The sequence below is a fragment of the Streptomyces sp. NPDC054849 genome (assembly GCF_053610945.1).
This window is the reverse complement of record NZ_JBSGZI010000047.1, coordinates 1-53,496: the sequence shown is the minus strand read 5'-3', so window position 1 is coordinate 53,496 and position 53,496 is coordinate 1. Positions and strand designations below refer to the sequence as shown.

Annotated in this window: 46 protein-coding genes and 2 pseudogenes; 24 read left to right on the top strand and 24 right to left on the bottom strand. The window is 70.9% G+C overall.

Annotation, left to right across the window (positions count from 1 at the left end):
• Positions 1 to 56: 56 nt before the first annotated feature.
• Positions 57 to 920, bottom strand: a complete 864-nt coding sequence (locus ACWGIF_RS21190) for an ATP-grasp domain-containing protein (RefSeq protein ID WP_453499542.1) — start codon at positions 918 to 920, stop codon at positions 57 to 59.
• 351 nt (positions 921 to 1,271) lie between these two features.
• Between ACWGIF_RS21190 and ACWGIF_RS21185 the strand changes: the two genes are divergently transcribed.
• Positions 1,272 to 2,231: an endonuclease/exonuclease/phosphatase family protein gene (locus ACWGIF_RS21185; RefSeq protein ID WP_453499540.1), complete on the top strand. Its 960-nt coding sequence runs from the start codon at positions 1,272 to 1,274 to the stop codon at positions 2,229 to 2,231.
• Here the strand turns inward: ACWGIF_RS21185 and ACWGIF_RS21180 are convergent.
• The 4 genes from ACWGIF_RS21180 to ACWGIF_RS21165 form a co-directional block, all read right to left on the bottom strand.
• Positions 2,226 to 3,200: an NAD(P)-dependent alcohol dehydrogenase gene (locus tag ACWGIF_RS21180; RefSeq protein ID WP_453499538.1), complete on the bottom strand. Its 975-nt coding sequence runs from the start codon at positions 3,198 to 3,200 to the stop codon at positions 2,226 to 2,228. The genes ACWGIF_RS21185 and ACWGIF_RS21180 overlap by 6 nt on opposite strands.
• Positions 3,197 to 3,436, bottom strand: coding sequence for a helix-turn-helix transcriptional regulator (locus ACWGIF_RS21175; protein ID WP_435813552.1), 240 nt, complete (start codon positions 3,434 to 3,436; stop codon positions 3,197 to 3,199). The genes ACWGIF_RS21180 and ACWGIF_RS21175 overlap by 4 nt, the downstream gene beginning before the upstream one ends.
• Positions 3,430 to 3,858, bottom strand: a complete 429-nt coding sequence (locus ACWGIF_RS21170; protein ID WP_453499535.1) for a hypothetical protein — start codon at positions 3,856 to 3,858, stop codon at positions 3,430 to 3,432. Before ACWGIF_RS21170 ends, ACWGIF_RS21175 begins: the two co-directional genes overlap by 7 nt.
• Positions 3,859 to 3,981: 123 nt before the next feature.
• Positions 3,982 to 4,728, bottom strand: coding sequence for an SOS response-associated peptidase (locus ACWGIF_RS21165; protein WP_453499533.1), 747 nt, complete (start codon positions 4,726 to 4,728; stop codon positions 3,982 to 3,984).
• Positions 4,729 to 4,895: 167 nt separating this feature from the next.
• Between ACWGIF_RS21165 and ACWGIF_RS21160 the strand changes: the two genes are divergently transcribed.
• A complete protein-coding gene (locus ACWGIF_RS21160; protein ID WP_453499531.1) occupies positions 4,896 to 6,026 on the top strand; it encodes a PP2C family protein-serine/threonine phosphatase in 1,131 nt (376 codons plus the stop codon).
• A 205-nt stretch (positions 6,027 to 6,231) separates the two neighbouring features.
• Here the strand turns inward: ACWGIF_RS21160 and ACWGIF_RS21155 are convergent, their stop codons facing one another.
• Positions 6,232 to 8,712, bottom strand: coding sequence for a SpoIIE family protein phosphatase (locus tag ACWGIF_RS21155; protein WP_453499529.1), 2,481 nt, complete (start codon positions 8,710 to 8,712; stop codon positions 6,232 to 6,234).
• Between the two features lie 360 nt (positions 8,713 to 9,072).
• Complete coding sequence (locus ACWGIF_RS21150; RefSeq protein ID WP_453499527.1) at positions 9,073 to 9,399, bottom strand: GYD domain-containing protein; 327 nt, start codon at positions 9,397 to 9,399, stop codon at positions 9,073 to 9,075.
• 220 nt (positions 9,400 to 9,619) lie between these two features.
• On the opposite strand from ACWGIF_RS21150, the gene ACWGIF_RS21145 reads away from it, so the two are divergent.
• The 4 genes from ACWGIF_RS21145 to ACWGIF_RS21130 all read left to right on the top strand — a co-directional run bounded on the left by ACWGIF_RS21145 (position 9,620) and on the right by ACWGIF_RS21130 (position 12,314).
• The gene (locus ACWGIF_RS21145) at positions 9,620 to 10,030 is read left to right on the top strand and encodes a DUF6153 family protein (RefSeq protein WP_453499525.1); all 411 of its coding nucleotides are present in this window, start codon (positions 9,620 to 9,622) and stop codon (positions 10,028 to 10,030) included.
• A gap of 120 nt (positions 10,031 to 10,150) precedes the next feature.
• On the top strand, positions 10,151 to 10,774 hold the full coding sequence (locus ACWGIF_RS21140) for a DUF305 domain-containing protein (protein WP_453499523.1): 624 nt from the start codon (positions 10,151 to 10,153) through the stop codon (positions 10,772 to 10,774).
• Positions 10,775 to 10,938: 164 nt separating this feature from the next.
• Positions 10,939 to 11,451, top strand: coding sequence for a DUF4396 domain-containing protein (locus ACWGIF_RS21135; protein ID WP_453499521.1), 513 nt, complete (start codon positions 10,939 to 10,941; stop codon positions 11,449 to 11,451).
• 194 nt (positions 11,452 to 11,645) lie between these two features.
• Entirely contained in the window at positions 11,646 to 12,314 is a 669-nt protein-coding gene (locus ACWGIF_RS21130) for a methyltransferase domain-containing protein (protein WP_453499519.1), read from the top strand.
• A 2-nt stretch (positions 12,315 to 12,316) separates the two neighbouring features.
• Here the strand turns inward: ACWGIF_RS21130 and ACWGIF_RS21125 are convergent, their stop codons facing one another.
• The 3 genes from ACWGIF_RS21125 to ACWGIF_RS21115 all read right to left on the bottom strand — a co-directional run bounded on the left by ACWGIF_RS21125 (position 12,317) and on the right by ACWGIF_RS21115 (position 15,240).
• Entirely contained in the window at positions 12,317 to 12,799 is a 483-nt protein-coding gene (locus ACWGIF_RS21125; RefSeq protein ID WP_453499517.1) for a hypothetical protein, read from the bottom strand.
• The gene (locus tag ACWGIF_RS21120) at positions 12,796 to 14,661 is read right to left on the bottom strand and encodes a glycoside hydrolase family 15 protein (RefSeq protein WP_453499515.1); all 1,866 of its coding nucleotides are present in this window, start codon (positions 14,659 to 14,661) and stop codon (positions 12,796 to 12,798) included. The genes ACWGIF_RS21125 and ACWGIF_RS21120 overlap by 4 nt, the downstream gene beginning before the upstream one ends.
• Positions 14,662 to 14,802: 141 nt before the next feature.
• Positions 14,803 to 15,240 (bottom strand): hypothetical protein, encoded by a 438-nt coding sequence (locus ACWGIF_RS21115; protein ID WP_453499513.1) that lies wholly within the window; start codon positions 15,238 to 15,240, stop codon positions 14,803 to 14,805.
• A 62-nt stretch (positions 15,241 to 15,302) separates the two neighbouring features.
• On the opposite strand from ACWGIF_RS21115, the gene ACWGIF_RS21110 reads away from it, so the two are divergent.
• Positions 15,303 to 16,001: a helix-turn-helix transcriptional regulator gene (locus ACWGIF_RS21110; RefSeq protein WP_453499511.1), complete on the top strand. Its 699-nt coding sequence runs from the start codon at positions 15,303 to 15,305 to the stop codon at positions 15,999 to 16,001.
• A 108-nt stretch (positions 16,002 to 16,109) separates the two neighbouring features.
• Here ACWGIF_RS21110 and ACWGIF_RS21105 read toward each other — a convergent pair whose 3' ends face one another.
• From ACWGIF_RS21105 to ACWGIF_RS21095, 3 genes are all read right to left on the bottom strand, one after another.
• Entirely contained in the window at positions 16,110 to 18,239 is a 2,130-nt protein-coding gene (locus ACWGIF_RS21105; RefSeq protein WP_453499509.1) for a SpoIIE family protein phosphatase, read from the bottom strand.
• A gap of 1,055 nt (positions 18,240 to 19,294) precedes the next feature.
• Positions 19,295 to 19,723, bottom strand: a complete 429-nt coding sequence (locus tag ACWGIF_RS21100; protein ID WP_453499508.1) for a transglycosylase family protein — start codon at positions 19,721 to 19,723, stop codon at positions 19,295 to 19,297.
• A 719-nt stretch (positions 19,724 to 20,442) separates the two neighbouring features.
• On the bottom strand, positions 20,443 to 20,817 hold the full coding sequence (locus ACWGIF_RS21095) for a hypothetical protein (protein WP_453499506.1): 375 nt from the start codon (positions 20,815 to 20,817) through the stop codon (positions 20,443 to 20,445).
• 323 nt (positions 20,818 to 21,140) lie between these two features.
• On the opposite strand from ACWGIF_RS21095, the gene ACWGIF_RS21090 reads away from it, so the two are divergent.
• Complete coding sequence (locus ACWGIF_RS21090) at positions 21,141 to 21,626, top strand: cation:proton antiporter regulatory subunit (protein ID WP_453499504.1); 486 nt, start codon at positions 21,141 to 21,143, stop codon at positions 21,624 to 21,626.
• A gap of 4 nt (positions 21,627 to 21,630) precedes the next feature.
• Positions 21,631 to 22,890 carry a cation:proton antiporter gene (locus ACWGIF_RS21085; protein WP_453499502.1) on the top strand — a complete coding sequence of 420 codons (1,260 nt, stop codon included), beginning with the start codon at positions 21,631 to 21,633 and terminating at the stop codon, positions 22,888 to 22,890.
• 248 nt (positions 22,891 to 23,138) lie between these two features.
• Here ACWGIF_RS21085 and ACWGIF_RS21080 read toward each other — a convergent pair whose 3' ends face one another.
• From ACWGIF_RS21080 to ACWGIF_RS21070, 3 genes are all read right to left on the bottom strand, one after another.
• Positions 23,139 to 24,314 carry a cation:proton antiporter gene (locus ACWGIF_RS21080; RefSeq protein WP_453499500.1) on the bottom strand — a complete coding sequence of 392 codons (1,176 nt, stop codon included), beginning with the start codon at positions 24,312 to 24,314 and terminating at the stop codon, positions 23,139 to 23,141.
• 5 nt (positions 24,315 to 24,319) lie between these two features.
• Positions 24,320 to 24,799 carry a cation:proton antiporter regulatory subunit gene (locus ACWGIF_RS21075; RefSeq protein ID WP_453499498.1) on the bottom strand — a complete coding sequence of 160 codons (480 nt, stop codon included), beginning with the start codon at positions 24,797 to 24,799 and terminating at the stop codon, positions 24,320 to 24,322.
• 71 nt (positions 24,800 to 24,870) lie between these two features.
• The gene (locus ACWGIF_RS21070) at positions 24,871 to 25,278 is read right to left on the bottom strand and encodes a MerR family transcriptional regulator (RefSeq protein ID WP_453499496.1); all 408 of its coding nucleotides are present in this window, start codon (positions 25,276 to 25,278) and stop codon (positions 24,871 to 24,873) included.
• 268 nt (positions 25,279 to 25,546) lie between these two features.
• On the opposite strand from ACWGIF_RS21070, the gene ACWGIF_RS21065 reads away from it, so the two are divergent.
• Positions 25,547 to 27,052 carry a SulP family inorganic anion transporter gene (locus tag ACWGIF_RS21065; RefSeq protein WP_453499494.1) on the top strand — a complete coding sequence of 502 codons (1,506 nt, stop codon included), beginning with the start codon at positions 25,547 to 25,549 and terminating at the stop codon, positions 27,050 to 27,052.
• Positions 27,053 to 27,172: 120 nt separating this feature from the next.
• On the opposite strand, the gene ACWGIF_RS21060 is transcribed toward ACWGIF_RS21065, so the two are convergent.
• The gene (locus tag ACWGIF_RS21060) at positions 27,173 to 27,796 is read right to left on the bottom strand and encodes a TetR family transcriptional regulator (protein ID WP_453499492.1); all 624 of its coding nucleotides are present in this window, start codon (positions 27,794 to 27,796) and stop codon (positions 27,173 to 27,175) included.
• Between the two features lie 102 nt (positions 27,797 to 27,898).
• Between ACWGIF_RS21060 and ACWGIF_RS21055 the strand changes: the two genes are divergently transcribed.
• The 3 genes and pseudogenes from ACWGIF_RS21055 to ACWGIF_RS21045 all read left to right on the top strand — a co-directional run bounded on the left by ACWGIF_RS21055 (position 27,899) and on the right by ACWGIF_RS21045 (position 29,629).
• Positions 27,899 to 28,084, top strand: coding sequence for a hypothetical protein (locus ACWGIF_RS21055; protein ID WP_453499490.1), 186 nt, complete (start codon positions 27,899 to 27,901; stop codon positions 28,082 to 28,084).
• Positions 28,084 to 28,383 carry a DUF4190 domain-containing protein gene (locus ACWGIF_RS21050; protein WP_453499488.1) on the top strand — a complete coding sequence of 100 codons (300 nt, stop codon included), beginning with the start codon at positions 28,084 to 28,086 and terminating at the stop codon, positions 28,381 to 28,383. Before ACWGIF_RS21055 ends, ACWGIF_RS21050 begins: the two co-directional genes overlap by 1 nt.
• Positions 28,384 to 28,687: 304 nt before the next feature.
• Positions 28,688 to 29,629, top strand: a pseudogene (locus tag ACWGIF_RS21045) (BCCT family transporter).
• 269 nt (positions 29,630 to 29,898) lie between these two features.
• Here ACWGIF_RS21045 and ppk2 read toward each other — a convergent pair.
• Positions 29,899 to 30,930 carry a polyphosphate kinase 2 gene (gene ppk2 / locus ACWGIF_RS21040; RefSeq protein ID WP_453499486.1) on the bottom strand — a complete coding sequence of 344 codons (1,032 nt, stop codon included), beginning with the start codon at positions 30,928 to 30,930 and terminating at the stop codon, positions 29,899 to 29,901.
• A 400-nt stretch (positions 30,931 to 31,330) separates the two neighbouring features.
• Here ppk2 and ACWGIF_RS21035 point away from each other — a divergent pair, with 400 nt between their 5' ends.
• From ACWGIF_RS21035 to ACWGIF_RS21000, 8 genes are all read left to right on the top strand, one after another.
• A complete protein-coding gene (locus tag ACWGIF_RS21035) occupies positions 31,331 to 32,101 on the top strand; it encodes a sigma-70 family RNA polymerase sigma factor (protein WP_453499484.1) in 771 nt (256 codons plus the stop codon).
• Positions 32,102 to 32,175: 74 nt separating this feature from the next.
• Positions 32,176 to 32,895, top strand: a complete 720-nt coding sequence (locus tag ACWGIF_RS21030; RefSeq protein ID WP_453499482.1) for a hypothetical protein — start codon at positions 32,176 to 32,178, stop codon at positions 32,893 to 32,895.
• Positions 32,892 to 33,452, top strand: coding sequence for a hypothetical protein (locus ACWGIF_RS21025; RefSeq protein ID WP_453499480.1), 561 nt, complete (start codon positions 32,892 to 32,894; stop codon positions 33,450 to 33,452). Before ACWGIF_RS21030 ends, ACWGIF_RS21025 begins: the two co-directional genes overlap by 4 nt.
• Complete coding sequence (locus tag ACWGIF_RS21020) at positions 33,452 to 35,083, top strand: hypothetical protein (protein ID WP_453499478.1); 1,632 nt, start codon at positions 33,452 to 33,454, stop codon at positions 35,081 to 35,083. The genes ACWGIF_RS21025 and ACWGIF_RS21020 overlap by 1 nt, the downstream gene beginning before the upstream one ends.
• A gap of 121 nt (positions 35,084 to 35,204) precedes the next feature.
• Positions 35,205 to 37,280, top strand: a complete 2,076-nt coding sequence (locus ACWGIF_RS21015) for a dynamin family protein (RefSeq protein WP_453499476.1) — start codon at positions 35,205 to 35,207, stop codon at positions 37,278 to 37,280.
• Between the two features lie 133 nt (positions 37,281 to 37,413).
• Positions 37,414 to 39,108 (top strand): dynamin family protein, encoded by a 1,695-nt coding sequence (locus tag ACWGIF_RS21010; RefSeq protein ID WP_453499474.1) that lies wholly within the window; start codon positions 37,414 to 37,416, stop codon positions 39,106 to 39,108.
• Positions 39,105 to 40,367, top strand: a complete 1,263-nt coding sequence (locus ACWGIF_RS21005) for a hypothetical protein (RefSeq protein WP_453499471.1) — start codon at positions 39,105 to 39,107, stop codon at positions 40,365 to 40,367. Before ACWGIF_RS21010 ends, ACWGIF_RS21005 begins: the two co-directional genes overlap by 4 nt.
• A complete protein-coding gene (locus ACWGIF_RS21000; protein WP_453499469.1) occupies positions 40,364 to 43,927 on the top strand; it encodes an ATP-binding protein in 3,564 nt (1,187 codons plus the stop codon). Before ACWGIF_RS21005 ends, ACWGIF_RS21000 begins: the two co-directional genes overlap by 4 nt.
• A gap of 621 nt (positions 43,928 to 44,548) precedes the next feature.
• On the opposite strand, the gene ACWGIF_RS20995 is transcribed toward ACWGIF_RS21000, so the two are convergent.
• A complete protein-coding gene (locus tag ACWGIF_RS20995) occupies positions 44,549 to 45,058 on the bottom strand; it encodes a hypothetical protein (protein ID WP_453499467.1) in 510 nt (169 codons plus the stop codon).
• Positions 45,059 to 45,158: 100 nt separating this feature from the next.
• Positions 45,159 to 46,532: a tetratricopeptide repeat protein gene (locus tag ACWGIF_RS20990; RefSeq protein WP_453499465.1), complete on the bottom strand. Its 1,374-nt coding sequence runs from the start codon at positions 46,530 to 46,532 to the stop codon at positions 45,159 to 45,161.
• 1,062 nt (positions 46,533 to 47,594) lie between these two features.
• Between ACWGIF_RS20990 and ACWGIF_RS20985 the strand changes: the two genes are divergently transcribed.
• Entirely contained in the window at positions 47,595 to 48,209 is a 615-nt protein-coding gene (locus tag ACWGIF_RS20985) for a hypothetical protein (RefSeq protein WP_453499463.1), read from the top strand.
• 275 nt (positions 48,210 to 48,484) lie between these two features.
• Positions 48,485 to 48,940, top strand: coding sequence for a hypothetical protein (locus ACWGIF_RS20980; RefSeq protein ID WP_453499461.1), 456 nt, complete (start codon positions 48,485 to 48,487; stop codon positions 48,938 to 48,940).
• Positions 48,941 to 48,956: 16 nt separating this feature from the next.
• Here the strand turns inward: ACWGIF_RS20980 and ACWGIF_RS20975 are convergent.
• The 3 genes and pseudogenes from ACWGIF_RS20975 to ACWGIF_RS20965 all read right to left on the bottom strand — a co-directional run bounded on the left by ACWGIF_RS20975 (position 48,957) and on the right by ACWGIF_RS20965 (position 51,329).
• Positions 48,957 to 49,788: pseudogene (locus ACWGIF_RS20975) on the bottom strand (IS5 family transposase).
• A gap of 57 nt (positions 49,789 to 49,845) precedes the next feature.
• The gene (locus ACWGIF_RS20970) at positions 49,846 to 50,385 is read right to left on the bottom strand and encodes a GNAT family N-acetyltransferase (protein WP_453499459.1); all 540 of its coding nucleotides are present in this window, start codon (positions 50,383 to 50,385) and stop codon (positions 49,846 to 49,848) included.
• Positions 50,386 to 50,630: 245 nt separating this feature from the next.
• Complete coding sequence (locus ACWGIF_RS20965) at positions 50,631 to 51,329, bottom strand: hypothetical protein (RefSeq protein WP_453499457.1); 699 nt, start codon at positions 51,327 to 51,329, stop codon at positions 50,631 to 50,633.
• Positions 51,330 to 52,051: 722 nt separating this feature from the next.
• Here ACWGIF_RS20965 and ACWGIF_RS20960 point away from each other — a divergent pair.
• Positions 52,052 to 52,504: an ATP-binding protein gene (locus ACWGIF_RS20960; protein ID WP_453499455.1), complete on the top strand. Its 453-nt coding sequence runs from the start codon at positions 52,052 to 52,054 to the stop codon at positions 52,502 to 52,504.
• 221 nt (positions 52,505 to 52,725) lie between these two features.
• On the opposite strand, the gene ACWGIF_RS20955 is transcribed toward ACWGIF_RS20960, so the two are convergent.
• Positions 52,726 to 52,980, bottom strand: coding sequence for a hypothetical protein (locus ACWGIF_RS20955; RefSeq protein ID WP_453499454.1), 255 nt, complete (start codon positions 52,978 to 52,980; stop codon positions 52,726 to 52,728).
• Positions 52,981 to 53,496 lie beyond the last annotated feature (516 nt).

The following is a 53,496-nucleotide window of genomic DNA, read 5'->3' as shown; positions in this document are numbered from 1 at the left end:
GGGCCCGCCGGCGCGGGGCGCGCCGCCGGCCCGCTGGGGGCGGGCGGGGCCGGGAGTTACGCCGTGGCGTCCCGGCCCGCGGCCGCAACGGCCTCGACGAAACGCTCCAGCCCCCGCGGGTTGATCCGCAGGAACAGGTTCGGCTCGATGAGTTCCAGCTCCATGACCACCGGTTCCCTGGCCCCGTTCAGTGCCAGGTCCACGCGGGCGAACAGCAGGTCTCCCGGGGACGCGGCCGCGTCCAGCGCCGCCAGCGCCGTACCGAGCTCCGCCTCGGAGGGCTCGTAGGGGGCGGCCCCCGGGTGCGCGATCCTGAAGTTGTCGATCAGCCCCGCCTCGGTCAGCAGGGGTTCCTTGCGGATCGCGTGGCTGAAGGTGCCGACGAAGAACACCAGGGCGCGTTCCCCCTCTTCCACGAGGGGCAGGTACGGCTGGACCATCACCGTGCGGCCCTGGTCCAGCAGCATCCGGGCATGGCGCAAGGCGTCCGCCCGCCGGCCGGGCTCGTAGCGTGCGGTGTCACGGGCGCCCGAGGAGACCGCGGGCTTGACCACCACGCCGTGCACCGCGTCGAAGTCGTCTTCGTCGCAGCGTCCGCCCGGTTCGACGAAACGCGTCGGCACGACGGGGACTCCGCGTTCGGCGAGCTCCAGCAGATAGCGCTTGTCGCTGTTCCAGCGCACGAGCGGGGCCGGGTTCCACAACCGGGTGACCCGGGCCGTCGCGTCGGCCCATGCCAGGAACTCGTCCAGGCGTCCGGCGTAGTCCCAGGTCGACCGGATGACGGCCAGATCGAACCCCTCCCATACGTGCGGGCCCGCATCCCAGGCCACCGGGTCCGCGGACAGGCCTGCCTCGCGCAGTGCCCCGACGATCAGCGGGAGATCCGCGTCCTCGTCGGCACCGGTGTCGCTCGTCACGACCGCGATCCTTGCAGCACCCATCCGAGTCTCCCGTCGTCACGCCTCGGGGACCGCCCCGCGCGGCCGGACCCCCGGCGCACTCTTCCACACCACCTGCGCGGCGGCCGGCGTCGTCGGCCCGCGCGCGTGGCCTGCGGTGACGGGCCTCCGAGGGCAGGGGGGCGGGAACCCGAGCGCCGGATCCTGCGTCGTACCGGGCAGCGTCGTGCTCATGACTGCGGGACGAAGAACGGGAAACGGAAAACGGGTCCGAGGCGGATGGGCAGGGCATTGGCGGAGCGGGCGAACAGCGGCGGGCGTCGCGCCGTCCGGTGGCATCGGGTCAGGGACGCGCGGGACGCCGGGAGCATGGGGGGCGCCGGGGGCGTGGGGGGCCGGTCGCGCTGGGCACGTGGGCGGGTTCCCGCGTCGGTCGCCGTACTGACGGCCGGCCTGCTGGCGTTCCACTCCGCCGTACCCAATACCGTGGGCCGCCTCGGCAGTTTGCTCGAGGCGTTCCTGCCCTGGCTCGGCCTGGCGATTCCGGTCCTGCTCGTCTGGGCACTCGTGCGCCGCTCGGCCACCGCGCTGGTGGCCCTGCTGCTGCCCGCAGCCGCGTGGGCGCACCTGTTCGGCGGGCTCCTCCTCCCCGCGGACCGCGGCGCACACGACATCACGGCGCTCCAGCACAACGTCAGTGACGAGAACCCCGATCCCGCGGGCACCGCGGACGCCCTGATCGAGTCCGCGCCGGATCTCATCGCCCTGGAGGAGCTGACGCCCGCCGTACTCCCGGCTTACCGGGCGGCGCTGGCAGCGGACTACCCCCATCACGCGGTCGAGGGCACCGTCGGACTCTGGTCGAAGTACCCCCTGACGGATGTCCGGCATCTGGACCTCAAACCGGCGGGGATCGGGGAGGGCTGGAGCCGTGGTCTGCGGACCGGCGTGCACACGCCACGGGGCGAGATCGCCGTGTACGTCGCCCACCTGCCCTCGGTCCGCGTCCGGTCGAGCGGCTTCGGATCGGGCCTGCGCGACGAGAGCGCGCGGCTGCTGGGCGCGGCCATCGCCGCGGAGAAGCTGGACCGGGTGGTCCTGCTGGGCGATCTCAACAGCACGGTGGACGACCGGGGGCTCGCCCCGGTCACCTCGCAGCTGCAGGCGCCCCGGCGGGGGCTCGCCTTCAGCTGGCCGGCGGCCGTTCCGGTCTCCCGGATCGACCAGATCCTGACCCGCTCGGCCACGGTCGGCGAGGTCTGGACCCTGCCGGCCACCGGCAGCGATCACCTGCCGATCGCCGCCCGCATCACGCTCGGGCCGTCATAGCCGGATCACGATCTTTCCTCGCACGTGACCCTCTCTCAGGTAGCGGATGGCATCGGGTACCTCGGCCAGCGGGTAGGTCCGGTCGACGACCGGGGTCACCGAGCCGGCCTCGATGAGTTCCGTGAGGACCTGGAGGTCGCTGTGGTGGTGCTCCATGGCGGCGACTGCACGAAGGCGGTGGCCTACGAAGGGCGACATCAGGAGGACGCCCAGCTGCCGCTCGTTGCCGCCGATCCACCGGCCGCCGCCTTCTCCGCCGACGATGACGAGGGTTCCGCGCGGGGTCAGGGCGCGGCGGAGCCTTGAGACGGGGCGGTTGCCCGCGATGTCGAGGATGAGGTCGTAGCGGCGGCTGCCGTCGGTGGGATCCGTCTGCGCGTAGTCGAGGACCTCGTCGGCGCCGATGGAGCGGACCAGGTCCGCCTTGGCGCCGCTGCAGACCCCGGTGACGTGGGCCCCGAAGGCCTTGGCCAGCTGCACGGCGAAGGTGCCCACGCCTCCGGACGCGCCGAGGACGAGGACGCGCTGCCCGCTCTCGACCCGTCCGCTGTCGCGCAGGGCCGTGAGTGCGGTGCACGCGGAGACGGGCACGGCGGCGGCCTCTGCGAAGTCGAGGTTGTGCGGCTTCGGTGCGAGCACGTCCTCCTTGGCGCACGCGTACTCGGCGAACGACCCGACGCAGCTGCCGTACACCTCGTCGCCCGGCTGGAAGCGGGTGACCTCCGGGCCGACGGCCTCCACCCGCCCCGAGACGTCCATGCCCGGCACGCGCGTCTTGGGTGCCCGCAGGCCGAATCCCATGGCGCGCAGTGCGTACGGCATGCCCGCCATCAGGTGCCAGACACCCTGGTCGATGCCGGCCGCGTGGACCCGTATGAGCACCTCGCCGCGGCCCGGCACCGGCCGGTCCGTGTCCTCGAGTCGCAGGACCGCGGGTGGTCCGTAGGTGTCCTGGACGATGGCCTTCATGCGTCGTCTCCCTCTGCCTCGGTCACGGAGTACTGGAACACTGCGTCGAGCGGTACCGCGAACACACGGGCGATCTGGAACGCCTTCTCCAGGGAGGGCGAATAGCGCCCCTGTTCGATGGCGATGACGGTCTGACGGGTCACACCGATGCGGCGGGCGAGTTCGGCCTGCGTCATCTCGCCGTTGGCGAAGCGCAGGGCCCGGATCGAGTTGGTGACCCGGGTGGGCCTCACCACGGCTGGAAGCCCAGCCGGTAGGCGACGATCTTGGCCGTGGACCCGAGCAGTGCGGACAGGACGAACGCCAGGTAGATCGCGTTGGCGATCCAGAACTGGTCCGCCTCGGCCATCGCCAGGACGAGTCCGGCCACACCGCCGATCACGACGAACGACTGTCCGGTGTACTCGCCGAAGTGGTGGATCTCGCGGTCGCGCTGGTCCTTGGTCTTCTCCTCCTCGGGCGAGAGGAGGGCCACGGTGATGTGGAGCGCGATCGAGGCGACGATCGCCGCGCCGACCGTCCACAGCAGCGCGGACACGTACGGCTCCTGGGCGAGCGGCCCGTCACCGGACCGCCCGAGTACCACGGCCAGGTACGCCGCGTAGGACGCGACCGTGACCACGATCATGATCCACGCGCGTTTCTCCTCGACTGCCACTACCACTCCCCATGTAAAGAAAACCCGACACCTGGAGTGTCAAGCAAGCAGAACACGGTGTCAAGCTTTCTTTACCTGCCCTCCCACGCGGACGTCGGCGGCGGTGCGAGGGGCCAGGGCGCGTCAGCGACCCTGCGGGGCGGGGACCTCGTCGAGGAGTTCGGGCCCGTTGTTGCGCACGTTGTTGACCGCGGTCGACACCGCCCGGACGTCCAGTCGGCCGCCCGCGGGAGCGGCGAGCAGGGCGCGCAGCTCGTGCGGGTCCTGGTGGGCGGGGTCGAGCCAGGCCTCGTAGTCGGCCGGGGCCAGGGCGAGCGGCATGCGGGGGTGGACTCGGCCGGCCGCGTCGGTGGCCTCGGTGGTGAGGATGGTGCAGGTCGCCCACCACGCCGCCGGATCGTCGTCGTCGGCGACGCCGGGGTCGCGCCAGAACTCGTACAGCCCGGCCATCGCCATCACCTCACCGTCCTCGGGGCGAATGAAGTAGGGCTGCTTGTAGGCCTTCGTGGTGCCGGAGGCGGGCACGGCCTCCCACTCGTAGAACCCGTCCGCCGGGAGCAGGCACCGGCGCTTGGCGAAGGCCCGCCGGTAGGCAGGCTTCTCGTGCACCGTCTCCACCCGCGCATTGATCATCTTCGCGCCGCCGGAAGGGCTCTTCGACCATGACGGCACCAGCCCCCAGCGGAGGGGACGCAGTCGCCGCTCCAGCACTCCGCTCTCCCGGTCGGCGCGCTCCAGCACCGCCCACACCGCATCGGTGGGGGCCACGTTCCAGCTCGGCTCCAGTCCGTACCCGGGATCCGGGGGCGTGGCCTGGAAGAGACCGGAGAGGTCATCGGGACTGCGGGTGGAGGCGTAACGGCCGCACATGCCGTCCACCCTGCCACCTGAGCGCGCTTTCCGGAGTCTGCGCCGCGAAAATGCCGGCTGCGGGGCCCGCGGCCTCGATCGAGCGGCCGGCTCATCTGAGGCGCCAGCGGCTCATCACCGAACGTGAGTGGCACATTCCGACGCAGCCCGGGTTCTTTTGCCCCGATATGATGCCTTCTGTGATCAGGCCAAGACGGTCGGGGCGTCGTCGCCCTCTCTATGGACGCCGGTGGGATGCAGCTCTGCTGTCGCCGGTGGTCGTCACCGTCGTCATCACCGCGCTGGCTGTCTCCACACCGAGGGAGTTCGCCTTCAGCCGCCTCCTGCCTGCCGCACCCGCCCTCGCTGCCGCGATGTGGCCCGTCCTCGCCACGGTCGTGCTGGGAACGTTCTGCCTGCTGGTCATGATCGGCCTGAGCTTCGCCTACACCGACCTGGGGACGCCCTACACGGCGGCTGCGATCATCGCGGTCACCTTGGCGGCCGCCTACGCGAGCCACGTCCGACTTCAACGCGAGCAGACGCTCCTACACGTCCGGCTCGTCGCCGACGCAGCCCAGAAGGTACTGCTGCGCCCGCTGCCGCGCCGCATGCAGAACGTCGAGATCGAGTCGCTGTATGTGGCGGCCCAGGAGCAGGCCCGGATCGGCGGAGACTTCTACGAGGCGATCGACACGCCGTTCGGGGTCCGGCTGCTCATCGGCGACGTGCGCGGCAAGGGTCTGTCCGCGGTAGGGGCGGCTTCAGCGGTGATCAACAGCTTCAGGGAGGCCGTGTACGACGAACCTGACCTGAGGGGCGTCGTCCATCGTCTGGAGGCCAGCATCTCCCGCCACAGCGCCGCGTTCCCCGCTCTGGACCTGCCGGAGCGCTTTGCGACGGCCCTGATCGCCGAGGTCCCGCATGGCGGAGGCCGCGTCAGCATTCTCAACTGCGGGCACCCCCCGCCGCTGCTCGTGCGCCGCGGCGAGATCCGTGTGGTGGAACCCACCGCCCCCTCTCCACCCCTCAACCTCGCATCGCTCATCGGTGAGCACTACTGCGTCGACACCCTCATCTTCGCTCCGGGCGACCAGCTGCTGCTGTACACGGACGGTGCGTCGGAGACCAGGGACCGCGACGGAGCGTTCTTCCCGCTGCCGGAGTGGATGCGTGAGCAGAGCCCGATGCCGCCCCGCGAACTGCTCGACGGGCTTCATCAGGCCCTGCTCCACTACAGCCATGGAAGGCTCGACGACGACATCGCCGTCCTCGCCGTGCGGTGCGCGAGCTCCCGGCCACAGGCGCAGCCCGCGTAGGCAGCGGTGAGCAGGGGGAACTCTCAGCCGAACGCTTGGCCATCGACCAGCGCGTTGCGGATGAACAGCTCGCGCGAGACCTCGCCCTTCACCCGGCACCGATGCGGCGAGGACCACAGCCGCTGCGAGTCGCCCCATCCCCCACGGCAGAATCAACGGCCATGGCGTGTTCGACTCCATCCACGGCCCCCGCACCACCCTCGCGTCACCCGTCGAGCGCAAGGACCGCCGTAGCCACGGAGTGCCCCTCCGCCACCGTGCCCAGGGGGAACTCCGTCCAGACGGTCTTGCCTTCCCGGGTGTAGCGGGTGCCCCAGCGTTCGGTGAGCTGGGCCACCAGGAAGAGACCGCGCCCACCCTCATCGGTGGTGCGCGCCCGCCGCAGGTGAGGAGCGGTACTGCTGCTGTCGGAGACCTCGCAGATCAGGCTGCGGTCACGGATGAGCCGCAGGGTCACCGGCGTGCCCCCGCCGTACCGGTAGGCGTTGGTGACGAGTTCGCTGACGACCAGTTCGGCGCTGAAAGCCATCTCTTCCAGGCCCCACCTGGTGAGTGTGGCCTCCGTCAGGGCCCGTGCCTGGGCGGCGGCGGTCGGCTCCGCGGGCAGTTCCCAGGCAGCCACCTGCTCCTGCGCCAACACACGGGTGCGGGCGAGGAGCAGTGCGACGTCATCCCGCGGGTGCTCCGGCAGCAGGGAGTCCTGCACCGCCGTGCAGATCTCCTCCAGCGAGCGGCTGGGCCGGGACAGCGTTTCTCGCAGCCGTGCAAGTCCTTCGTCGAGGTCGCGGCCACGGGCCACGACCAGGCCGTCCGTGTACAGCGCCAGCAGGCTTCCTTCGGCGAGTTCCAGTTCGGCGGACTCGAACGGGAGTCCGCCCAGGCCCAGCGGCGGACCCTCGGGAAGGTCGGGCAGGCTCACCGTGCCGTCGCAGGACACCACGGCGGGGGGCAGGTGGCCCGCTCGGGCCAGGGTGCAGCGCCGGGAAATGGGATCGTAGACCGCGTAGAGACACGTCGCGCCGACGATCTGCCGGCCCTGCGAGCGTCCGTCCACAGGCTCCTGTTCGTCTGCCAGGCGGTTGACCAGGTCATCCAGGTGGGAGAGGACCTCGTCCGGAGCGTAGTCGAGGCTGGCAAGGGTGTGCACGGCTGTCCGCAGGCGGCCCATGGTGGCCGCAGCGTGCAGACCGTGGCCGACGACATCGCCGACGACGAGGGCGACGCGGGCCCCGGAGAGGGGGATGACGTCGAACCAGTCGCCGCCGACTCCGGTGGCGGGATCGGCCGGCCGATAGCGGTGCGCGACTTCGACCGCACTGTGTTCGGGCAACTCCCGCGGCAGCAGGCTGCGCTGCAAGGTCAGAGCAGCCTGATGCTGCTGGGTGTAGCGGCGGGCGTTGTCGATGCACAGGGCGGCGCGCGCGGCGAATTCCTCCGCGAGCGTGACGTCGTCCTCCTCGAACGGTTCGGGCCGCTTGGCCCGCCAGAGGCTGAGCAGGCCGAGGAGCAGACCGCGGGCGGTCAGCGGTACGACGATCAGTGAGTGTGCGCCCAGGCCGAAGGCGCGCCGTGTGCGCTCCGGATCCTGGAAGTACCAGCCGGGACTGCTCTGGAGCACTGGTTCGAGGATGGGCTGCTGTTCGGCGAGGCATCTGGCCTGCGGGGTACGAGGGTCGAAGTGGAAGACCTCGCCGGCGGAGTACATCACCTCCAGTGCCTCCTCCACGACGGAGTGGACGGCCATCCTGCGGACCAGCCCGCTCCCCTCCTCGGCGGTCTCCTCCCCGCGGGCCACCGGTTCCAGCAGATCCACCGAGACGGCGTCGGCGAGCTCGGGAACGGCGACGTCGGCCAGCTCCGCCGTGGTCTGGCCGAGGTCCAGTGTCGTCCCGATGCGGGTGCTCGCCCGGTTCAGCAGGGCAAGCCGCCGCCGGGCCCGGTAGCGGTCGGTGACGTCCTCCACCAGCTGGGTGACTCCGAGGACCCCGCCGGAGGGGTCCTCCATCCGAAACGCGGACACCGACACCACCCGCTCGTGGCCGGGGTCACTTCGCAGGCGGCAGGGCTGCTCGGTGAAGATCAGGGGGGCGCCCGTCTCCAGCACCCGTCGCAGCCGGGTTTCGGTGGTCTCCACGTCCGGACCGATGAGGAAGTCGCCGATGCGCAAGCCCCGGATCTCCCCTGCGGGGAGTTGCGTGAACCGGGCCAGCGCCCGGTTGATCCGCAGGATGCTCAGATCGGGGGCGTGGACGGACAGACCGATCGGGGAGCGCCGGAACAGACCGTCCAGGACCGACCGATCCGTCTCCCACTGGAGCACCTCCTCCGCCGGGGCGACGACGAGGAACCACTCACGTGCCGAGTCTGCCCGGACGACGGCGCGGGCGCGGAAGCCCAGCTCCACCCGTCGCCCGCTGCGGTGCAGGACGGGCAGGACACCGGACCAGCCCCGGTCTCGCTCGCACGCGGCCACTGCGAGCGAAGCCGTCTCACGGTCGCGGGCATCGAAGAGGAATTCGACCGCCATTCGGCCCAGCACCTCTTGGGGCGGGTAGCCGAGGTGCTCCTGTGCGCGCTCGCTCCAGCCGACGACCCGGCCGCGCTGGTCCAGTACCGCCGAAGCCGAATTGCGCAGCGCGTATGGGTCCTCGGGCCCCTCGCCCAGGCCCGGCGCTGGTGCGTCCATCGCTACCGCCCTTCGACCTGCCGAACGGAACGCTCAGGGGTATTCCCGCAGCAACCACCCGGGTGATCGGAGACCCGAGGATTGCGCGGTCGGCTTAGGTTCAGTATCGCTGCGCCGCCGCACGTCGGCAGAGGGTCGTCCACTGCGTGGACCCCGATGGAGGAGACGCCGCGCCTACTCTGCCGAGCTGGGCGAGACCCGCCCCCGGGCCCGGCAAGCCGGGGGGCGCGCGCCGGCGGGCTGCCGCGTAACGGTGCGGGTGTCGATGCGGACCACGTGGGACAGGTGGTCTCGAAGCACCACACCCTGGCGAACCCCTCATCTCGTCAGCGGAGACCGGAGAACGCACGGCCTGGACCGCTACGCGCCCGGCGCCCGGTACTGGATTCCTTCGGCTTTGCGCAGGGCCTCCATGGTTTCATCGACTGTCAGCAGAACTGTCGTCTCGAACGAGCTGAGCGCGCCGCCTCCACTGATCGCCAGCGCAACCGCGGCCATGGAAACGTCGTCGGGGGCCTCCCACAGGTTGTAGCCGTCGTGCGTGCCGAAGGCGTACCAGAAGCCGTGGAGCTTCCCGCCGACGGACTCGATGTACGCCTGAGCGGCCTTGGCGCGGTCCTCGGGGTGGACGATGAGCCTCGCCCACGTGTCCGGTGTGTAGCTGAACCTCGATAGGTAGAGCGGCATCATGGCTCCCTTTCGTTCCAGCAAGGGATGCCCGGCGGGGCGCGAGACGCACGGGAAGCGGCCCGGATATCCCCCGAACGGCTGGGGCCGGAGACGAAGACCGGCGCGGGCACGGGCACGGGCGCGGGCACGGCCACGGCCACGGCCACGGCCGACGTCATGTCACACGGTCGGACGGGCCGGGAAGCGGCCTCGCCGGACCGGATCGTACGATGACCGCATGACCAGCACGATGCAGCCGTCGAGCCGTCGCCCCGCCGGGCGCGGCTTCGCGCTGCTGGCGCTGACGGTGCTGGCCGGTGTGCTGGCGATGCACGGCCTCGGGCCGGGACCGGCTCCCGCGAAGGCGTCGGTGGTCGCCGTTGGTCATGGCATGGCGATGGTCCATGCAGCGCCTGCCCAGCAGGTGGTGGGCCCTTGCTCGCACACCGACGGCGGAATGGGCCATGCGGACCACGCGGATGCCACGTGCGCGGCGGCCGGTGTCGGCGCCGCGTACGCACCTCCCGTCCTGACCGCGGCCCTCGACAACGGGACCGCGCCCGTGGCGCTGCCCGGCAGTGCGGCTGGGGCCCCTGAGAGCGGCCGGGCGCCGCCCGACCTCGCTCAGCTCCAACTCCTGCGGATATAGGACCACCCGCACGGCACGTCCCTGCCGGCTTGGCCGGCGAGGGATGCCGCGCTCCGGCATGTCCTCATTCCCGTATCGGCGCCCGCCCGCTCGGGCGGCGCCTCAAGGAGTCGCACCACCATGAACAAGAACCTCATCCGCCGGACCGCTCTCGTCTTCGCTGCGGGCGCCGCCTCGCTCGCGCTCGCCGCGTGCGGGTCGAGCGACGACACCTCCGCAGGGCACGGCGGCCACAACGCGCCGGCCTCGGTCTCCCCGTCCGCTCCGGCCGGCCAGGGGCAGCACAACACCGCCGACGTCGCGTTCGCCAAGGGGATGATCCCCCACCACCGCCAGGCCGTGGAGATGGCCGGCCTCGCGCCCACCAGGGCCGAGTCCCCCGAGGTCAAGCAGCTCGCCGACGAGATCAAGAAGGCCCAGGACCCGGAGATCAAGACCCTTTCGGGCTGGCTGACCTCCTGGAGTGAGCAGGTTCCCACCGAGGGCGCCACGGACCACTCCGCGCACGGCATGGCCGGGATGATGACGGCCGAGGAGATGGACAAGCTGAAGAACTCCTCGGGCAAGGCGTTCGACACCGCCTTCATGGAGATGATGATCAAGCACCATGAGGGCGCCGTGTCGATGGCCAAGACGGAGAAGGCCGAAGGCTCTTTCCCTGACGCCAAGGCCATGGCGGACGCGATCATCACCTCGCAGACCGCCGAGATCACCAGGATGAACGGCCTGCTCGGCAGGAGCTGACCCTCCGCGATGCAGGGGTGTGCCGACCGTGCGGCCGGCACACCCCTGGCACCCATACACCTCGTGCCGGGCTCAGCACCCTCGCGGAATACCCCCAGGGGGTATATCGTTGTGGTGTGAGTCCGCGGGAGCGGGCACACTGGACGGGATTGGGGATGACGGTCATGGACCACACCGCGCACCACACCAGCACCGCTCACGACCACCAGGCGCACGCAGGTCACGCCGGGCACCCGACGGGCGGGGTGACCTGGGGGGCCGCCGCGAAGGCGACGCTGCACTGCCTGACCGGATGTGCGATCGGCGAGATCCTCGGCATGGTCATCGGCACCGCCCTGCTGTGGGGCAACGTCCAGACGATGATTCTGGCGATCACCCTGGCGTTCGTCTTCGGTTACTCCTTCACGCTGTTCGCGGTCCGCAGGGCCGGCCTGGACTGGAAGAACGCGATCAAGGTCGCGCTGGCCGCCGACACCGTCTCGATCGCGGTGATGGAGCTCGTCGACAACGGCATCATCGCCCTCACGCCCGGCGCGATGGACGCCCACCTGTCGGACGCGCTGTTCTGGACGGCACTGCTGGGCGGCTTCGCCGTGGCCTTCGTGGTCACGACGCCGGTCAACAAGTGGATGATCGGCCGCGGCAAGGGCCACGCCGTCGTCCACGCCTACCACTGACCACAGCCCTGGCGTACGAACGCGCCCGGCCCCTACCTTTCACGGTGCGGGCCGGGCGCTCGGTGCCGTCGTGTCGTCGAGTCCGGCGCCACGGCCGGGACGCGCGGGGAACAGAGAGCGGCCGACGGTCGTGATCAACTCAGCGTATTTCCCGTAACGCGACTACGGCCGTCGCGCATTCCTATCATTGGCTGATGCGCGCCCACCCTGTTGAACGCCCAGCCGATCTCGACGTGGTCCGGGAGTCCTATGACCGCGTGGCCGACAACTACGCCCACATGGTGGTGACGACGGGCATCGGCGACATCCGTGGCCATCCATGGCTCAAGGCATCGATCGACGCCTTCGCCGCCACCGTGAGCGAACTTGGGCCCGTCCTCGACGTCGGCTGCGGACCCGGAACGGTGACCGCGTACCTTGCCGAACGCGGACTCGACGTATCCGGGGTCGATCTCTCTCCTCGCATGATCGAGAACGCGCGCCGTCTTCATCCGCAATGCCGCTTCAGCGTCGCCTCCGCCACCGACCTCGACCTCGGTGAAGCGTCCCTCGGCGGCGTCCTCGGGTGGTGGTCGCTGTTCAACCTCCCCCGGGACGTCCTTCCTCAGGTCCTCGCCCTGTTCGCGCACGCCCTGAAGCCGGGCGGACACTTCATCACCGCCACACACGTCGGCGAAGAAGACGCGGTGCGCACCGAGGCCTACGGGGGCGTACCCGTGCGGTGGACGACACACCAATGGCAGCCGGAACAACTCATGGCCCTGATTGAGCAGTCCGGACTTCACCCGGTCGCCGAACTTCGCCTCCCTGCGGATGAGCAAAGCGGTCCGGGCGTGGTCGTCATGGCCAAGAAGCCCGGCTGACGTCAGGCTCCGAGCGTGGTGAAGCCTCCGACGATGGCGCCGTAGCCGATGTGGGCGAGGACGGTGACCACGGGTGTGCTCGGGCCGTAGTTGAGCATCAGGAAGCCGGGCGGTTCCAGAAGGGCCACCTCGGGGGCGCTGGTGAGCGGGCTGCCCATCCGGGGGTGGACCAGCGGCAGGAGAACTCCGACCAGTGCGGTGCCGGCGAACAGGCCGTGCGGGAGGCCGAAGAGGGCGCCCAGCCACCAGCCGGCCATGCCGATCGCGAGGAAGACGGCGTAGTACATGAACCCGAAGATCTCGCCGTTGAGGAAGTGCATCAGATAGCCGACGGCCTTGGCGCGCGTGCGGTTGACCGTCACCGCCGTTCCGAGCAGGAAGGGCAGGTCCATGCGTGTCAGGCGCATCTCGCCGGCGGCGCGCAATGCGGTGGTCAGCACCAGTGTGCCGACGAACGCCCCGGCGGCCGTTCCCCAGGCGCTCACCCGCCGGCCTCCTCGCAGGCCTCCTCGCCGGTGGCGTTTCCGGCGGCGTTGATGGCGCAGGCGGCGCTGATGAGCGCCAGGTGGCTCAGCCCCTGGGGCAGGTTTCCCAGGAAGTCACCGGTGGCCGGGTCGATCTCCTCGCTGTAGAGGCCGACGTCGTTGGCCAGACCGACCAGCTCGTCCATCAATGCGGTGGCCGGGGCGACCTGTCCGGTGCGAGCGAGGGATTCGGCCAGCCAGAAGGAGCAGGCGAGGAAAGCTCCCTCGGGTCCGCTCAGGCCGTCTTCGCCCGAGTACCGGTCGACGAACGGCCCGTGCCGCAGTTCCCGCTCCACGGCCTTGAGCGTCGCGCGCATTCGCTGACCGTCTTCTTCGTAGCCGTAGAGGTGACCGAGGAGGACGGCGGCGTCCAGGTCCTCGCCGTCGGCCGCGCGTACGTAGCAGTTGCGGCTCGGCGATACACAGCGGGTGGTGATGAACGTGTCGATGTCCGCGCGAGCTGACTGCCAGCGGGCCAGGTGACGGTCCGGAATCAAGCGGCGCTCGGCGAGACGGGCCGCGCGGTCGAGCGCCACCCAGCACATCATCTTCGACTGGGTGAACTGGCGGGGCGCGCTGCGTACCTCCCAGATACCCGAGTCGGGATCCCGCCACGTGGCGCAGACCAGGTCGGCGACCTCCGCCAGGCGCCGGGCGACGTCCGCGTCCAGCCGGCCGGCGGCCTGTGCGTACAGCCAGGCGGTCTGCATCAGCTCGCCGTACGTGTCGAGCTGTATCTGACGGGCGGCCGCGTTGCCGATGCGGACCGGCGACGAGCCGCGGTAGCCGTCCCACGGGAGGAGCTCCTCCGAGGTGTGCGCGCCACCGTCCAGCCGGTACAGCACCTGGAGGCGGGGGTGGGTGAGCTGGGAGGCGTGCATCAGCCACCAGAAGTAGGCACGTGCTTCCGCAGGGCAGCCGAGCTGGAGAAAGGCGGCCAGGGTGAAGGCGGAGTCGCGGACCCACGAGAAGCGGTAGTCCCAGTTGCGCTCGCCGCCGATGTGTTCCGGCAGCGAGGCCGTCACCGCGGCCGCGACCGCCCCCGAGGGGGCGAAGACCAGCAGTTTCAAGGTCAGCAGGCTGCGCATCACCGCCTGGTGCCATCTGCCGGTACAGGTCCGCTCGCCCGCCCAGCGGCGCCAGGCCGCGCACGTACGCTCCAGGCGTACGTCGCATTCGGCGCGGCTCGGCAAAACCAGCGGCTCCTGATGAGCGAACGGCATGGCGATCAGGGCACGCCCGCCCGGCGCCGTGAGGAAGCTGCCGCTGATCACCCCCTCTTCGCACCGGGGTTCGCCGGCCTCCCAGGCGCACAGGGCGAGCGCGTCGCTGCCGGCTGTCGCCACCGGGACTCCCCCGCGGCGGCCGAGCCGCGTGGTGTGGGCGCCGTAGCCGAAGCGGGGCTGCACCGTCCACCGCATGGGAACGGCTCCCGATACGCCGTCGACGCGCCGTTGCAGCTCGCGCATCGGAGCGAGCGCGACCTCGTCGTTCAGGGTCAGCGCGTCCGTGACCCGCGCGGTCCCCTGCGGGGTGACGAACGTGGTCTCCAGCACGTTCGTGCCGGGCAGATAGCGGCGTTCACTGCGGTAGGCCCCCGCCGGCTCCAGGAGGAACCGGCCGCCGCGGTCGGCGTCGAGCACGGCGCCGAACACGGCGGGCGAGTCCAGATCCGGCAGTCCGAGCCAGTCCAGCGACCCGTCGCGGCCGATCAGTGCCGCGGTCCGGCCGTCGCCGATCACCGCGTAGTCGCGCAGCGGTACGTAGCCACCGCCGCGCGGGACCACCGGGCGATGACGGTCGGCGCTGGGAGCAGATCCCACGGCTTCACCATCTCATCGGGCCTGCTCCGTCGCTCTCTCACCCGGTTGGCCGGGTCGCGAGGCGATCCGAGGAGGCATGGCAGGGGCGGGCGGTCCCGTCAGGGGCCACCCGCCGGAGGATTCACCGCGCTCCGCGCCTGTTCACCGCTGGCGCTCGGCGTGCTGACACTGCGCGAGCCGGGCAAGCGCGACGGCGCCGAGGAGCAGCCCGAAGTCGCGCAGGGCGACGTCGTAGTAGCCGGGGATGGTCAGCAGGTTGACGATGATGCCGGCCAGCCAGCCGGCCACCAGCCAGCCCCCGAAACGGGGAGCCAGCGCCACGGCGAGGCCGGCGAGGATCTCGATCACGCCCACCGCGTACATGGCCGCCTGGGCGCTGCCGGGAACGATGTCGTCGATCCACGGCGCGAGGTAGGCGGGCCAGTCCACGAGCAGGTTGGCGAACTTGTCCAGCCCGAACAGGATCGGCGCCACCGTGAAGCCGGTACGCAGGATCACGAACGCCTGGTAGCCGGGGTCGGTGAGCAGCCGCCGCCGCGGGGCGGCGGAGGTGGTGGTGCTTGTGGTTGCGGAGGACATGACCCCCTCCTTCTATCGACAAGGTTCATTAGCAATAGAAGCGCCGATGCGGTCTATAGTCAATGGCCGTGGGTTTTACACTGGTGTCCGTGGACACCCCGAGGGAAGTACGCGACTCAGACGTCTCCGCCATCGCCGCCCTGGACGAGCCGACCCGCCGGAGGCTGTACGACCACGTGGTGCGCCAGCCGGGCCCCGTCAGCCGCGACGAGGCGGCCACCGCCCTCGGGCTGGCCCGGAAGACCGCCGCGTTCCACCTGGACCGGCTCGCCGACGAATCACTCCTCGACGTCGTCTACGAGCGGCGCAGCGGACGCTCCGGACCAGGCGCGGGAAGACCGGCAAAGCTCTACCGCCGCTCGGGGAAACAGGTCGCCGTCAGCCTGCCGGACCGCCGCTATGAGCTGGCCGGACGGCTGCTCGCCCAGGCCGTGGAGGAATCCGACGCGACCGGCGAGGCGGTACGGGAGGTGCTGCACCGCAAGGCAGAGGAACTGGGAACGCAACTGGGCGAGCAGAGCACGACGGACGTCTTCGATCTGCTGGAGCGCTACGGCTTCGAGCCACGCCAGGAGGACGACGCCGTCGTTCTGGCCAACTGCCCCTTCCATGCGCTGGCCCGGGAGCACACCCGCACGGTGTGCGGCATGAACCTCCACCTGCTGCGCGGCGTCCTCAGCGGCCTGCCAGGGGCGGGACTCGAGGCATGCCTGGCACCCCGCCCCGGGCAGTGCTGCGTCCGACTGCAGCCGGCCTCCTGATCACGGCGGAACCCACCCGCGCCGCGGACCGCCCGGCGGCGGGAACGGCGCAGGCCGTCGGCTGTGGCGCATGCGCATGCCTGACCGGCGCACAAGGCGCCTGGTACCTCAGAGAGGCAGGGCGGTGCGCAGCAGGAGCAGGGCGACGTCATCGGTGTAGAGCGCGGTGGGGCGCGCGTGGCGCAGGAGGGTGTCGATGAGGCGTTCGAGGCTTTGCCCGCTGTGTTCGGCCAGGCGGTGGGCGAGGTCGTGCATGGTCCGTTCGGGGTCGCTGCCCGGGGTTTCGACCAGGCCGTCGGTGTAGAGGGCGAGCGTCGTCCCCGGGCGCAGGGGCAGCACGGTGGGCGGGTAGGCGGCGCCGGTGTCGATGCCGAGCATGGGGCCGGGGTCGAGATCCACGACGCCGGGCGGCAGGGCGGAGTGGTGCAGGAGCGGAGGGGGGTGGCCCGCGCTCGCCAGAGCCACCTCGTGGCGGGCCAGATCGATGTGGGCGTACAGGCAGGTGACGAGGAGGTCGCCCTCCAGGTCGGCCAGGACGCGGTTGGTTCGGGCGAGGACCTGGTCGGGTGGGGCGCCCGCGAGGGCGTGGATGGCGGTACGGACCTGGCCCATGAGGGCGGCCGCCGCCACGTTGTGCCCTTGGACATCGCCGATGACGGCCGCGGCGGTGGTGGCGTCGATGCGGATGACGTCGTAGAAGTCGCCGCCTACGTCCATGCCATGGCCTGCGGGCAGATACCGGCCGGCGGTCTCCAGGCCCGGCAGTACGGGCAGACTGCGCGGCAGGAGGGCACGCTGAAGGCCTCGGGCGAGGTCTCGCGTGGTGTCGTAGAGACGGGCGCGGTCCAAGGCCTGGGCGATCAGGCCGGCCAGGGAGGTCAGGACGGCGCGTTCGTCGGCGCTGAAGTCGCGTGGCTGGTCGTAGGAGAGGATGCAGCACCCCACCGGGCGGCCGGAGATGACCAACGGCAGGAAGGCCCAAGCGCGTTTGCCACTGATCTGCGGAGCGCGCGGATAGCGGCGGGCCATCTCGTCGGGGCTGGCGAAGAAGGACGGGACGCCGGTCGTGAGGACCTGCCCGGCGGGGGTCAGGTCGGTGTCCAGGGGCAGGCCGTCGAGGCGGTCGACGGTCTCCCGGTCGTAACCGTGGTACCCGGTGATCTTCAGGCGGCCTGCGTCGGCGGCGGACAGGACCAGGCCGTCGGCGCCGAAGGCGGGCAGGATCTGGTCGGCTACGAGCTCGACGACGTCCCGCACGGCGATGGTCTCGGTCAGCGCGGCCGCCAGGTGAACCAGCTGGTACAACCGCCCGGCCTGCGCGGTTCTCGAGGATGCGGCGCCGGTGGACTGCGGCGTCCAGGCGGCCGGGAGGGGCCGCCCGTCCTTGTCCGCCGGGGCGCGGGTGATGCGGACGCTGATACCGCTGGCGTCCGGGTACAGCTGGAAGCGCAGCGGCGTGTCCGGGGGGCGGACGGCGGTGAAGGCGACCGGGTCACGGCTGATGACGGCGGCGCGGTAATGGTCCTCTACGGCCGTGCGGTCCAGCCAGGGCAGGGACTGCCAGGGCCGGGTCCCCAGCAGCCGGCCGGCCTCGAGACCGAGCAGCGATGCCGCCGCGGTGCTCAGGAAGGTGATTCTGCCTTCCAGGTCAAGGGCGAGGGCCCCTTCGGGCAGCCGCTCGAGGTAGTCGCCGGCGGCCTGCACGTGCGCACCGTACGGGCGGACGGCTTCGCCGGCCGGGATGAGGCGGGGCTGATCGGGGAGGTCGGGCAGAGCGTCGGCCTCGTCCAGGACGCCCGCGATGCGCCGGGCCGCGGCGCTGATGTGGCTCCGTTCGCGACGGGTGGCGTCGGCGGGGTGGCTGGCGGGCCAGAGGAGCAGGAGGGCGCCCCAGCACCGCCCGCTGCCGGGCAGGGGGGCTGCGGCGAGCGCGAACCGGTAGGGCAGGCTCGCTGCGGCGCGCGGATAGGCACGGGCGAGGTCATCCTGGGATCCCACCCACACGAGACGGTCCTGACGGACCGCGTCGCCGACGGGGGCGGGCGCGCTCAGGGGCACCCTCCGCCAGGGCCACACCACTTCGACCGGCACTCCGGACAGCAGCACGAGCCGCAGCACCTGTGCGACCTCGTCCAGCAGGTAGATGCCGCCTGCGGAGGCCCCGGTGCGGCGCACTGTATCGGACAGCGCCTCGTCCAGCGGTTCGGTGTCATCGGGGCTCTCACTGTGGCGGGGCACGGCACCTCTCCCTCCGACCGGACACGCAGTCACGCTCGGCCATCCGGGGATGGCCTTCAGCCAAGGGCACTCGGCCGGTCAGCTGACTGTGCCCACGGGAATCGGCTCATGACGCCCGTGCGCAGCGGGCTGCCTCAGAGGATCGCCGATCCGGTCCTCCGAAGAGTCCCTCACCTCCTCCCAGCCTGCCCTACGACGGCCGGGTCATCGGTACCTCTGCCCACCACACGAGGGTGTGCCGGAATCGCCGGCTGCCGCGCCGTCGTGGAGCACGGCTTCACCGCCCTGAGGGGCCGGCAGACCCTGCACGGCGCCTCTGCCTGGCGGTTTCCTTGGTGTACACCTGACCGGGAGCCCCGGACGAAAACACGACCGGGGGTGCTTCCGCTGTGCCGGAGGAAGGAGCCGGCGCCGGCGCACAGGCCTCACGGCCGTGTATTCCTCCACCGCGGCGCCGTTGCCCGCCTCGGCCTCCGGCGGCCACCCGTTCGGAGGCGCCGTGGGTGACCGCCTGCTGGAGTACGCGCCTGCCTGCCGGTCCGGGACGGATGTCAGTCGCCGCCTCCGCCTCCGCCTCCGCAGCCTCCACCGCCGCCGCAGGACGAGCCGCCGCCACTGCAGCCGCCCCCGCCGCCGCCCCACGAGCCCCTGCGGCCTCGCTTGCGCGACGACCCACGGCTTCCCCCCGTCGCCGCCACGATCAGCACGATGAAAATGAACCCCAGAATCACCAGGAACTCCATGTCCCCTACCCCCGTTTCCCGTCCCGTTCGGTCCGTGTCAGGGGATTCCCCCGCCCGGTCGCCGAACCAACCCCATTTGAGGGACTCCAGAGCTTCGGGCGCCGCGCGTCCGCCGAAGGCCTGGCTTTTGAGTTCGGCGGACGAGGCGTGCGGTTGGGGGCGGTGACCACGCCCCCAACGACCAAGGGTGGGGGCCGGGGAGGGGGGATGGACGCGGCCGGGCCGGTAACTACTGCCGACCGTCGGCGCAGCCGGCCGGGATTTCCTCTCCAGGGCGGCGGACTGCCGCCCTGGAGAGGTGGTGTTCGCCCTTCAGCGTCGGCGTGCGCAGGTCCAGGCCCCCATGCCCTGAATCTTGGCGAGCCTCCTCGCCGTCGCGATCTGCTCCGCCTTCGTGGCGAGGTCGGCGCGTCGTGCGTACCGTCGGCCTCCTGCCGCGTTCCAGCTCGACTGGGTGAACTGCAATCCGCCGTAATGGCCGTTGCCGGTGTTCGCCCGCCAGTTCCCGCCGGATTCACACCGGGCGATGGCGCCCCAGTCGGGGTTCGGTTTGGAGTGGACCGCAGCGGCGTGGGCCCCGGAGACATCCAGTAGGGCCACGGTCAACAAGACTGCGGACGCCAGCAGTTGGCTGGCCCTGGTCCGGCTTCGCCGGTTCGTGCGGTGGTGCGACACCAGTGCTCCTTCGCTGTGGGGTCGGGCCTGCCACGAAGAGCGGGCGGGCCCTCGTACGACCGTCATCGGGCCGTGGCCACAGCACAGCACGGACCGACGTCCATCCAGCGGCACTTGCCATCGGCGAAGGGAAGACGCCACCCGAACGGACGCTCCACGACCCCCCTGGAGCCGTCATCACGTGGAACCGCCCCTGCCCCGAACGTGACGGAGGGCGACTCCTGCCGAGGGCGCCCCGGAGGGGCCCTACCCTCGCGCAACAGAGGACGGGAACGTCGGTCGGTCCCCCATTTCCGCTGATCAGATGGGGTAGGGACCCCACACTTCCAGCCAACGACTGATACCCCATACGGATCCTTGGCCGGCCATACCAGCCTGATCACGGCTCGCCCCTGACGCTGCCTCTGATGCGGGAAGCGCGTAGCACGGCATCGGTGGGCCCCGCCACGGGCGTTAACAGAGAGTAAAGACTGCCGGTCTCCGGCAATGCGCTGTCGGGTGCGCACCCGTCAGGATCGGGGCACCGGGGCCCCACCACGCAGGCACCGACCCGCGGAAACGCGGGAGCGCATGCGGGCAGCACGTACCCCCGCCCCAACGTTCGTCCGCACCCAAGGAGATGATGAAAGATGCGCGCCGTCACAATGCGTCCGGAGATCCGGATGTTCTCCGCGCCAGTGCTGCGCCCGTACTGATGGGCGTTGATGGGCACTTGCGCAGCGTTCGTATGCAGCGCAAGCCGGAACTCCCGCCAACGGGGCTCATCCTGCGGGCAGTCGGGGCGATCAGGGACCCGTGGAGTTGGAGAGGTTCAGGCGGCGGTAGGCGGCGCGGGCGCCGGCGATGCGGGCGACGGCGGTTCCGGTGCTCGCCGCGGCCAGCAGGCACCCGAGGCGGCCCAGGTCGTAGCCGGCGGACCAGGTCAGTTCACCCATGGGTGGTGTGGCGAAGCCGTTGAGGGCGAGCCAGCAGACAAGGGCTGTTCCCGGCGCGGCGACGAGCCGGGCCCCGGTGCTCAGTACGGCACACAGCACGGACAGCAGAAGAAGGTCGAGCGCGGGGTCTCCGTGGCCGTTGAGGTAGTTGAGGACTGTGACCACGACGAGGGCCGCGACACCGGCGGCCGCCCAGACCGAGGGTGCTGCGACAGGGTGGGACACAGGGCGGACACCGGAACTCATACGCCTCCACTGCACCACGCGATTCTCCTCTCGACCCGGCCTCCGCCGTTGGAGACCTCCGCCATGATGCCCGAGCCGGGGAGTACGGGCACAGGGCCGGAAATCAGCCGACGGCGGCCCGGCACGATCCGCCGTCAGACCATCTCGCCGCATCGCCTCCTCATCAGGAGCCGCGGCCTGCTCCGTCAAGCGCACCCTTTCACCAAATCGGGCGATGAGTGCAGGGATAGGGTGACGACATGAGGTGCACCGTCCACCTCCGACTTCCGCCGACAACGACATCAGAATCCTGGGGGTTTGCCGTGCCTGTTCCCCGCGTGAGCCGTACTCCGCTGCCGGGCATAGGGGTTCGTTACGACCTCACCACTCGTGAGCATCGCCGTCTGTCGGTGATTGCCCACCGCGACGGTGCCCGGACGCTGAACGCCTACCGGCGGGACGACCCGGACGAGTGCGCGTTGTCGGTGAAGCTGACGGGCGGCGAGACGGAGGCACTGATCGACGCACTGATGCCCTCACACCACAGCCCCAACCTGCTGTCCACGACCGACCTCGGTCTGGTGGCGGAACGGATAGAACTGGGGTCGCTGTCGCACTGGAACGGACGCCTGCTGGGTGAGACCCGGATGCGGACCGAGACGGGCGCGTCCATCGTCGCCATCCTGCGCCGCTCCGGTGCGATACCCTCACCCGCTCCCGACTTCCGCCTGGCGGGCGGGGACACCCTGATCGTCATCGGCACCCGCGAGGGCGTCGAGGCCGCCGCCGCGATCCTCGGCAGGGAGTGAGCGTATGCACTCCTCCGCTGTCTTCCTGATCGAATTCGGGGCGATCATCCTCGGCCTCGGCCTGCTGGGCCGCTTCGCCGGCCGCTTTCAGTTCTCCCCCATACCCCTGTACCTGCTGGCCGGCCTCGCCTTCGGCAAGGGCGGACTGCTGCCGCTCGGCACGAGCGAGGAGTTCGTCGCGATCGGCGCCGAGATCGGCGTCATCCTGCTCCTGCTCATGCTCGGCCTGGAGTACACGGCCAGCGACCTGGTCTCCAACCTCAAGACCCAGTACCGCGCAGGCATCGTCGACGCCGCCCTCAACGCCCTTCCCGGCGCGGCCATGGCCCTGCTGCTCGGCTGGGGACCGGTCGCCGCCGTCGTCCTGGCCGGCGTCACCTGGATCTCCTCCTCCGGCGTCATCGCCAAGGTGATGGGCGACCTCGGACGACTCGGCAACCGCGAGACCCCGGTCATCCTCAGCATCCTGGTCCTCGAGGACCTCGCGATGGCCGTCTACCTCCCGATCATCACGGCACTCCTCGCCGGCGTGAGCCTGGCCGCCGGCAGCCTCACCCTCGCCATCGCACTCGGCGTGGCCGGACTCGTCCTCTTCCTCGCCGTCCGCTACGGACGCCTCATCTCCCGCTTCGTCTCCAGCGACGACCCCGAGAAGCTCCTGCTGGTCGTCCTGGGCCTGACGCTGCTCGTGGCGGGTATCGCCCAGCAGCTCCAGGTCTCCGCCGCCGTCGGCGCCTTCCTCGTCGGCATCGCCCTCTCCGGGGAGGTCGCGGAGGGCGCCCACAGCCTGCTGAGCCCGCTGCGGGACCTGTTCGCCGCGGTGTTCTTCGTCTTCTTCGGCCTGCACACCGACCCCGCCAGCATCCCCCCGGTGATCCTCCCCGCGCTCGCCCTGGCCGTGGTCACCGCGGGCACGAAGATCGCCACCGGTTACTGGGCCGCGCGCCGAGCCGGGATCTCCGTCAAGGGACGATGGCGCGCCGGCGGCACCCTGGTGGCGCGCGGCGAGTTCTCCATCGTCATCGCCGGCCTGGCCGTCACCTCCGGCATCGAGCCCTCCCTCGGCCCTCTCGCCACGGCGTACGTCCTGGTGCTGGTCATCCTGGGCCCGCTGACCGCCCGCTACACCGAACCCGTCGCGAGCTACCTCACCGGCCGCCGCCGCGAGCGGCAGATGCCTGAGGTGCTGAAGCCGGACCTGGTTCCGGCGCAGCCGCAGGCGAGGGACGCCATGGACGACTCCGGCCCCGTCGGCCGCCCGTGAGCGACAAGGTCTGACGCCGAGGTCTTGTCCGGGCGCGAAGGCAGGGCGGCGATCACGGACCGTGTACGGTCCTGCTGATCGCCGCCCTGGCCGTCTCCCTCGGCGGCGCCGTCGGCTTCGCCGACAGCCTGCCACGTCCTCCGCTCCGCGATCCGGGCTGTAGGCGAGGCACCGTACGACACTGCTGCGCGAGCGCTTTCACGCACGCCGCTGATCACGTGATGGCCGACGAGCGACGCGAACTGCGGTCACGCCGCGCCATCCTTCGCACCGGTCGGACGCTGCGTCCCGAGCGGGACGGTGCCGGCGAGGCGGGTCAGGAGCGGGCCGGCGAGAGCGAGGATGAAGACGTACGCGGTCACCAGCGGGCCGAGTGAGCCGTGCATCGTCCCGACGAGCCCCACGATGACCAAGGAGAATTCGCCTCGGGCGATCAGGACGGTCCCCGCGCGCAGCCGACCACGTCGTCCCACGTGGTCGCGGGCGGCGGCGAACCGGCCTGCCAGGACCTTCGTGACCGCGGTGACGCCGGCGAGTGCAAGCGCCGCGGGGAGAACGGGCACGAGGTCGCTGGGGGCGACGGACAGCCCGATGGCCAGGAAGAAGACGGCGGCGAACAGATCGCGCAGGGGACTGAGCACGGCCCGGGTACGCGTCGCGGTTTCGCCGGTGAGCGTGAGGCCGACGAGGAAGGCGCCGACGGCGGCCGACGCGTGGACCGCCTCGGCCAGCGCGGCGACGATCAGTGTCAGGCCCAGCACGCGCAGCAGCAGTTGCTCGGCGTCCGGGTGGGAGACGAGGCGGCCGACGTGGTGGCCCCACCGGTAGGAGACGGTGAAGGCGGCGATGACGGCGCCCACGGCCGCGAGCACGCCGAGGACCGCCTGCCACCAATGGCCGCCCGACGCGAGCACGGCGAGCACCGGCAGGTAGAGGGCCATGGCGCAGTCCTCCATGACCAGCACCGACAGAACGGCCGGCGTTTCCCGGTTGCCCAGCCGCCGCAGGTCCTCCAGCAATCGGGCGACGATCCCGGAGGAGGAGATGTAGGTGGCGCCGGCCAGGGCCAAGATCCCGATGCCGTCCAGTCCCAGCAACCAGCCGGCCACCGCCCCCGGGACGGCGTTCAGGCCCAGGTCCACCAGGGACGAAGGCACGTGCCGGCGCACTCCGACCGCGAACTCCGGCAGCGAGAACTCCAGACCCAGGGTCAGCAGAAGGAGGACCACTCCGATGGCGGCGCCGGTCTCCACGAACTCACCGGCAGCCGGCACCGGGGCGATGCCGCCCTCACCGACCGCGAGCCCGGCGAACAGGTAGAGCGGAATGGGCGAGAGCGTGAATCGTCGCGCCACCGTCCCGAGCACGCTCAGTACGGCAAGGATGATCCCCAGTTCCAGCAGCAACGCGACCGGTGTCTGCACCGGGCTCAGCCCCGGATGATCTGTTCCACGCCCGCGATGCCCTCGTGGGTCCCGATCACCACCAGCACATCCCCGCCGCAAAGCGGCTCCTGTGGTGTGGGCGAGGCGATCACATCCTCACCCCGTACGATCGCGACGATCGACGCGCCCGTCCGAGTCCGTGCACGGGTGTCACCCAGCGGACGACCGTCGAACGGGCTGTTCGCCCGCACCACGATCTGCTCGGACATCAGCCCGGGCACTTCCTTCGTCAGATCGGCGAACCGCTCCGCGATCCGCGGGGCTCCGAGAATCTCCGCGACCGCTTCGGCCTCCTCACCGTTGAGCTGCAGCACGGGCCGGCCTTCGTCGGGGTCCTCCTCCCCGTAGAGGACCAGGTCGAATTCACCCGTTCGCCGAGCCACCACGCCGACCAGGTCACCACGGTGATTGGTGAACTCGTAGCGCAGACCCACACCGGGCAGGAGAACCTCGGTGACATCCATTTCTCCATCATCGAGTGATGCCGGCGCGATGGCATGCCCGGATGGGCTGCGCGGGGATCATGGCGCAGGCCTCAGCCGCGCGGCTGCGCGACGGAGAGGCGTCCACGGAGGGTGGCCGCGAAGTCCTCAGCACGGGCCAGCTGCACCCGGAGCTTCGCGACCTGATCCGCAGCGGCCTGTTCGTACGCGTGCAGACGCTCCAGCAGAGCCGCCCTCTCGGCGGTTTCGAGGTCGTCGCCGGCATCGAGGCGGTCGGTGGCTTCCAGCAGATCGCGCATCTGGTCGAGGCTGAAGCCGAGGGGCTTCATGCGGCGGATGACCATGAGGCGCGCGATGTCGGCCTCGGTGTAGAGCCGGAAACCGCCTTGGGAGCGGGCGGAGGGGATGACCAGGCCGGTCTCTTCGTAGTGCCGGATGGTGCGCAGGGACAGTTCGGTCCGTGTGGCGACCTCGCCGATCTGGATGTGCTTGTCGTCCACGCCTGGTTCCTGGTCCTGTCCTGTCCTGCGGGGCGGTGCGGTGCGGTGCGGTGCGGTGACGGAGGGATTCTCAGCTCCGGACCCTACTCTAACGTTAGGGTAGAGTTCCGGTGCCGGGCTGCCGCATGCTGCCCTGTCGTGCCGCGTCGGGGCCGTGGCGCCGCCGGTGGAGATCAGCCCTTCCCGCGCACCTCCCGACCTGCCCGTCGCAGGAGCGTGTGCCCGAGCACGACAGGTTTCGCTTCCCTTGTCTTCTTCCTCTTCCGTTGTGTCTCCTGCCACGCGCCTGCGCGGTCTGCGCGGTCTGCGCGGTCTGCGTCCGGACTGGCTGAGCGATCCGCGGGTGTGGCGTACCGAGGTGCTGGCCGGCCTGGTGGTCGCGCTGGCGCTGATTCCGGAGGCGATCTCCTTCTCGATCATCGCCGGCGTCGATCCGGCGCTCGGCCTGTTCGCCTCATTCACGATGGCCGTGGTGATCTCGATCGTCGGGGGGCGCCGGGCGATGATCTCGGCGGCGACCGGGGCCGTCGCCCTCGTCATCGCACCGCTGAACCGCGAGCACGGCCTCGGCTACCTCGTCGCCGCCGTCATCCTGGCCGGCGTCTTCCAGGTCGTGGTGGGGGCACTGGGTGTCGCCAAACTGATGCGCTTCATCCCCCGCTCGGTCATGGTCGGCTTCGTCAACTCGCTCGCCATCCTGATCTTCATGGCGCAGCTCCCCGAGATGTGGGACGTGCCCTGGCCCGTCTATCCGCTGCTCGCGGCCGGTCTGGCGCTGATGGTGTTCTTCCCCAAGGTCACCACCGTGATCCCGGCCCCCTTGGTCTCGATCACCATCCTCACAGTCGTCACCATCGCGGCCGCCATCGCCGTCCCGACCGTGGGCGACAAGGGCGCGCTGCCCTCCTCGCTGCCGACGCCGGGCCTGCCGGACGTGCCGTTCACGCTGGACACCCTGACCACGATCGCCCCCTACGCCTTCGCCATGGCCCTGGTCGGTCTCATGGAGTCGCTGATGACGGCGAAGCTGGTCGACGAGATCACCGACACCCACTCGAACAAGACGCGCGAGTCGATCGGCCAGGGCGTCGCCAACGTCGTCACCGGGTTCTTCGGCGGCATGGGCGGCTGCGCGATGATCGGCCAGACGATGATCAACGTAAAGGTGTCGGGCGCTCGGACCCGCCTCTCCACCTTCCTCGCGGGTGTCTTCCTGATGGTGCTGTGCATCGTCTTCGGGCCGGTCGTCTCCGACATCCCGATGGCAGCGCTCGTAGCCGTCATGATCATGGTGTCGGTCGCCACCTTCGACTGGCACTCCATCGCGCCGAAAACGCTCCGGCGGATGCCGGCCGGCGAGATCGCCGTCATGGTGATCACCGTGGCCTGCGTCGTCGCCACCCACAACCTGGCCGTCGGCGTCGTCGTCGGCTCCGTCACCGCCATGGTCATCTTCGCCAAGCGCGTCGCCCACCGGGCCGACGTCACTGCCGTCACCGACCCCGACGGAACCACAGTCGTGTACTCCGTCACCGGTGAGCTGTTCTTCGCTTCGTCGAACGAGCTGGTCGGGCGGTTCGACTATGCGGGCGACCCCGGCAGAGTGGTCATCGACCTCACCGCGGCCCACATCTGGGACGCATCCTCCGTCGCCGCACTGGACGCGATCGAGACCAAGTACGCGCAACGCGGCAAGAGCGTCGAGATCGTCGGACTCAACGATCCCAGCGCCGACCTCCACGGCAAACTCACCGGCGAGCTCACCAGCCACTGACCCGGCTTCGACGGACGCGGCGCCCGCATCAAGGCACGCGCTCATCAGGTCTGCGCTCAACGCGGGCGGCGACGTCAGCGAACGGGTGAAGGGGACTTCACTGCGCCGTGGCGGCGCGGGTCATCCCGGCCAGTGCACGCGCCCGAGGTGGATCAGGCGGAGCTGACTGCGGGCCGTGCGGGTCACGGCCGACCAGTCCTCACCCCGCAGCGAGGCGGCGACGTACGCCGAGGCCGTCATGAACATGTGGTCCACCAGGAGCCGGGCGAGCATCGCCATCTCGTCGGCGCCCCACCCCGCACTGGCCGGATCGGCCGCGAGCGCGGCACCGATCTCGTCTCCGAATGCGTCGAGTTGCCCGGCGATGGCCTCGCGTACCGCCGGAACTCCGCCGTGCCGCTCGCGGACGAGGAAGCGGACGTGCGCCGGACGAGAACGGACCAGCTCGGCGACGAGGCCTACCGCGGCGTCACCGCGACGGCCGGCGTCACCCGTCGAGGCGAGCACGTCCCGCACGGTCTTGTGCAGGCTGGCCAGGGCCTCCTCCACGAGGGCGGTCCCCAGCTCGTCCATGCCGCGGAAGTGCCGGTAGAAGGCCGTGGGAGTGACCCCCGCGGCCCTGGCCACCTCCCTGAGCCCGAGGCTGCCGAGGCTGCGCTCTTCCAACTGCGCCAACGCCGCGTCGAGCAGGGCGCGTCGGGTTCGACGGCGTTGGGCCTCGCGGACCCCGGTGTTCAGGCTCATGACGGGCAGTCAACCGCGTCACAGTCGCCGATCGCCAGCATGAGACGAACTGTACTGGGTAGTCAGTGAACAACTGTTACCTGAAAGGTGGGAGGAAATATCATGCTCTTCCTCGTGGGTGCGCTGCTCGTCCTCGGCGTCGTCCTCGGCGCCGTGGCCCACCTGCCTGTGGCGGTCAGCGTGGGCGCGGGCCTTGCCATCGCCGTCTGGCTCGCCCTCTTCGCCGCGCGCGAACGCCTGGCGGGTTACCGCGCCGGACGCCCCGACCACCACCGTGGAGGTCTGTGATGAACCCGCGTATCGCCGAGAAGGCCCCGGCCCGGGACCGGGCCCGCACTCGAACCCGCAGCAGTACCCGTGACGCCGACGCCATGGCCGTCACCGCGTTCGTCCTCGGCCTGACCGGGCTCCTCGTACTCAACCTGGTGCTCGGCCCGACCGCCATCGTCCTCGGCTCCCTCGCCCTGTGGCGGCACACGGCCAGGCCGGCCCGCGCCCGCCTCGGCATCGCCCTGGGCGTGGCCGACCTCGTCATCCTCGCCTGTCTCGTCACCGCCGACCACACCTGGTCGTGGAGCCTGGCCTGAGACACAGGCGAGTAGAGGGCGAAATCCCCGCTCCGCATGCGGGCCGCCTCGACCGGCTCGTACCGCTCCTCCTCGACACCCGTGTGGCCCATCGCCTCGCAGAGGCGCGCCCGATCGACGCCTGTCGCTGCCGTGACAGGTGTGCGCGCCGTGGTATGGGATGGCACAAGCCACATCAGGCCGTGATCGCGAAAGGTGCCCCTGTGTCTCAGGAGCAACGTAAGCGGGGCCAAAAGCTGCGGCTGCGTGAAGGCGGCCCTGCCCGGCCGCCACCCGCACGAGGAAGGCGCCCGTCACCGACCGGGTGGTCTTCGGCGTGACGGCCGCGCTGACCTTGGTCTTCGCGATCTGGGGCGCCACGGCCACCAGCGCGCTGGAGAGCGTCTCCGACACCATGCTGAACGGTCTGATGCGCAACGCCGGCCGGGCGTTCGTCCTGGTCGCCTCGGGGTTCGTCGTCTTCGCGCTCTGGCTCGCCATCAGCCGGTACGGACGGATCGAGCTGGGCCAGGAACACGAGAAGCCGGAATTCAGCACCGTCTCCTGGGTCGCCATGATGTTCAGCGCCGGCATGGGCATCGGCCTGATGTTCTACGGCGTCAGCGAACCCCTTGCGCACTACACCACGCCGCCGCCCGGGCACCGACCCCGTTCGCCGTCTTCGGCGGTACGGCCATGCGCCTCGAGGAGCAGGGCCACCTCGGCGGCGCGACCACGCCCGAGGCGCAGCTCTTCGGGGTGCTCCGGCAGTTCCCGATCGCCGGCGTGATGAGCCTGCTCGTGATGGTCCTGGTCGGCATCTTCTTCGTCTCAGGCGCCGACGCGGCGTCGATCGTGATGGGCACCCTCTCCCAGAAGGGCACCTTCGAACCAGCCCGCCTCATCGTCGTCTTCTGGGGCGTGGTGACCGGTGGCGTGGCGGCCGTGATGCTGCTCGTCGGAGAGGGCAAGGGCGACGCCCTCGCGGGCCTGCAGCACTTGACGATCCTCGTCGCGGCCCCATTCGTGCTGGTGATGATCGGCCTGTGCTGGGCCCTCCTGCGGGACCTCCGCCGGGGCCCTGATCGTCCGCAGCGAACTCGCCGAGGCGGCGGTGGAGGAAGCCGTGGTCGCGGGCCACGAGAAGTACGCGGGCGAGTTCGAGATCCGCATCGGCCCGGCACATGACCAGGCACCCGGGAGAACGAAGAACGACAAGGACGACCGCGACCGCAAGGACCCGGGAGCCCCGCCCCCGGCCTCCTGACGGGCACACCTGCCATGCGCCGCACGGCGCGCCCCGGGCCTCGCGCCACGGCTCGGCGCGGGGCCCCGGGCCTCGCGCCACGGCTCGGCGCGGCCGTTCCCCGTGCCCCCGGTCCGTCGCCCGCGGGGGGGCCGACGATCTCAGTGAGAGCCGGTCCGCCCCGTACAGGAAGAACAAGAGCCCGACGGCCGCATGACTCAGGGCCGCCACCCGAGCGCCTGGGCCCAGGCCGGTCAGTCGGGCGTGACGAAGATCCCGCCGCGCTGGAGTCAGGACTGGGGCGGCCGTCCGGCCGAGGGGTTCTCGCCGGTTGAGTGCGGTTCTGCGGCGTTCTCCGGGTGGGGATGCAGGCCGGGGCCGTGGGTGGGGCCGGCCAGCGGGGTGGGCGAGAGGACGGCGGGCTCCTCCCCGGTTTCCAGGAGGGTGTCGGCGGCTCCCACGATCAGGGGGTCGGGCCGCCCCACTGCTGTGGCGTCCTTCTGGTCGTAGTCGATGCGCCACAGAAGGCTTCGGATCGCCTCCAGCCGACCTCGCCGTTTGTCGTTGCTCTTGACCACGGTCCATGGTGCGTGCTCGGTGTCGGTGGCCCGGAACATGTCGACCTTGGCGGTGGTGTATGCGTCCCACAGGTCCAGGGAGGCCAGGTCGGTGGGCGACAGTTTCCACTGCCGTACCGGGTCGACCTGGCGGATCGCGAAGCGGGTGCGCTGCTCGGAGCGCGAGACGGAGAACCAGAACTTCACAAGCAGCATCCCGTCGGCCACCAGCATGGCCTCGAAAGCGGGACACTGCCGCAGGAACAGTTCGCAGGCTTCCTTGGAGCAGAATTCCATGACCCGCTCGACCCCGGCGCGGTTGTACCAGGAGCGGTCGAAGAAGACGATCTCTCCGGCGGTGGGCAGGTGGGCGACGTAGCGCTGGAAGTACCACTGCCCGGCCTCCCGCTCGGTCGGCCTGTCGAGGGCGACGATGCGGGCGCCGCGCGGATTGAGCCGCTCGGTGAACCGCTGGATCGTGCCGCCTTTGCCGGCCGCGTCCCGGCCCTCGCAGATCACCACCAGCCGGGCTCCCGTCTCCTTCACCCAGCGCTGGAGCTTCAGCAGCTCGATCTGCAGGACGCGCTTGGTCCGCTCGTACTCGCCCCGCCGGATCTTGTGGTCGTACGGATAGTTCTCCTGCCATGTCCGGATCGGGGCGCCGACCGAGTCCAGGAGTACCGGCTGCTCGGGCCGGCGGTCGTCCACACTCAGTCCTGCCAGCAGATCTTCGGCCTCGGGCCGGTGCATTTCGTGCTCGTCCATAAGGGGCCCCTACCCCGCCGACGGTGCCGCCATCGGCATCCGCAAAATCAGCCGGCCGGTTCGAGCGGTTCCGTGCACGAGCGGCGTCAGGACGCGAACCGCACCAACCGCGGAACCGGCGGCCGGCGCGGCCGCGGCCCTGGCCGCAGTCCGGGGGACGACCGGGAAGCGGCGGCTGACCGAGGCGGAGCGGAGCCTGGCGGACTGCGGCTGCCGCCGAGCGCTCGGCGGTGGCGATGACAAGACCCTTCATACTGCCAACTCCGCGAACACCACTTGATCTGAACCGATCAATAGGGGACCTGTTTTCTTCACATCGCCGCACGGGCAGAGGGGCGCTTCCTATGCTGAGGCCCGGTATCACCGCCCGCGGGTGGGGGACTGGGGAGGGGGACTCCACATGTCCATGGGACGGCCGGCCGACATTCCGTGCGGCCAGGAGCGGGCGGATTCACTCTTTGCACGTGAATGGACTTCTGTACAGCAGCAGTTACTGGCGTATGCCCGCTGGGCGACCGGCAGCCGAGAAGAGGCCGAGGACCTGGTTCAGGCCGTCGCCGTGCGCGCCTGGCGCGGCTTCGCACATTTTCGCGGTGACGCCGCGTTCCTGACCTGGACGATGACCATCGCCCGCCGGGAGGCCGCCCGCGCCGGCGCTCGGCGGCAGCGGCTGAGGACACGCGAGGCGCCGCTGCCCCCGGATCCTTCCTGGGCGGCCGAGCCGGCACCCAGACCCGCCGTCGGACGCGGGGCGGCCGGCCGGCTGGCGGAGGCCGCCCGCGGCGCCCATGCACGCGGTGAGCTCAATGCCACCGAACTCGCCGTGCTGGTCGCCCGATTACGTCGATCGGACTCCACCTGGGCCCAGTTGGGCGATGAGCTGGGCCTGCCCGCCTCACGTTGCGCGGTGGCCCACTGCAGAGGCGTCGTCAAGCTGCGGGTGACCCTCTTCCTTCACCACCCCGAACTGCTGGGTACGCCTGAGGAACTGGCAGCCGCGGCGGAACGGGCTGCGCGCCGTACCCGGAGCGAGCCTCTGACTCCCGACGAGGCCGACACGTTCCGCCGGATGGTCCTCGAACGCTCCCCCGGCCACCGCCCCCGGAACTGGGCGGCCCTGCTCCGTGCCGGCTGCGCGAAAGTCGCGGAAGAACTCTCCCGGGACCGGTAATGGCGCCCCGGCCGCCGGGTCCAATGCGGTGAAGGCCCCTGCAGTAGCGGGCCCATCAAACGCAGGAGGGGACAGTGGACCAGGCACCACCCCCGGAACCTCACACGGACATCCTGTCCGGCATCCACGCCTGGCCGGCCGACGCAGACGCGGATGTCCTCCACTACTTCGACACGCTGCCCGACGGCTCCGAGACCATCGTGTTCGGTGACGTCGAAACCTTCGCCGACTACGCCCACCAACAGGGCGACAACCCCTACGGCTACCAGGGCACCTGCGGTCTGTGCTCCTGCGAGGGAGTGCTGCGCCAGTTCGGGGTGAACGTCACCGAGGCGGACGTCGTCCGGCACGCCGTCGAGAACGGTCTCTGCCAGACCGAGGGAAGCCTCGCGGCCCGCGGGGGAAGCACGCTGGAGCAACAGGCCCAGCTGCTCTCGGACTTCGGTGTCCCGTCGCACACCGAACAGGCAACCTCCTTGGAGGACTTGGCCTCACACCTGGAAGAGGGGCGGGGCGTGATCACCGCGGTCAATGCCGGTGTGCTGTGGGACGACGCGAATTACTACGAGGCGGGCCGTCCCAACCATGCCGCGGTGCCCATAGGCGCAGCCCGCGACCCGCTCAGTGGACGGCTGCAGGGCTTCTACCTCAACGACAGCGGCAGCGGAGAGGCCGCCCGCTTCGTGGATGCCGCGACGATGGCCGATGCGTGGCTGCACAGCGGCGGCGGCTGTGTCGTCACCGACCAGGTCCGCGTCACAGAGGCCACGCCCAGCGAAAGGATTGCGCAGTGAGCACCCCGCCCATCCCTCAGAGCCCGGGTCCCTTGTACGAACAGATCCGCAAGGAGTTCGCCGAGCATCCGCTGCGGCGCTCCGAGGTGCCGGTGGAGCACTTCGTGTCGCCTCCCCTGCCCACCCTGCGCTATGGCGTGCCCGGCTTCGCCGTCTTCGCCTCGCCCGCACTGCGCCGCCCCGGCCAGCCCCTCCAAGTCGACGCACCCGACCGGTGGTGGGCGCTCGCCGCCCGCGGCGGGGCCGTGCTGGTGTACGCCACGAGGCGTGCCCTCCCGCTGGGCTCGGGCGGTCCGGGCGGACCAGGCGGGCCGGGCGGGCCAGGCGGACCCGTGACTGTGGCCCCGACCGGTCGGCCGATCTCCGCACTGCGCGAGGACCAGCGGCTGCTGGACGGCCTCTTCGACCGTTGCCTGCCCCACTTCTTCACAGCGGGCAGTGGCGATCCCGGGGTCCGCGCGGAGCTGGCGTCGATGCTGCCGCTGCTCCTGGCTCCCGAACTCACCCCTTGGGCGCGGGACCTGACGCCCGACTTCTTCTCCTGGCTGGAGCAGTGATGGCCGACGACCGCACCGCAGGCACGAACCCCCCGCACGAACACCGGAAGGAGACCACGGCCACGGAGCTGAGCGCGTTGGTGGGCGACATCGAGCAGGCCGCGAACCGGCACACCTGGCCCACGGTGGCGTACGCCGCCGACAGGGTGCGGGCCGACCGCCCGGGCCTGCTGCTGGCCGTGTCCTCCGAGGCGCTGGCCTCCGGGCTGGCGGAAGCGCTCCCGGCCGGGGGGTCCCGTGAGGCGGCCAGGCCGACGGTGGCACTCGCCGACCTCTACGCGGATCCCCTGCGTTCCCTGCACGCGGACCGCGTGCTCCTGGCCCTGGGTTGCGCCGAGCTGCTGGGCCCGGACGAGCTGGCCGCAGCCGCGGACCTGGCAACGCGTCCCGCCGGCACCATCGCCGTCGTTTTGACCGGTGCCGGGGAACTGGCCGGCGCCGACGACGTCGCGCTGGTGGAAGGCCGCTTCCTGCGGATGCTGGACGACGGGAGCGGAGCTCCTCCGGTCTCGGGGCTGCTCCTGTGGGCTGGGCCGCAAGCCGGCGCGACCACCGACGAAGGACTCGGCGAACGGCTGGCCGCCGACGCCTCCCGCCTCGCCTCCTTCGCCTCCCCCTCCCCCTCCCCCTCCCCCGAGGACCCAGGGTCACGGACCACGCTGCTCGAACGGGAGGTCGCCCGCCTGCTCGACCTTGCTTCGGAGGCCGTGGCCAGTCGTCCGAACACCTCCCTCGACGACGGGGCGGGCAAGGCTGCGGCCGCGGCGGCCGCCCGTTCCCGCGCCTTGCTGGACGACGCGTACCGCGATCTGCAGCGCGTCCTCGACCACGAGGTCGAGGCCGGCTGCCAGGAGGTGGAGGCAGGGTTGCGCACCATGGAACAGAATCTGCTCCGCGGGCTCGACCGTCACCTGGCGCAGCACCGGGACCGTGTCCCCGACCGTGCCGGCGTCGACGCTCTGGTCTGCGAATACCTCGACCGGGGGATCGCCGCGTACGCCGCGACGGCCCGGGCTGCCATTCGGGCCCGCGCCGCCAAGGCCGACCTGGCCCGCGTCGAGCTGGAGCAGCGGATCGACGCCGCGTACCTCGCCCACGCGGTGAGCCCCCCGGACAGGTCGGCCGGCGCTGCGCGGACATCACTCGACGAATCCGTGTGGGAGCCGCGGTCCGCCGGCTCGGCCCCTGGCCGCCAGTCCCCGGGCTCGGCAATGCCTGTAGGTGAGGTATTGGCCGGCAGCGTGCTGGGAGCGGCGACCGGGCTCTCCCTCGGCGGCTTCGGCATCCTCCTGACGACGAGCGCCGGAGCTGCAGTGGGGGTGGCGGTACACCGCTACAAGACGGAGCAGCGACTGGGCCACGCCGCACGCCACGGCAGCCGCGTGGTTCGCGACCGTGTGGACGAGCTGGCCGGTGCCGCGACCCGGGCGATGCGGGAGCTGGGCCGGGCCATGCGGACCGCGGCCGAAGCCGAGTACGCACGAGCCGTCGCCGAGCTGGAAGCGAAGGCTCCGACAGCGGAGGCCCGCCCGCCGGCACCTCGTGGCGCCGAGACCGGAAGCGCCGCGGCCGCCGCCGCCGAACTGGCCGGCCTCAAGGACAGGTTCGCCGCCCTGACGACACGGCGCTGATCCCCGCGGGCCGCCGGGAGGAGCGGGCCCCGCCGCGCCGTGGCACCGCCGGCAGACAAGCAGGTAGCACCGGGCCGGCCGCTCAGCGGTCCCGCCCGGGACACGAGGAGGGAAGAAAGCCGTGTCCGAAACGTTCAGCACGACCGGAAGCAGTGCCGCGCAGACCAGCGGCGCGCAGACCAACGGCGCACAGACCGGCAGCAAACTCGCCGACATGATGCGCCGCGGCGCCGAGCAGGCGCGCGACGAGGCCGACCAGGCCATCGAGGGGCTGGCGAAGGTCGCCCGGGAACTGGAGATGCGGGAGACCGCCGGACGCCTGTCGGCCACCGCCTCCCAGCTCCGCTCCGACACCTTCAACCTGATGGTGATGGGCCGCTTCAAGACCGGGAAGTCGACTCTGCTCAACGCCCTGCTCGGCGGCACCACAGGACCCGTCGACCTGGGGGGTCAGAGTGGCCCGATGGTGGTCGACGACCTGCCGGCCACCGCCACGCTGACCGGCGTGTGCTACGCCGAGAAGCCCTACGTCACCCGGTGGGGGTTCGACGGATCCTCGGAGAAGTGGACCCTGGAGCGCTATCTGAGGGAGTCCACCCTGGACATCGACGAAGAGGAGACCTCGCGGCGCTTCCGCACCATCCGGGAGTTCGAGATGGGCTTCCCTTCCCGGCTCTGCCAGGCCGGTGTCGTCGTCTACGACTCACCGGGCCTGGACGAGCACCCCACCCGCACGAAGGTGACCCAGGAGGCCACGGCACGGTGCGACGCGGCCGTCCTCGTCTACCGCAGCGACATCCTCATGGGCCACGGCGAGCTGATGAACGCGGGGGCGCTCGTCAAGGAGGGCACCCGTGTCTTCACGGTGGTCAACCTGTTCAACGGCCGGGCCGTGGACGAACGGCTGCGTGGCTACGTGTGGAACAAGTACATCCGCGACTACCAGGGGGGCCCTGCGTACACCGGCCAGGATCTGACGTCCCGTGACATCTATTTCGTGGATGCGGCCCAGGCCCGCTCCGGGGTGTACGACGGGCAGACGGAACTCGTCGAGAAGTCCGGCCTGGCCGCCTTGGAGCGGCGTCTCGGCGACTTCCTGCTGCGGGACCGCCACCACGTGCACCTGACCAAGTACACGACGGTGGCGGCCTCTTCGGCGGAGTCGGTGGAGCAGCACATCGCGCAGCGCATGCGTGCTGCACGTACGGACCAGGTACGGCTGCGCGAGACGTACACCGAACTTCTGCCGGCGATGGCCTCGATCAGGAACCGGCCGACCCTGCTGCCCGCGCTCTTCAACCGCTACCGCACCGAGGCGGAAGCCGTGCTGGCCGTCAGCTTCGCCTCGCGGATTGCGTCCATGCGGGACGGACTGCCGGCCCACATCGACGCCGTCGAGGTGAAGATGAACCTCGCGCTCGGTGTGTTCCAGCAGAAGAAGGCCGCCGCCGTCATCGGTGAGGCCGTGCAGCAGTACGTGACCGACCAGCTTGCGAACTGGGCCGACGTCGAGGCGCAGCGCGTGCTGGAGCCCATCCTGGGCAACCTCTCCCATGCCATCGAGGGCGAGATCGCTGCGATCGGTGACGGTTTCGGCGAACTCCATCTGCGGCTGACGGGTTGGGAGATGGAGGCGGAGCGGAAGCCGCTGGTGGGAACGGCCGAGCGGGTTCTGTCGATGGTCGCGGGCTTCGCCCTGGGCGGGCTGGGCGGCGCGGTCGGCGGCGGTACGGCCGGAATCCGCGGCGCGCTCGGCGGGGTGGGCGGCGTCCTGGGGGCGGGCATGGTGCTCGGGCTGCTCGGAGTCAGCCCGGCCGCCCCGCTGGTGGTGCCGGTGCTGCTGGGTGCCTCGCTGATCGGCGGCGCGCTCGGCGGAGGGATGAACCTGGAGAAGCGGCTCAAGAAGCGGCTCGCAACGGACTCGGACGACCTGTTGCGGGATCTGCCCGGCCAGCTCGCGCCGCAGCTGGGTGCTCGGGTGCGGAGCTCCTTCGAAGAACTGGAGGAGGAGGTCACCGCCGAGATCAACGGGGTGATCGTCGAGGAGGAGCAGCACATCCGGGCGATGGTCGAGGAGAACCAGCGGGACCAGCACGAACGCGACCTGCTGGTCGCGCGTCTCGACTCGATCCGGTCGACGGTGTCCGGTCACCTGCTGAAGCTCCAGAAGGCGATCAGCACGGCGCAGCAGATCTGACCCCGGCCCGCCCGACCGGGAGGCGCCCGCCGGCACACCCATGCCGCACGGTGCGCCAGATCTGCCGCACGGACGTCTCCCGGTCATCCCGTCCACCGCACCCGTCCAGCACGGACGACGAAAGCGACAAGCCGTGAACCTTCCGTCCCCGCTCGATGCCGCTCTCGCCCACCATCATGGTCGGCCCTACCGGGACTCGGTGGCCGATGTCCTCGCCCGCGCCGCCGCGGTGATGAACCGCCCTGCCGTCACCCTGGTCTTCGGTGGTCATTTCAGCGCCGGCAAGTCCAGCCTGCTCAACACGCTGCTGGGCCGCGCTCTGCTGCCGGTGAGCGACTACCCCGAGACGGGCATCGCCTGCATCATCGCTTCCGGTCCCGAGGACCGGGTCACGGTCCGCGATGGAGACCGGCGACTCGAGGTGCCCACCACCACCGAGGCGATCACGGAGGCCGTCAGCCTCGTCGCCCCGGACGGGTCCTACCGCTCCGAGGTGGTGGGCGCCGAACGGACCGTCACCGTCGAACTCGCCCGTTCCCCCCTGCCGGACGGCGGACGCTGGGTCGACTCCCCCGGGATCAACGACACTCCGGCCATGACCCGTCGCGCAGCGGACATCGCAGACCAGGGCGACATCCTGCTGTGGGTCTTCAACTCTCGCCAGCCGATGGCCACCGTCGAGGAGGACTTCCTGCGCGCGTACCGCGAACGCCACGGCGCCGAGTCACTGGCGCTTCTGGTCAACGTGTTCCTCGACGAAGACACGCCCGAGGAGTGGCAGCGCTACCTCGACACCCGCGCCCCGGCCCACCTCAAGCGCCTGGAGTACGCGCTGGACGGTGCGCTGCCGCCGGAAGTGGTGTTCGTCAGCGCCCGTGCCGCCGCCACGCACCCGCACCGTTTCGGGGGCCCCCAGGCCGCTGCCCTGGTGGGCCGGCTCACCGACCGGGCCACGGCGTCGGCCCTCGCCGCCCGCCGCGCCCGCGCGTCACGGATCCTCGAGGCGGCCGCGCAGGAAGCGGCCGAACGTCTGGACGCTGAACGTGCGCTGTTGCGGCAGCTGCTGGTCGAGGCGGAGGTGGCCCGAGCAGGCATCGAAACGTCGCGGCGACGGCTCCTCAACGCCGTGGGCAGTGAAATGGATCGGATGCTGGAGAAGGTGGCGGTGCGCATGCGGACCGCAGGAGACGAGATCGTCGCGGAACTGGACCAGGGCCCGGTACTGAGGGACGGCAGCTACGGCGACCGGCTCACCGAACGGCTGCGGACGGCGGTCCGGCAGGAGGCCTCCGACCTCGCGGAGGCCGTGGCCGGGATGGCCGAGCTCAGCCACCACCGGCCACTGGGCACGCACGGAACACGGCGGCTGCTGGACATCCTGAAACCCGAGCGGGTGTCGGTCGAGGTCACGGGCCGACTGGCCGGAAAGCTCCCGGATGCCCCCACCGACGGGCTCGGCTCCGCGGTCAGCAGCCGGGTGGGGACGATGATTCCGAAGCTGTCCTGGAAGGCGCTGCGGCACATCGAGACGGCAGTCACCGTCGCCGCCACCTCGGTCCAGGCCGCGAAACTGGCCACGGAGGCGGCCATGCCCGACCGGGCCAAGGTCAAGGCGGACGTTCGCGCGGCGGCGGCCCGGGCCACCGAACGGCTGTATCAGCGGCGGCAGGCCGCGCTCGACGAGATCAGTGCGCACTGCTGCCCGGTGGCAGCCGCGCCCGTCGACCCCGACCCTGCCCCGGTGGACTGCCTGGAGACGACTTACCAGCTGCTGAGCCGAGAAGCGGAGCAGCTCGTTGCTGCGGCCGGGGAAGCCACGCTGCGGTGAATGGATGTCTCGGCCTCGACGTGCAGCACAGCAGCACGGTTCCGGCATGGTTGGAGGGCGGTCGGCCGCTGCCCGTCGGTGACGGGCTGCGGGTGTGGATCCCCCACGCCTACGGCGAGGGTCTGGGGTGGGGAAGTGTGGCGGCGCAGCGTTCGCTGGCCTCGGGGCGTGCCACCGCGGACCGTCTCCTGGAGTGGCGGCGCGATCCCTGGGACGCCGAGTTCCTGACCGGGCTGCGCGACCGGGTCGCGCGCTATCTTGGGCTCCCGGGACGTGCGGGCCCCGCCCCCGGCTACCGGGTGGTGCTGTGTGCCGGACCCGGCACGCCGGCCGACGCCGAAAGGTCCGTGGAGGAGGCGGGGCTGGGCGGAGCCCTGCGGGTCGGACCTGCCGAAGCACTGCTGTGCCGGCGGCTCGCCTCCCCCGGGCAGCCGCTGCCCACCGGCGCGCTGCTGGCCGTCGCGGTGGGCGAGCGATGGAGCGTGCTCGCCCCCTTCCGGGCGATCCGGTCGGACGGCGGGCCGATCGTTCTCACCCGTACCGGACCGGACACCGTCCTTGCGCACGGCGGGGGCGGGTGGACCGATCTGCTCGTACGTCAGGTGCTGGCCCGGTGCCGCGAGGACGCACCGGCCGCCGATCTGCTGGCTCTGGTGGACGGCGTCCAGGAGTGCGCGGCCCGTCTCGCGCACGCCGACGCCGTCGAGTGGCAAGGCGCCTTTACGGAAAGACTGTTCGCCCCGCTGGTGGTGCGCGGGGCCGAACTGGCGGCGGACCCGGCCGTGGCCGACGGCCTGCACGCGCTCCGGCAGGCCGCTCGTGCGGCCGTGCCGCACCCTTCCTCGGTGGTGCTCGGCGGGCCGGGTGCCGTCTGGCCGGCGGTGCGCTCCGCGCTCACCTATCCGGCGGCAGCGACGCCGTTGTGGTGCGGCCCCGACCCGGCCACTGATCTCGCGGCCGGCGCGGCCTGGTGGCCGCTGCTGCGTTCCTGCTTCGCGCCCGTGCCTTCTTCCGCGGGGTACGCCGCTCACGCCGGTGGTGTCGTCCCTTCCATCCCCGCACAACCGGACTGCGGCCCCGAAGCCGCCCCGCCCGCCCGGCCCGCCCGGCCCGCCCGGTCCACCCCGTCCACCCCGTCCACCCCGTCCACCCCGTCCACCCCGTCCACCGACGGTTCCGGATCAGGTCCGGGTCCGGTCTCCCCCGATACCCGCAGCCCCGACCCTCTGGAGGTGCTCCCCCCGTGGATGCGTCCATGACTCCCCCGAGCGGGCCGGAGGCCGACGCGGCGCTCCTCGCCGCCCCCGTCCCCGCCGGACCGTCGCGCGCCCTGTGGGGAGACGACCCCGGATTCGCCGACGCGGACCGTGCCGGCCAACCCGGCCAACCCGGCCAAGACGTGGCCGGACTCCTGCTGAGCCTGCTGGAACGGCGTTACCTGGGCGACTTCGACGCTGCCTCCTGGACCGTGGGAGAACCCGCGCGATCCGCACCCCGTCCACTCCTGCACCAGGTGGAGGCCTTGGGCGTCCCCGTTCCCGGTGAGGACTGGAACGCGGCACTGCCCCACGTACTGAACTCCTGCCACAGCGGTGGGCACGTACTGAGCGTGGCGGTCCACGGCACGGGGACCGTGCACCGCGTCCATTGGGGCGGCCGGCGGCTTCCCGGTGTCTCGGCCGGCTCCACGGAGGACTTCCTGCACGGGCAGACCGGCACACTGCGTGCCCACGTCCCCGGCCTGCGGCTCGGCCCTGCCCACCAGCCCGACGAGGGTACGCACGCCGAGCTGACCGCGTTCCTGCGTACCGCCCCCGCTCTCGCCGTGGTCACCGGCATCCCCTCCCCCGCGTTCGGGCCCTCCCCCGCCGCGTTCCAGTCGCTGGACCGGCTCACCTCGGCCGTCGACGGACGCTACGCCCTCGTCGTCGCCGCCGAACCCCTGCCCGCCGCCGTTCTGGACGCCACACTGGACCACTGCCGCCGGATCCGCGGCGAGATCCACAGCATGGTCCGACGTACGGTCAACAGCGGTGAGGGCAGCACCAGTTCGACGTCCGGCTCCGTCCCGCAGGAGGGGGACGGGGAGGCGCTGCCCGCTCTGCTGAGCAGGATCGCGGTGTTCTGCGCGCTGGCTGCGGCGGTACCGCCGCTCGCACCCGCTACGGCGATACTGCGCCCGCTGGGGAGGGTCGGCCCGCTGTCCGGCCCGCTGGGCGGGCTGGCGAAGTCGGTGGCCGTACCGCACAGCCCGCCGTCGCGGACGACGGGCACCAGCCGGTCATCCGGCGAGAGCAGCGAGCTGCTCAACGCGGCGGCCGAAGCCTGCGAGCGGCTGCTCCAGCGCCATATCGACCGGCTGGAGGCCGCCCGGTCGCAGGGCTGGTGGCGCACCGCGGTCTACCTCGCGGCGGAAAGCGACGGCGTGCTGGAGTCGCTCTCCGGGGCGCTGCGCGGCATCTGCAGCGGCGAGAGCACGACTCTCGACCCGCTGCGGGTGCTGCGGCTACCGCCCGCCCTGCTGCGCGAAGCCGCACTGCAGGGGCAGGTGCTGAGCCTGACGCCCGCCGACGGCAGCACCGGTCACCCCCTCGGTGCCGCGTTCGACGCGCTGGCCACCAACATCACCTCCACCGAGCTGGCCGTTCTCCTCGCGCTGCCGCGCCGCGCCGTGCCCGGGCTGCCGATGCGCGAGAGCGCCGAGTTCGCACTCGTCGCCCCCGAGGTGGCGCACCGTCCGGTGACGCTGGGCAGGCTGTTGGACAGTCGGGGCGGCGAGCACCAGTCGGTGGCCATCTCCGCCGAAGACCTCAACCGGCACGTGTTCATCACCGGGATGACCGGCTACGGCAAGACCACCACGGCGAAGAACCTGCTGCTGGAGGCGTACACCGGCCTGGGGGTGCCGTTCCTGGTCATCGAACCGGCCAAGGCCGAGTACCGGCACCTGGCAGCGCATCCGGGCCTCCGTGGGCGCCTGCGCGTCTTCGGCATCGGGCCTCAGGCTCCGATGCCGTTGCGGCTGAACCCGTTCGAGCCTCCGCACGGCACCCCGCTCTCGCGCCATCTGGATCTCCTGAAAGCGGTGTTCAACGCCTCCTTCCCGATGTTCGCCGGCATGTCGTACGTGTTGGAGGACGCCATGATCGAGGTGTACACCGAGCGTGGCTGGGACCTTCAGTATTCCGTCAACGACCTTCTGGGGCGCCGCCCTTCGGCGGCCGACCGTGCTGCACTGATCCCCTCGGTCGGCGACCTGTACGGGAAGATCGAAGAGGTGCTGGACCGTCGCTCGTACGGACGTGAGGTGCACCAGAACATGGGAGCCGCGCTGCGGTCCCGACTCGGCAGCCTGCTCGTCGGCACCAAGGGAATGGCCCTCGACACCCGGCGCGGCGTGCCGGTGACCGAGCTCTTCGAGCGTCCGGCCGTGGTCGAGCTGCGCGGCCTCGGGGACGACGAGGAGAAGTCCTTCGTCATGGCCCTTCTGCTGTGCATGCTGTACGAGCATGCGGAGGCTCGGTCCGATACGGCTGCCGCCCCGTCCAGCGTGGGGCTGCGGCACCTCACCCTCATCGAGGAGGCACACCGGCTGTTGCGCGCCTCGCGCGGTCCGTCCGGCGGTGAGGTGGCGGATCCGCAGGCCAAGGCGGTGTCCATGTTCACCGACATGCTGGCCGAGATGCGCGCGTACGGGGAGGGCTTCGTCGTCGCCGACCAAGTACCGGTCAAGCTGGCGCCGGACGTGGTGAAGAACTCCAACGTGAAGATCCTGCACCGCCTCGTGGCGGCCGACGACCGCGCGGTGGTGTCGGCGGCGGTGAACCTGACGGACCGGCAGAGCCGTCACCTGGGTCTGCTGCCGCCCGGCGTGGCGGTGGTACACGACGAGCGGATCGGGTCGGCGGTGCTCGTCGCCATGCGGGAGGCGGAGCAGGTCGTGGCGGCGAGCGGTGCGCAGGAGCCGGTAACCGACGACGTCCGCCCGGGTGCACCGGCCGAGGCCGGCCGCCACTACCTCCACCGGCACGGAGGCTGCCGCCGTTGCCCGTCCCCCTGCACCCTGCTCCACCGGATCGACCGGCCGCCTGCCCGCCGATCGGCGGACGCCGCGCTGGCACCGTTCTTCCAAGGGCTGGTGTTCGGACACGCACAGGAGCTGTGGGAGGCGTGGAGCGCCTGGAGGGCCGAGGCTCCGGCCGACGGCGGGGAGGCGTACTGCGCTTTCGCCCAGGCTGCGCAGCGCCATCTGGCCGCGCTCCCGCGGAAGGTCCCCTTCCGGGCCGCGGCCACGGGACGCGGTGCGGCTCCTGCGGCGCCGGCCCCGTCCGAGCCGGCCGTCGACGAGGCCGGCCGTCATCTGCTGGCCCGCGACCGAGCCGCGCGGGTTCTGGCGCAGCTGTGTGAGGACTGGCTGGCCGTCACTGAGCTGACCGACCGCGCCGTGGCCCGCCTGGAACAGGCTCGCGCGGAGTTCGTCGCGCTGGTGGCGAGCCGACCGGACCGGGAACTGCCCGGTTGCGCGGACTGTCCCTCGCGCTGCCGCCCGTACGCACTTCTCGCCGACAGCCTCCCGGCCTACGCGGCTCAGGTGGCGGCCGCTGCGGACCGTCCCGTTCCGCTGGAGTCCCGCCTGCTGCTGATCGACCGCCTCGCCGACGAGTACGCTCCAGCCGCGCGCGGGGCCATGGAGAAGGACCGCACGGCACTGCTGTACTGCATGACGGTGACGGCCCACGCCTACGACCGCGGCCTCACCGCGCCTCTCCCCGCGGAAACCCTCAACGCCCTGCGCGCGGACGGGCCTGTGGTTCCGTAGACCAGCTCCGTGGCTCAGTCCCTACCAGCAGATCCTCGTCCGCCGTCTGAGCCGCCTGCAGCCCACACCGCGCCACGGAAAGCCCGCGGCCACCGACCTGACCTGGCCGACGCCGTGTACCAGCATGCAGGTGAGGCCACGGTGCGTATCCACGGGGTGTGGCTGAACGCCTCCGACTACACCGGGACCGCGGTGGCCTTCGGGCACTGGGGGCGCCGGCACATCGAGCTCGCGAGCGGCATGGAGTGCTGTCGCTCTTCTGCTTGCACGCGAGCCTCATTGCTGTCGCGCAACGCACGCCACGAGACGAGGGAAGTGAGGGAGCCGCCAACGACCGCGCCCACACCGCCGAGAAGTGGCGCCACCCCCAACGTAGTAGCGGCCTGCGCTGCATTGACCCACTCCAGTATTTCTGTCCCTCCCACGCCGATAGGGGCCACACGCTACCGGCGCATGCTTGGCCGGACGGCCCCTTTCGGAAACCGCTTGCCGCAGCGCACATCACCCCGCGATCCCCCTGTCCAGTTGATGCGGTCAGCTGGTAAGGACTTTGAACGGCTGCTCGACTCGGGCCAGCCGGGCCAGGTCGGCGCGCTGCATCCTCCAGGCGGCGCATCCCCGTCACTTCGCGAGGAGTGCCTGCGCCATGTACAGCTCGCTGATCGTGCTGGATCCCGACGGAAGGTCCCGGGTACTGGCGGCGACGACTTGCTCGATGAGGGGAACGTCCTCGGGGGCGCCGACCCGTTCCGGGTAGGAGGTGTTCTCCCACAGCTTCCGCACGTACAGCCACAGGGCGCTCGCCTCGTCGGATTCCTGTTCGCCCTTGCGTACGGGGATCTCGGCGATGGCCGAGACGAGGACGCCCTCGCGACGGGCTGCGGCGGCCCGGGCTGCCCAGGCCTGCCGCGTCTGTGAGCGCGAGCAGCCGATCCTGCGGTCGCGCATGGCGGCGTAGCGGTCGCTGTCGGCCAGGGCGGCGACGAGGTGTGCCAGCATCTCCTCACGGAGCGGGCCGTCGTGCCACCAGAGGACCCATCGAGCGCCGCTGTCGTGGGCCAGCTCGACGTGGACGGCGGTGATCTGGGACAGGTGCTCGGCGAGGCGGATCGCCTGTTTGCTGCGGTTCATGACGGGGCGTCCTCTTCGGCGGTTGGGAGGCGGAGGGGTCCCCGCCCGGATACGAGATAGGAGAGGGTCTGGACTCGCTGGCAGCCGATCCCGGGCTTCTTCAGAACGGGGGCTCCAGGGAGTACCCGTTCTCGTCCCTGGGCACAGGGGCGGGCTTCGGCCGGGCGGCCCGCTGCTCGGCCACCGTGGGGTGCACTGCGATCGCCTCGGCCAGCCGGCCCTGCCGGATCAGGACCTCGCAGAGTTCCTCGCGTGCCTCGACCGTGCCGAGGGCCCGCAGTTCGGCGGCGGCGTGCTCCAAGCGGCCGGCGGTGTCGAGGAGTCCGGCCTTGACGATGCGGGGGTGGGTCCACGGGGCCGGGTGGGCTTCGGCCAGAGCGATCGCCTCGTCGACGCGTCCGACGCCGGCGAGGGCCCAGGCCAGCCACTGGTGCTGGAACTGCTCGTGGCCGTGGTGAGGCACGACGCTGGGGTGCTGCAGCAGGTAGAGCACGTCCTCGGGGCGGTCGAGGAGCATGACGAGTGGTGCCAGGAGGTTGGAGCAGTCGTACCAGCCGAAGCCGGTTTCGGCCACGGCGATCGCCTCGTCCAGCCGGCTGTCGCGCAGCAGGGCCGCGGAGAGCCAGGCGCGGTAGCCGACCCAGTCGTCGGCCGCGATGGCCTCACGCATCACGGCCTCGGCCTCATCAGCGTGGCCGTGGTCGCGCAGGGCTTGAGCGTAGATACCCAGGACCGCCTGGGCGTCCCCTCCGGCTGCCAGCTCGCGCAGTGCGTCGAGCCGGCCGTGGCGTGCCAGCAGCTCGGCGTAGGCGGTGAGGGTGTTCTGGGCGAGGAAGCGGCGCCCGGCAATGTCGCGGCCGAGGATCCGGATCGCCTCGTCGGCCCGGCCCGCGCGCTCCAGCACCCGAGCCTGCAGCTCCTGAGCGTCCCAGAACGGGTGGTCCCACCGGCCTTGGCTACGGGCCGCCCGCGCGCTCTCCGCGTGCGGGGCGATCAGCTCCAGCATCCGCTCGTCACGGTCCCGGCCCTCGGTGATCTCCACCAGGACCGACAGAATCCACGACTCGTCCAGGTGCGGGACGAGCAGGTCGACGGCCTCGTCGATACGTCCCGCCCTGGCGAGCAGCTCGGCGAACGCGCGGCAGTCGGTCGCCGACGCGCGGCCCGCCGCGTCCGGACGGACCAGATCCAGGGCCTCCTGCGTCCGGCCCGCCCGAAGCAGGATGTCGGCCCGTGCCCAAAGCGCGTCACGCCACCCGGTCGCGACGAAGGGCTCCATCACCCGCAGGGCCCGGCCGAACTCCCCCGCCCGGCACAGCGCCCGCGTCGCGCCCTGCGCGCAGAACCACTCGCCGCGTTCCGCCGCAGCCCGCATCACCAGGTCCATGCCTCCGTGCTCCAGCAGAAGGTCCACCCTGCCCGGCGGGAGACCGCCGAAGTGGCTCGCCTGCCACTCAAGATCATCCACGTTCACGGAGGCGAGCGTAAGGGCACCCACTGACAACCTGCCGGCGGAAGCATCTTCCGCGACCTCGACCCCCGAGACGAAGGCGACGAGCATTCGTGAAGTCGGACGGGGCCGCGACGCGCTGTGACGCTGCTTGCCCTCTGGCAGGCGCGTGATCAGCTTCTGAGATGGGGGCTGAGGATTCCGAGCACATGGAGGTCGTCCACCTGCTGTAGCCCAGCGGCCTGGCAACGACCGTTCTGATCGGCGGGCCGGAAGGCAGGGTCAGCAGCTCGATGCCGTCGATCTGCAGGGCGTAGGCGATGAAGAACGCCGGGGTCTCCGCGGCGAGCGCGGTGGCGGTGCGTCCGCGGGCAGCGGCCCGACGCTGAAGGGCTTCGAAGGACAACCGACCGGCTGCGGTTGTCCCAGACGACGAGCTCGCCATCGAGGACCAGGCCGTCGGGCAGTTGCTCGGCGGCCGGGACCAAGTCGGGGACCGGTCCTGGACCAGGGAGCCGCGCCGGGTCTGCAGGAGCAGGCGGCCGCCGGGGCCGGCGGGGGTGAAGAGGATCGCGCGGTGGCCGTCGAACTTCTGCTCCGCCGAGAAGCCGCTCGCCAGGACGCCGGAGCCGGGGACGTACTCGGCGGCCTGGGCGAGCATCGGCTCGAAGGGCGGGGTGAGAACCACTCGGGGATGGCCTCTCCCACCGCTTGCTTCGGGCCTGGCACCTGACAGCCTCCCCCGGCCAGGCAGGCATCGCCTGCGGTACGGCCAGAGGGCCCTGCCGAGTCAGGCTCCAGGGTGGGCCGGCTTCTGCTGTGACTGTGACTCCAGAAGCCGGGCCGGTTTCGGTCCGCCCCACCAGACGATGCCGCCTGACTCCGCTCCGAACGTCACCACCCCCACGCCGACCAACTCGCCTCCGCCATCGACGCGGTGCGACCACGACCGGTCGTCGCCACCAGGTTGTCGGAGTAACGGCAGCCTGCTGCCAAGAATGCGGGGGACGCCTTCGAGCGGATCTGGCACGATTCCCGTCATCGCCTTGAGGCGGTCGGCGGCCTGGCGGAAAGCGAAGAAGCACCTTGATCTCTGACTACCAGCAGCGACTGCGCGAGCGATTCCTGTCGGTGCCCGTCATTCCACCGCCCGCCCCCTGGCGCCGGATCCTGGACAGGCGCACCCCCATCGGCGGACTGCTCGGAATCGGCTTCGCCCTCGCCCCTGACGATGGCCGAGACCTGGTCATGGTGGTCTCCGTAGATGGCCACGGACTCTTTGACGCCGTCACCGGCGAGAAAATCGCCCGGGACCGTGATCCCGATCCCGACGACAGCACCCCGGACGCAGTTCCGGATCTCTCCTGCCCCGGAATCGGCCCCCTCGCCGCGACCCGAGTACACATCGCGGGACTCTTCGGGGGCGGCCTGCACACCACCACCCAGGACGGCTGGACCCTGGAGATCGTTAGCCCCGAGTGGCCGCATGACCGTGTCCTGCTGTCTGAAGACGGAGGCATACCCCACAACGGACCGCACGGTGAAAGCTGGTGGCACATCTTCGACTCCAACTACTCCGAACTCCGGGCCTCCGGCTTCTCGCCGTCCGGACGCACTCTCGCCGTCGCCACCAGCAGCGACCTCACGCTCTGGACACGCCCGGCACCCGACACAGCATCCCCGGGCGAGGCCGGCGCGTGACGCGCGACGACCTCGCCTGTCGTTCAGAGACGCGACCGGCCTCGGCCAGCAGCACCAAGTCCGGGCGACCGTGGGCTCGGTCGCCGGGACCAGCCTGGGAGTGTTCAGTCTGGCCAGATAAGCCCAGCCGGACACTCCGTGCGTCTGGACGACGGGCGCCCCAGGCCCGTCCGGGAGGACCCTGCCGCATCTCGATGTTCGGGTGGGGCCACTCCACAGACAGTTCGCTTTTCGAGTAATGAGAGCACGGTGGCAGGTATGAGAAGGAGCGCTCAGTGAGTATCCGCCCGCGACTGCTCGTGTGGTTTTTCATATTTTTCATAGGCGCGGCAGGGCTCTTGGTGGCGTTGCTGGCCGCCTTCCGGGCAGATTTCGGCGAGGACGGTGAGGCCTCGCTCGCGGCCACCGATGTGGAGGGAGCCTGGCAGGGCTCAGACGGCGGTCGTTTGACGGTTCGGGCTGACGGTTCCGCAGACCTGGAACGGGTGACACGGCCCGGGCCGGACTGCGGGCAGTCCACCGGAGCGGCAGGTACGTACACCGGGTCGGCGACGTGGGTCTTCGACACTTACCCTGACGAAAGGCCGGGGATCAGGTTCGACTACCAGGGACCCGCCACCGCCAAGCCGTGCAAGGTCCACCTGGTGGTCGTCCCGCTCAAGGACGGCACGAAGGGGTTCCTCCCCCACGTCCCAGGGCAGTACGTGCGCTCGACCGGGCCGCAGGGCTAGTGACCTGTCCGCAAGGTCAGGTGGGGAGCCAGAGTCGTAGGCAGGCGAGGGTGACCAGGGCTTTGTAGTGGCGGGCTCGTTCGTCGTAGCGGGTGGCGACGACCTTGTTCTCCTTGAGCTTGTTGAAGCAGCGTTCGACGACGTTACGGCGTCGGTAGACGGTGCGGTCGAGGCGGCACAGGCTCTCGCCTCGTCGCAGGCGTCCGCTGATCTGGTCGACGCGTTCGGGGATCGTGCAGGCGATGCCGCGTTTCCGCAGATAGGCGCGAATTTTCCGGGACGAGTAGCCCTTGTCGCCGACCACCCGCTCGGGCCGGGTCCGGGGCCGTCCGGGCCCACGCCGCGGGATGCGGATGCGGGCCATGACCGGCTCCAACTGGGTGCAGTCGTTGACGTTCCCGCCCGTGACCGTGAACGCGAGGGGCCGGCCGTGTCCGTCGCAGGCAAGGTGGATTTTGCTGCTCAGTCCGCCGCGGGAGCGTCCGAGTGCCTCGCCCGCCAGGGCCCCCTTTTCGGGCACCGGCCGCGTGCTGGTAGGCCCGCACGATCGTGGAGTCGACACAGACGATCGACCAGTCGACCTCACCGATCGCGTCGGACTATTGCTGGATGTGGGCCAGGAGCCGGTCCCAGGTCCCGTCGGCCGACCAGCGGCGGAACCGTTCGTAGACCGTCTTCCACGGCCCGTACCGTTCGGGCAGGTCCCGCCAGGCAGCCCCGGTGGACAGCTTCCACAGGATGCCGTTGAGGACCAGCCGCCGGTCCCGCACCGGACGACCCATCCGAGGCGGGGCCAGCAACGGCGCGATCACTTCCCAGGCCTGATCAGTCAGTTCATGTCGTCGCACCTCGAACGGAGCAACGACCTGCCGACATTGCGGACGCGCCCTCACAGGGCAATACACCTAGCCCTTCGAGCCCCGCTTCCAGTCCTGGAGGAGGAGTCCGAGCACCACGTCGTCCAGGAACTCGCCCATCACCCAGGCCGAGGAGCGCAGCACGCCCTCGCGGACGAAGCCGTTGCGCTCGGCGGAGCGCAGCATCGCGGCGTTGTCCGACAGCGTCTCGATCTGCAGCCGATGCAGGCCGCGCATGAAGCCGTAGTGACACAGCACCCCGACCACGTCCGTGCCGTAACCCTTGCCGCGAGAGGACGGCAGCAGCCCCAGCCCGATGTGTGCGGACCGGTTGTGGTTGTCGATGTTCCACAGCACGGCGTTGCCGACCAGCGTGCCGCCGTCCAGTTCCACCACCGAGAACGGGACGTGCCCTTGTTCAGCGTCGTTCACCACGAGCCGCGATTTTTTCGAGCCGGGCGTGATCGGCCGCCAGGGCCGGAGTTCGGACCGCGAGTAGGTGACCACGTCGTCGTAGAGTTCGGCCTGCAGGATCGGGATGTCGTCCTCGTGCCGGGCTCTGAGCCCCACCTTGCTGCCTCTTAGCATGCAAGGTTCCTATCCGACCGGCCTCGTCGGCGGCAAACCAATTGGTGGTCGCCGCAGTTGGTGAAGCGGCAACAGCACCTCGCGGCGCCGGCGATGCCGACGAGGGCCAGGGAGGGCGGCCCCCGTGCGGGGTTGCGGCTGGTCCCTGCAGACGGACAAGCCGCATCGGCACCGATGCTACGGCGGGGGCGGCGCGCGCCGTGCCCGCGCCGTAGCCTCGGTGGCTCCGAATCGGCTCTGGTCGCTCAGCCCACGCGCTCCACGCGCGCCCGCCGGATCAGGTTCTTGCCCGGCTCCCGCACCTGATCGAAGGCGGCGTTGTTCAGCAGCACACAACTGCCCGACGGACCGTTCACCGTCACCGTCGTGGAACGACCGTTGTCCAGATTCGTCACCTTCACCTTCGTCCCCACCGGGAACGTCCCACTGCTCGCCGCCGGTGCACCCGCCTCACCCGACAACGTCACCGTCGACCCCGGACACACCACTTCCCCGGTGGCCGGCGGCACCTGCACACCGGCCGCGCCGGACGCACCGGAAGCACCCGCCGCACCGGACACACCGGCCGGCGCGTCGCCACCACCAGCCACCCGCTCGATACGCGCCCGCCGGATCAGGTTCTTGCCCGGCTCGCGCACCTGGTCGAAGGCCGCGTTGTTCAGCAGCACACAACTGCCCGACGGACCGTTCACCGTCACCGTCGTGGAACGACCGTTGTCCAGATTCGTCACCTTCACCTTCGTCCCCACCGGGAACGTCCCACTGCTCGCCGCCGGTGCACCCGCCTCACCCGACAACGTCACCGTCGACCCCGGACACACGACGTCGGGGATGGCGGCATTGCTGGTCGCCACCGTGGCGACGACCCCTCCCGTCACCAGGGCTCCGGCGACGACAGAGAGCACGAGCTTCTTCTTGAGACTCATAGTCCGTTTTCTGGACACTGACACTCCTCGATCCGATGGACTCTGTCCCCCACGTCCTGCATACGGGCAGACGTCGCACGGGAGTTCAGTCCTGTCGCCACCTCACAAATTCGGGGTGAAGAGGTTTGGGCCGCTGCGTGGGCGTACCGCCGGGCCCGTGGGCCAGGGAGCACCGGCACAAAGAAGCAGGTCACAACCCCTGCACCCATGGCGGCGGTGTGGTGTGCGGCGCTCACACGGGCGGGGTGATCGACGCGGTGGCCGGGAGACCACAGGCGGCTTTAAGGTTCAGTTGATCCGCCCTTAATCAGCCCAAGGCAGTGGGCAGCGGGGCCCGTAGGCCCTCCGAGCAGGCCGCCGTCCACGCAGGGCGCAGCCTGAGCCGGCCGCAGCCCCGCGGGACGGCGAGATCCGGATGGGCTGTTCCGCGTGCCATCCGGCCATTTCCTCGGCCACGCGTACGGGGTGTCGAGGGACGTGGAGCCGAGCCGGAGCGGGCCGCAGGGTTTCGGACGCCTCACGGCGGCCACACGCATAGGAGTGACGGACTACCACGAGGAGAGGAAGCGCTCCCATGACCACGCTGATCCTGCTGATCGCGCCCATGGTGTTGGCCCTGGTACTCGTCCACGGCAGGGGCGGCCACCGTGCCCGCCACCGGACGAGCCGGTTCTGATCCACGTCCCGACTGGTCCGGTCCGGCGTCACACACGAGTACAAGCGAGGTGAGCACGGTGTCCATGCGTGCCAAAGGGTGGGCCAAATCCTTCCCCGTACACCGGGGGGTACGCGAGGCCCGCCGGTGGACCCAGGAACACCTGGAATCCCTGCAGTGGACGATGGACGCCCCCGACACGGCCCACTCCGTCCTGCTGACGGTGTCGGAGCTCGTCACCAACGCGCACGTCCACGCCCACAGCACCGCCCAGCTGGTGCTGACCTGGGACGGCCGGTGCCTGCACGTCAGCGTCGCCGACAGCGACCCCTGTCTGCCCGCCGCGCGCGGGCCCTCACGCGAGGCGACCTCCGGACGGGGTCTCGCCATCATCGACGCCCTCGCCGACGCCTGGGACGCCCACGCCTTCCACGGCGGCAAGACGATCACCGCCTGCTTCCAACCCCGCGGGGCACCCGCCCCGCACGCCGCGACGAGTCAGCAGGGTCCGCACGCCGGCGAGTCACCCGACGCCTGACGGCCCGTTCTCGCACAGTGGCGTGACTCCGTACTCACGATCACCCGGTCGATCCGTCCAAGCACCCTGCGCCGAGGCCCGCGCCCCGCATGCTCCCCACCTCGCCGGGGCCGTATGCGTATGTGCGGGCTCTCGGCGTATCTCCTCTGGGAGGAGCGAAAACGCCGCGGGGGCGGCCGACCCTCGTGGCCGGTCCGCCCCCGCGGCGTGAGCCGCCCGGGTCAGGCGCCCAGGTGGTGCCCCTTCGCCCACTTCTTCTCGCCGTCCGTGATGCAGGTCGAGCTGTAGACGGGCCCGGTGAACGCCGGGCGGTTGCTGGGCACCGCGGCGAACGAGGAGCAGTTCGACGAGAAGCCCGTGTGACCGCCGGAGAAGTAGTCGATGTCGACCCCGTCGTCGGCCAGAGCGGCACCGGCCCCGCCCAGCAGGATGCCGGCGGCCAGGACGGACGCGGTGACAGCAGAACGAATGCGCATGACTCCCCTAAGGATGTGTGGAACGACGCGCTGGTCGATGTGCGCGTCGGCCGGTCCAACCGCTCGGGGGCACTGCCGGAAACGGCAGTTCACTCCAATGCCCGCGACCGTAGCGTTTCGACACCCGACACCCGACACCCGACACCCCCTCCCCCTCACGCCCGTGCCGGACCACGCGCGCTCCGCGGTCCTGGCCATGGCGCCACGACGCCCGAGCAGGGCCGCCGCCCCGCAGCGTTGTCGTGGTCGGCATCCGTACACGGGAGCGGAGAAGGGTGACTGTGTGCGAGGAAGCGGTGGAAGTGCCTGTTACAGGGCCTGAACCCATTCGGCGCACAGCCCACGCCATGGCGTGAATGAACTGCTTATGTGGCTGAAACCTCCTCGCTCGGGCGCCGCAAAGACCATCGCGCGGCCCGTCCCGTGCCGGTCAACTGGGCTTTGACACTTGCCGCTTACAAGCGAGAGTTACGGACATGTCCGCATTGCGCAACACCCATCACAGGTTGTGGCGGC

Bases quoted from the DNA above. Each gene is read 5' to 3' on its own strand.
- ACWGIF_RS21150 (WP_453499527.1), bottom strand. From the start codon at position 9,399: ATGCCGCTCTACCTATCGAGGTTCAGCTACACACCGGACACGTGGGCG.
- ACWGIF_RS21110 (WP_453499511.1), top strand. From the start codon at position 15,303: ATGGCCGTGGGTTTTACACTGGTGTCCGTGGACACCCCGAGGGAAGTA.
- ACWGIF_RS21055 (WP_453499490.1), top strand. From the start codon at position 27,899: ATGCTCTTCCTCGTGGGTGCGCTGCTCGTCCTCGGCGTCGTCCTCGGC.
- ACWGIF_RS20955 (WP_453499454.1), bottom strand. From the start codon at position 52,980: ATGCGCATTCGTTCTGCTGTCACCGCGTCCGTCCTGGCCGCCGGCATC.
- ACWGIF_RS21180 (WP_453499538.1), bottom strand. From the start codon at position 3,200: ATGAAGGCCATCGTCCAGGACACCTACGGACCACCCGCGGTCCTGCGA.
- ACWGIF_RS21060 (WP_453499492.1), bottom strand. From the start codon at position 27,796: ATGAGCCTGAACACCGGGGTCCGCGAGGCCCAACGCCGTCGAACCCGA.
- ppk2 (WP_453499486.1), bottom strand. From the start codon at position 30,930: ATGGACGAGCACGAAATGCACCGGCCCGAGGCCGAAGATCTGCTGGCA.
- ACWGIF_RS21020 (WP_453499478.1), top strand. From the start codon at position 33,452: ATGGCCGACGACCGCACCGCAGGCACGAACCCCCCGCACGAACACCGG.
- ACWGIF_RS21050 (WP_453499488.1), top strand. From the start codon at position 28,084: ATGAACCCGCGTATCGCCGAGAAGGCCCCGGCCCGGGACCGGGCCCGC.
- ACWGIF_RS21100 (WP_453499508.1), bottom strand. From the start codon at position 19,723: ATGACGGTCGTACGAGGGCCCGCCCGCTCTTCGTGGCAGGCCCGACCC.
- ACWGIF_RS21000 (WP_453499469.1), top strand. From the start codon at position 40,364: ATGACTCCCCCGAGCGGGCCGGAGGCCGACGCGGCGCTCCTCGCCGCC.
- ACWGIF_RS21140 (WP_453499523.1), top strand. From the start codon at position 10,151: ATGAACAAGAACCTCATCCGCCGGACCGCTCTCGTCTTCGCTGCGGGC.
- ACWGIF_RS21075 (WP_453499498.1), bottom strand. From the start codon at position 24,799: ATGGATGTCACCGAGGTTCTCCTGCCCGGTGTGGGTCTGCGCTACGAG.
- ACWGIF_RS21145 (WP_453499525.1), top strand. From the start codon at position 9,620: ATGACCAGCACGATGCAGCCGTCGAGCCGTCGCCCCGCCGGGCGCGGC.
- ACWGIF_RS20960 (WP_453499455.1), top strand. From the start codon at position 52,052: ATGCGTGCCAAAGGGTGGGCCAAATCCTTCCCCGTACACCGGGGGGTA.
- ACWGIF_RS21160 (WP_453499531.1), top strand. From the start codon at position 4,896: ATGATGCCTTCTGTGATCAGGCCAAGACGGTCGGGGCGTCGTCGCCCT.
- ACWGIF_RS20995 (WP_453499467.1), bottom strand. From the start codon at position 45,058: ATGAACCGCAGCAAACAGGCGATCCGCCTCGCCGAGCACCTGTCCCAG.
- ACWGIF_RS21115 (WP_453499513.1), bottom strand. From the start codon at position 15,240: ATGTCCTCCGCAACCACAAGCACCACCACCTCCGCCGCCCCGCGGCGG.
- ACWGIF_RS20970 (WP_453499459.1), bottom strand. From the start codon at position 50,385: ATGCTAAGAGGCAGCAAGGTGGGGCTCAGAGCCCGGCACGAGGACGAC.
- ACWGIF_RS21185 (WP_453499540.1), top strand. From the start codon at position 1,272: ATGGGGGGCGCCGGGGGCGTGGGGGGCCGGTCGCGCTGGGCACGTGGG.
- ACWGIF_RS21085 (WP_453499502.1), top strand. From the start codon at position 21,631: ATGCACTCCTCCGCTGTCTTCCTGATCGAATTCGGGGCGATCATCCTC.
- ACWGIF_RS21135 (WP_453499521.1), top strand. From the start codon at position 10,939: ATGGACCACACCGCGCACCACACCAGCACCGCTCACGACCACCAGGCG.
- ACWGIF_RS21130 (WP_453499519.1), top strand. From the start codon at position 11,646: ATGCGCGCCCACCCTGTTGAACGCCCAGCCGATCTCGACGTGGTCCGG.
- ACWGIF_RS21035 (WP_453499484.1), top strand. From the start codon at position 31,331: ATGTCCATGGGACGGCCGGCCGACATTCCGTGCGGCCAGGAGCGGGCG.
- ACWGIF_RS21155 (WP_453499529.1), bottom strand. From the start codon at position 8,712: ATGGACGCACCAGCGCCGGGCCTGGGCGAGGGGCCCGAGGACCCATAC.
- ACWGIF_RS21165 (WP_453499533.1), bottom strand. From the start codon at position 4,728: ATGTGCGGCCGTTACGCCTCCACCCGCAGTCCCGATGACCTCTCCGGT.